We start from the raw sequence: 57296 nt of genomic DNA, 5'->3' as shown, positions 1-57296 counted from the left end.
AACACTGCATCGCGCCCGACATGGACTCGCGGCCCGTCAGGCGTCCTGTTACGGCACCGGTACCGTTTTCGCCCCTCTACGGTGCCCACCCGCACGTCGAGCGATCCGCACACTCCACACCGATATAGTCCCGACCCCAACCACTTCACTGCACCGCCGACATAGTTCGTCTTCCGAGACGGGTCGGAAAAGAGCGCAACGACACCTCGCCATAGCTCCTCCGGTATTAGTGCTGGCCAGCTTGCCTGGGCGACGACCTTACCTTTATACGAACTGAGCCCTGCGACTCTCGGCGACGAGAGCAGCTCCCTGACCGTTGTAGAGGTCCACGCTCCGCCCCCGGCGGTCGGAACCTCGCGCGCCTTCAAGTCGCTAACTACTGCTCGGAGCGAAAGCCCGGAGATAATAGCGTTGGCCATCCGCAGCACCTCGGCAGCCTCGTCGCGCCGGACCGTCATGCCGTCGGCCTCGTAACCGAAGCATCGCCGCCCTCCATGCCATCCACCCCTAGTGGCCTGCTGTTGACGTGCACGTCGAATTCGCTCGCCCTTGTGTTCGCTCTCTTGCCGCGCCACCGAACCCAGGATCCGAGCGAGCATTCTGCCCGAGGCCGTGCTCAAATCGATCTCGCCGCCTTGAACGGTCCCAATTTCGACACCGTGCGCTGTGACAATCTCGATGAACCTCTCGAGCTCGTTCATGGAACGATGCAGCCGATCAGTGTGCCACGCCAACACCCCGTCTATAAGACCGCTCTGGATGTCCGAAAGCATCGCCTCGTAACCCGGCCGTTTTTTACCGGAGTATGCGGAAATGTCGTTGTCCTCGTAAACATTTAAAACATCCCACCCGAGTCGAGTGGCCAGCTCTTGGCAATCTTCGGTCTGGCGCTCAACACCCGCCTTGTTGCCTACCTTGTCCCTACTTATGCGGACGTACACACCGGCGGAAACACTCATTCACTAATAGTGTCATAGATCGTAGTCAGGTTTGCCGGACCCCGTCGCACCGATGCAGAGCCCGTGCGGACCCATCCCGCCCTCGGCTGCCTCCTTGATGTCGATCTCCACGGGCGTACCGCTGGTGGAGTACCCGATCGGGACGCGCAGCCGCGACCGCGCGCTGCGGGGTGCCCATGTCAGATGCGGGTCGAGGCGGGTGGCATCGGCGACTCCGAGCAGACTCATCAGACCAGGGTCGGACGGAGCGACCTCCTGTTCCAGATTCACCATCTGTGCTGCGGTCGCCAGGCGATAGCGGGCCATCGATCGGGCGAAGGCCTCCGCTTCGGCCACCGTCAGCGAATCCATGTCCGCGAACTCTTCGACTCCGAAAGCGCTTCGCGCGCCGATCTTCCCGTCCCGAACCACCAGCTGTAGGCCCCGGCGGACCGCGAGTCCGTCCGGGGGTGCCGACAGATCGAGGATCGAGACCGCCTCCATGCCCGCGTCACCGACCACCCGTTCGTCTCCCGAGACGAACCCGTCGTCGATCACGATCACCAGCTGGATCCGGCCGGCGCTCGGTGGGGCCGAACGCGAGAACCGGCCACGTTCGAGGAGGTCGACGGCCAGGTCGTCCTCCAGCTCGGTCAGCGACCGGTAGATCATCCGCGCCGAGCCCATACCGTCGCGCTCGTATGGGTGCTGCACGTGGGGCAGCCACTTGCACCAATCCCACGATTCGGCGCCGGGGTCGGCAGTCACCACCGCGACCATCAGCTGATCGGGGCCGTGGAACGCGCACAGTTCCAGGACCATCGACCGCGCGAGTTGCCGGGTCTCCTGCCGGGCACCTTCGATGTTGATCGCTGGGAAGCCCCGCAGCGACACCGCCGTCGGGAGGCCGTGGACAACCGAATGCGTTCGCACAAACCGTCGTAGCGCCACCGCCGACACCGGCTCGATGTCTTCGAGTGGGCCCGTCTCCGGCGGCATCAGACGCGTCGCCAGACGTTGCGATCCCACGCCCACCCGGACATGGCCGAAATCGCTGTCGGCGCGCCGGCGTTCCCACATCCGCCGGCCGCCGACGACACCCAGCAGAGCGGCCGGTTCGGGATGACTCCATTCCAGTGCCTCACGCTGAGCAGCTCCGGTGTCGTGGACCTCGTCGCGTACCTGACACAGATACCGGAAGTAGTCCTTGCGCTCTTCGTTCAGCTCCGCGGCGCGCTTGCCACCACGATTGCCCGAACCCGCGTACATGCCGAACATCGACATCAGCATCATCATCGGGAACATCATGAACAGCGGGTTGGACAGCATGTTCCGGCCGCCGGTCACGACCATCATCGAGATCATGCCCACCACGGCGACCACCATCACCACAGGCATCATCTTCATCAGCAGACTGCCCGGAACCACACGCGGAACATCCGGTGGCACTTGAATATTGACCTCGCCGCCGGGCGCGCGTGGAGCAGGCACGCGTGCCCGCCGCACAAACCCTTCGGTCGTGCCTGCCGTCACCTGAACATCATGGATTGTTACCCCACCCCTGGAACAGAAACTTCCCCCGGCCGCCCATCATTCACCATTACTCCGTCGGCGGCACCCGCAAGGGTGCGAAAACGTCATCCGACGGCAACGGTTGTCGGTCTCATTCGCTATGGTCTTCGGTACTGGTGGGGACCTTGGGGGGAAATTCATGACCGCTGCCGATCTTTTGGCCGAGTTGGACGCTGCTGCCGGCATCCAACCGGCGCTTGCACGTGTTTCCGTCATCGGGGGCACAACCCAATTCGACGTCGGGTTGCCCGCCGCGGTTCCCGTTGCGGCGTTGATCCCGGATCTGGTGTCGCTCATCACCTCCCGCGCACCGGAGACCGACGATTCGGAGGCACGTCCCGGACCTGTTCGCGACCACTGGACGCTCTCCCGGGTCGGCCACGACCCCATAGCGCCCGGACGCAGTCTCGCCGAGGCAGGTGTGCGCGACGGGGACCTGCTGATCCTCCGGTCCGTTCCGGCGCGCGAGACCGCAGTTCTGTTCGACGACGTCATCGATGCGGTGGCGCGCCTGGGTGGAGCCCAGTCCAGCGGGTGGTCGGCGGGCGCGGCACAGGCGATGGGCTACGCGGTGGCCGTGGGCGCGTCCACCCTCACCGCTCTCGCCCTCCTCCAGCAACGGAATGCGTACGGCGACCTGTGGCCTGCGATCGTCACCGGGTTGCTGGCGCTGGCGTTTGTTGTCGCCGGAGCTGTCGTGGGTCGCTTCTACCTCGACCGCTCGACGGCGGCGATGTGTTCGCTGTGCTCGTTTCCTCTCGCGTTCGCAACGGGAATGATGTTGCCTCCCGGCGACTTCGGCGCCGCCCACCTCACCCTCGGTGGCTGCGTCGCCGCCGTCGTCGCGGTGCTGTCCTACCGGATCTCCACAGCCGGGCCGCTGATCCATTCCGCGATTGTCACGGCAACCGCCTTCGCCACCGCCGCCGCAGCGGCCCAGTTGCTGTGGTCGCCCGGCACCGTGCGGGTCGGGGCGGCGCTCTGCGCTGGGGCGGTACTGGCCATCTCGATGGCGCCCCGCCTCACGATCGCCCTCGCCCGACTGCCACTGCCGCCGGTTCCCACAGCCGGGGCCGCCATCGACCCGGCCGATTCAGCGCCTCGCCCGGCCATCGAGGGCATCGGCGCAATCGGGGCGATGGCGTTGCCGTCGGCCGCCGCACTGGAACTCCGCGCGCACACCGCCGGTCGCTACCTCACCGGCATCATCGCCGGCACCGCGGTCGCAGCGGTCGCAGGTATTGCCCTGGTCGCCCACCCTGCAGACGACTTCAGTTGGCGCTGCACGGTTTTCGCGCTCATCATCACCACAGTCCTGTGCCTGCGCGGCAGATCACACGCCGACCTCGCGCAAGCAGCCGTTCTCATCGCCGCAGGTGCGATCGGCTTCGCCGCCGTGGTAGTAGAAATGGCCTTGGGACCCGGCGATCATGTTGTCGTGGCCGCCGGCGCGGCAGCGGCGGTGAGCGTGACCGCGCTGCTCTGCGGCGTGGTTGCCCCGAGGTCCAGCTTCTCGCCCGTGGTGCGGCGAACAGTCGAGATCATCGAGTATCTCTTGATCGCGACCATCGTCCCGTTGATGTTCTGGATCATGAATCTCTATGCAGCGGTCCGCGACCTGTGAGTGCGTCGGCGTCGACCCGTTTCCATCCTCGCCCCACGTCCACACGCGTTCGCATCGCAGCACTGTCGGCTGTCGGGTTCCTGGTGGTGCTGGCGAGCATGCCTGTCCCGGCACATGGCATCACGCCGCCCTCGATTGATCCTCGCGCCCTCATCCGCGACGCGCCCGTGGGTCCGCCCGAACCGACAGAGCAGGACACCTTGTGCGCGGAACCGGTGCTGTCGCCCGGCACCGATCCGCAGGTGCCGTCGGCGGCGCAGACGATGATGCGACTACCCGACGCCTGGCGGTTCAGCCGAGGAGCCGGACAGAAGATCGCTGTGATCGATACCGGCGTCACCCGGCATCCGCGGCTGCCGCGACTGACCGCCGGTGGCGACTACGTCGCCCGCACCGACGGAACCCAGGACTGCGACGGTCACGGCACATTGGTGGCAGGGATCATCGCTGCGGTCCCGTCCCCCGATGACGCCTTCAGCGGCGTTGCCCCCGAATCGTCGATCATCGCGATCCGGCAGTCCAGCGCCGCGTTCGTCGCCAAGGACCGACGCTCGGAGACCCGCGACAAGACCACCGTCGGAACAGGATTCGGCACGGTTCAGACCCTCGCACATGCCGTTGTGCGTGCGGTCAACCTCGGCGCCGACGTCATCAACATCTCCGAGGTGGCCTGCGGCCCCGCCGGTGGTGACCTCCACGATGCGCAGCTGGGAGCCGCCGTCAAGTACGCGTTCGACCGCGATGTCGTGGTGGTCGCGGCGGCGGGCAACCTCGTCAGCAATTCTCAGTGTGCGCAGCAGAATCCACCGCCGGATCCGGCGGACCCCGACCTCGCCGGCTGGGACACGGTCACCACGGTCGCCAGCCCAGCGTGGTACACGCCCTATGTGCTGAGCGTTGCCGCGGTCGACTCGGTCGGCGGGGCTCCGGCGCCATTCAGTCTGGCGGGACCATGGGTGGGCGTCGCCGCTCCCGGAACCGCGATCGTCAGTCTCGACAGCGCCCGCGGATCCAGGAGGATCGTTGATGCCCAGTCCACCGAGAAAGGCCCCGTACGAGTGGAGGGCACCAGTTTCGCCGCGCCCTACGTCGCGGGTGTGGCGGCACTGGTCAGATCCAGGTTCCCCGAACTCAGTGCCGCAGAGGTGATCGAGCGCATCACCAGGACGGCGCATTCGCCGGGCACCGGACGCGACAACACCGTGGGCCACGGCGTTGTCGACCCGGTTGCCGCCCTGACGTACGAACTACCCCCCGAAAAGTCTGATTGGACTGCGTCACAAGCGATTCCGCCTCCCGTGCGGCCGCCTGTGCCCGACCACTCCGCACGTACGGTTGCCATCATCGGTGGCGGCGTGTGCGCGGTGATACTGGTCGCAGGATGGGCGGTATCCCTGCCTGCCCGACGACTACGGCGGCTCGAACCGGAGGAATACTGAGCTCGGGCTCACCAGCCCCGCACGTGCTCCGGCACCACTCGGATCAGCGTCGAATACTGATCGCGGAACTCCTCCGGTGAGGTGTCGAGCGACGCGAAGCCGCCACCGTACTTCGCGACGTACTGTTCCCATTCCTCGGGCGTCGGCCCTTCCGGGTCCAACCGGGCGTTGCCCCGGAACACAGCGACGTCGCCGCCGTGTTCGGTGCTGTTGAAGTTGAACGCCACTGCGCCCGTGCGCGAGATGTTCGCGAGCTTGGGTGTCTTCGGAGCGCTGAACACCAGGAACTCACCGCCCGACCACAAGAACCAGACGGGTGTGGGTACAGGTGCGCCCGATGAGTTGACGGTTGTCAGCCAGATCACCTGTTCGGAGGCGAGCCGGTCGGTCTGTCGCTGCGTCAGCTGCACTGTCGAAGATGTCATGCACGTCACAACATCGGCGTGTGTTCGTTTTCTTCCCGCCCGGGCGGGAAGAAGACCCGCTACTTCGCGCGCGCCGGCCGCAGCTCGCGCGGCAATGCGAACGTCAGCGTCTCCTCGGCGGTGGTGACCTTTTCGATGTTGTTGAATCCGTGCTCACCGAGCAGATCCAGAACACCCCGCACCAGCACCTCCGGTACCGATGCACCCGACGTCACGCCGACGGTCTCGACCCCTTCGAGCCAGGTCAGATCCACGTCACGTGCGTAATCGACCAGGTAGGACGCGCGTGCCCCGGCCTGGAGGGCCACCTCTACCAGTCGCACCGAGTTGGACGAGTTCCTCGAACCCACCACGATGACCAGGTCGCATTTCGGCGCCATCGCCTTCACCGCCACCTGACGGTTCTGTGTGGCGTAACAGATGTCGTCACTCGGCGGGTCGTTGAGCAGGGGGAACTTCTCCCGCAATCGCGACACCGTCTGCATAGTCTCGTCGACGGACAACGTGGTCTGCGACAACCAGACGATCTTCGATTCGTCACGCACCGTCACCGCATCGACACTGTCGGGTCCGTCGACCAACTGGACGTGCTGGGGCGCCTCGCCGGCGGTTCCCTCGACCTCCTCATGGCCTTCATGACCGATGAGCAGGATGTCGTAGTCGTCGCGCGCGAAACGTTTGGCCTCCTGGTGCACCTTGGTGACCAGCGGGCATGTCGCATCGATGGTGCGCAGGTTGCGTTCCGCGGCGGACTCGTGGACCGCCGGTGACACACCGTGCGCAGAGAACACCACGAGTGCACCCTCGGGCACCTCGTCGGTCTCCTCCACGAACACCGCGCCGCGGTCGGCGAGCGTCTCGACGACGTGGCGGTTGTGCACGATCTCCTTACGCACATACACCGGCGCACCGTGCTTCTCGAGCGCTTTTTCCACCGCTTCGACGGCTCGGTCGACACCGGCGCAGTAACCACGCGGCTCGGCGAGCAGGACTGTCTTGCCTCCAGGGCTGATTTCGGCCGAACTCATGGTGTTCAGGGTACGGGCAATAAGACCCTCCTGGTGGTCACCACCCGTGGCATGAGGCACAGTAATGGCATGATCCGACCACCTTATGCCGCAAGGGTCGCCGCCGGGGTTGTTGTAACGGTGCTGGAAGAGACTCGAAAACTGCCGACCACCGCGATCACACTTCCGATGACCGCCGTGAGTCAGACTCTCCAGACTCTGATGCGTTTCCAGCAGCAGATCGCCGAGATGGCGATCAAGGGAGACGACGTCTTCGACGCGTTGCTGGGGCACAACGAAGAAGAGCCGGAGTGGGCGACCTTCGACGAAGACGACGATCTGGCGCCTCCGCCCGCGCCCACCCTGGTTCCGTCCGACGACTCCGATGACTCCGGCGAGAGTGCCGCGCCGGCTGCCGGAGCCGGACGGTTCGCCCTGTACAGCTCGGCGCCCGACATCGACACCGACGATGTGCAACCGGTCTCGACGACACCGTCCGACGACGTCCCGGAAATAGTCGAACTGCTCGACTACAACGACCTCACACTGGCGCAGCTGCGCGCGAAGTTGAAGACGGTCGGCTTGAGCGAACTGCAGGACCTGGCGGCGTATGAGCGGTCCCATCGCTCGCGGGCACCGTTCCTGACGATGCTCGACAATCGTGTGACCGCCGCGAGCAAGTAGTACCCGGGTGAGCAATACGCCCGACACGGCATGGCCGGTTCGCACCATCAACACCAAGATCGCGGACTGGCTCCACAGACTGGGGCAGGTCTGGGTGGAGGGGCAACTCACCCAGATCAATCGGCGGCCCGGCACGCGTACCGCCTTCCTGACCCTTCGCGATCCCGCTGCCGACATCTCGATCCAGGTGACGTGCAACCCCGACCTGCTCACCCGCGCCCAGGTTCCACTCACCGAGGGCGCCCGCGTGGTGATGCTCGGCCGCCCGGTCTTCTACACCGGCAGGGGCACCGTCTCGCTCCGCGTCACCGAGATCCGGCCGGTGGGGATCGGCGAGCTCCTGGCCCGCATCGAGCGGCTACGACAACTCCTCGCCGCTGAGGGCCTGTTCGACTCGGCTCGCAAACGACCACTTCCGTTCCTTCCCGGAACCATCGGACTGATCACCGGCCGCGCCAGCGCAGCTCAGCGCGACATCGTCTCGGTCGCGCAGAGCCGTTGGCCCGCAGTGCGTTTCGAGATCCGCGACGCGCCGGTTCAGGGACCGACCGCGGTCCCCCGCATTCTGCGGCATCTTGCCGAGCTGGACGCCGACCCGGACGTCGACGTGATCATCTTGGCCCGGGGTGGCGGCAGTGTCGAGGACCTGCTGCCGTTCTCCGACGAAGCCCTGTGCCGCGCGGTGGCCAAGGTGACCACGGCGGTGGTGAGCGCGATCGGGCACGAACCCGACTCGCCCTTGCTCGACCTCGTGGCCGATCTTCGGGCGGCAACGCCCACCGATGCGGCCAAACGAGTGGTGCCAGACGTCGCCTCGGAGCTCGCGATGATCCGCGACCTGCGGTCCAGAAGTGCAGGAGCACTGCGTAATTGGGTCATCACACAGGTCCGCGGCCTCGATGCGATGCGTGGACGCCCGGTGCTCGCGCACCCGTTCCGCATGATCGATGAGCGCAGCGCATGGCTTGATCGCGCGGCCTCGGACATCCGCCGTGACGTGGCGCGGCTCGTCGCCCACGAGGACCAGCGCGTGGAACATCTGTCGGCGCGATTGGCTACCTTGGGTCCGGCCCAGACATTGGCGCGTGGATACGCCGTCGTTCAGCGGGTGCCCGGCTCGGCGAGTACGAACACACCGGATGACCACCCACACGTGGTCAGCTCGGTGCTGGACATGCCGATCGGCACCCAGCTCCGTGTCCGGGTCGCCGACGGCGCCACCCGTGCAGCGGTGATGGGCGTGGAGAAGTAGAGGACAGACGTGGCAGCGAAGAAGCAGGACATCGAAGGACCGGTCCCGGTATCGGAATTGGGTTACGAACAGGCACGCGATGAGTTGATCGTTGTCGTGCGCACCCTGGAACAGGGCGGCCTCGACCTCGATGCGTCCCTGGAATTGTGGGAGCGCGGGGAGGCCCTCTCACGCCGGTGCGAAGAACACCTCGAGGGCGCACGCAAGCGCATCGAGGCAGTCCTGGGCTCCGAGGAGGACCTTGCAGACGCCGACGACGAAGACGACGACTTCGACGATCAGGACTGAGCGGGCACCGCTGCCCCGTACTCGGCGTTTATGACCGATCGCCGCTGCCTGCAATACTCGGATCGTGGCCGCAAAACCCCGCATCCTCAATAACAACAAGGACATGATCTGGTCGTTGATCCCCTTGCTGTTGCTGTGTGCCTTCATCGCGGTCGTGTCCGGCAACTGCTCGGTTGGATTGACCGGCGGTTCCGGCGACGACAAGGTTCCGGCGTACGACGTCGCGAACGGGCTCCGTGCCGATGCCCGATCGGTCACGTTCCCCATCCGGCTGCCCCAGACACCGGCGGACTGGAAGCCCAACTCCGGTACCACCGTCGCCCTGGAGAACACCGTCGTCTCCAATGCCGGTTACATCACGGCCAACGGCGTCTACATTCAGCTCAGTCAGACGAATGCGACCCAGGATGCCGTGGTCGGATACCTCTCGGACGACGAGACCCTGCTCGGCGCGGGCACCCGCGATGTCGGCGGCCGGAAATGGGTTGCCTATGGCAAACCCGACGGTGGCCGGACGGTGTGGGTCACCGACCTCGGCGACGTCCGGATCGGACTGAAGTCCAACAAGGCGAAGGACGACGACTTCTCGACACTGGCATCGGCGGTACTGGCCGCCTCGCCGTTGCCTGGCGCCAACTCGAACGGACGGGTTCTCCCCACCGGATAGTTGTCCGACCCCGGGCCGACCCGTCGGCCGGGAATGTTCCCTGAATATCAATCTTCCGGGTGAGGACTGTTGTCGCCCTAGGGCTATAGGCTCTGGCGCTATGGCAATGTTTCTGTATCGACTCGGACGATTCTCGTTTAGGCACAAATGGTGGGTGATCGTCAGTTGGCTATTGCTTGCGGCCCTGGTCATCACACTGGTGAGCAGTCTGAATCCCAAGTTCTCCAAGGACTTTGAGCTCCCGGGTACCGACTCGGACAAAGCGATGTCCCTCATGAAGGAGAACTTCCCGGCTATCAACGACGAGCAGTTCAAGGCGTCCACGAGTGTTCTCGTCGCCGCGGACAACGGGCTCGAAGCGCACACCGCGGACATCGACGCACTCGTCGCGAAACTCAGGACCTTGCCCGACCTGGTCGCGCCCGACACCATCGTCAACCCGGTCGAGGTGGCCGCAGAGGACCCGGCGCTGGCCCCCAACGTCCTCGGAGACAACGGCCGGGTCGGTTTGATGCAGATCGATCAGGACATCAACGTCGAAGACCTAACCCTCGAGGACAAAGAGCAATTCGAGGACATCCTCAAGGAGTTCCGCGTCGGCGGTCTCGATGTCCAGGGCACCGGTTCCCTGATGCAGGTCTTCGAGCAGGGCGGCACCGCCGAGATGCTCGGATTCGTCATCGCGTTCGTGGTGATGATCGTTGCCTTCGGTGCCATCGTGGCGGCATTCATCCCCATCATCACCGGCATCCTCGGTGTGATGATCACCATCATGCTGGTCACCCTGGGCGCCGGCGTGTTCAACATCAACGAGAGCGCAACCGGCATCATCACCATGCTCGGTATCGCGGTGTCCATCGACTACGCGCTGTTCATCGTCTCCCGCTATCGCAGTGAACTGAACCTGGGCGGATCTCGAGAGGCCGCCGTGGGCCGTGCCGTCGGAACCGCGGGTTCGGCAGTTGTGTTCGCGGGTCTCACGGTGATGATCGCCGTCGCCGCACTGTCGGTGGTGGGCATCCCGTTCATCTCGCAGATGGGTCTGGCGGCGGCACTCGCGGTCTTGATCGCGGTGCTCGGCGCCATCACTCTGATCCCGGGATTGCTGGGGGCGTTCGGTCGGTTCGCCTTCTCGCCGCGCATCCCCAAGGTCCGTCACGGCGACGAGCCCGAGGACTCGATGTCCAACGGCCATCGCTTCGCGAAGTTCGTGACGAAATACCCGTGGCCGATCGCGGTCGTGTCGCTGCTCGCGCTTGTTGTGGTCGCCTTGCCGATGTCGAAGTTGGAGCTCGGGCTGTCATCGACAACCGACGCCGAGGTCCCCGCGACCGAACTGCTGCAGCGAGGATTCGGTGAAGGTATCAACGGCCCACTCCTGGTGGTGCTCAACGACACCGACGGCGGGTCCGTCGCCGCTGCGGCCGACCAGACGGTCGAGCACATCAAGACCCTGCAGAACGTCGCCAATCCCGGTCAGCTGACCTGGACGGGCAACGGTCCGAACAAACAGGACACGAAGGCCGGCGCGACGTCAGCCCTCATCTCGGTCACGCCGCAGCAGTCACCGAGCGGTCCGCAGACCCACGATCTGATGGAACAGATCCGCGACTACTCCTCGACCACGGACGCCGAGGGCGTCACTCTCAACGTGGGTGGGCAGACGGCGATCATGTCGGACATCTCGGCCAAGCTGAGTTCAGCTCTGATCCCCTACCTGGTCCTGGTGGTCGGGCTCGCCTTCCTGATCTTGATGGTCGTGTTCCGTTCCGTCCTGGTCCCCCTGACCGCGACCATCGGGTTCCTGTTCTCGGTGTGCGCGACATTCGGTGCCACGGTGGCGATCTTCCAGCTCGGCCACTTCGGGTTGATCACGCACACCCAGCCGATCATCTCGTTCCTGCCGATCTTCATGATCGGTGTGGTGTTCGGCTTGGCGATGGACTACCAGGTCTTCCTGGTCACCCGTATGCGTGAGGAGTACGTGCACGGTTTGCCCGCCAAGGAGTCGGTGATCATCGGCTACAAGCACGGCGCCCGCGTGGTCGCGTCGGCAGCCGTCATCATGATCGCCGTGTTCGCGGCGTTCATGCTGGCACCCGACACCAGCTCGAAGATGATGGGCTTCGCTCTCGCGGCGGCCGTGTTCTTCGACGCGTTTGTGGTGCGCATGGTGATCGTGCCTGCGGTGATCACGATCATGGGCGACAAGGCCTGGTGGATGCCCAAGTGGCTCGACAAGGTCCTGCCCAATGTCGACATGGAGGGCACTGCGATCCGGAAGATCCCGATCGATTCGGACGCCGGCGACGACAAGCCGCAGCCTGCCACCGTCGGTTCCGCCGACTGATCTCGCTTCACCGGCCACCTCACCCCCGTCGACACGTGTCGACGGGGGTGAGTGCTGTGTGACCCGGCTCACGTAGAATCACGATGTCCATCAGAGCCGGAGAAACCCTGTGTCGTCACCGTTGACCCGCCCGTCGAGCGCGTTGCGTATCGACCAGGACCCGCGTGTGCACATGCGACGGCTCGACGCGATGTTCGAGCAGTGGTCGGCGACGGGTGCCATCCCGACCGGCGTCCGGAAAGTGGTGGCGAGATCGTGGGAGCGGCAGCCGCCCAGATACCAGGATCCCGACCATCGACCGGCAGACGAGGTGGCCCATCGGCGCCGGGCCGACCCACTGCTCACCCACGCATCTGACGCCTTACGCGAACGGTTGCTGGCCAGCTGCACCGACACCGCCACCGAACTCGTGCTCTGCGACAGGGACGGTGTGGTCCTGTGGGTGGCCGGCCCACCACAGGTGCGTCGACGCTCCGAGACGCTCGGCTTCGTCGAAGGCGCGTCGTGGACCGAGAACGCCGTCGGCACAAACGGTTTGGGCACCGCTCTTGCCGACCGGTCACCAGTGCAGATCTTCGGGTCCGAGCACGCGCACCCCGATCATCACAGCTGGGTGTGCACGGGCGGGCCGTTGATCGATCCACGAGACGATTCGGTGCTCGGAGCGGTCACGCTCTCCGGCGGCCTGCGCACAGCACACCCGCACACGCTGTCGCTGGTGTGCTCCACGCTTGATGCCATCAATGCCGAACTACGGTCACTGCACCGTGAGAGCCTCCGAACCCACAGCCAGGCCGCGGCCGGCCTGCTCGAGCCCGGCGGCGCCGATGCGCTGGTTCTCGACCGCGGCGGCTGGGTCGTCGCCACCCGGGGCCTCGCGGTCAGTGAACGGCTGTTCATCCCTGGCGGACTGCGCCCGGGCACCGTCTGGATCCCCAGCCTCGGGCACTTCGACAGCCTCCCGGTCGGAGATCTGTGGCAGCTCGAGCGATCCACCCAACGCCTCACCACCCTCGAGCTCACCGCCGAACCACCGTGTGCCCGTATCTCGGTGGACGACAACGACCACACCTCGCACCCGCTGACCCCAAGGCAGTTCGACGTGTTGCGGCTTCTCGCAGCGCATCCCGGTGGGCTCAGCGCGAGGGAGCTGTCTGCCCGGCTGTACGGACCAGGTGATCACACGGTGAGCGTTCGCGCCGAGATCTCGCGGATCCGCCGCACGCTCGGCCCACTTCTGGCCACCCGGCCCTATCGGCTGACGGTCCCCGCCTTGGTCATCTGACCTCGCTGCAACCCCCTGCAACCCTCCCGGGCGTCCACATCGACCCCTACCGTCAGGTGTGATCCACCTCACGCGAAGGAGTTGTACATGACCACCACCGTCTCGCCTACTCAGACGGCGCAGGCTTTCCTCACCGACCTGGAACGCGCCCTTGCACATGCCCGCGACACCGGCGACGTCAGTGCTGTTACCGAACTGTTCGTCGACGATTGCTACTGGCGCGATCTGGTGGCGTTGAGCTGGAACCTCACCACCGCCGAGGGCAAGGACGATCTGGCGACGATGCTCGCCGCGACCCTGCCCCACTCGACACCTGGCAACTTCCAGTTGGACGGTGAAGCCGCGGAGGCAGCCGCCTCCGGGGAGGACACCGACAGAAGCGAAGCGAGTCGAGTGATCGAGGCGTGGTACACGTTCACGACCCCGGTCCTGCGAGGCAAGGGGCTGATGCGCCTGCGCGACGGCAAGTGCTGGACCTTCCTCACCTCGGCGCAGGAACTCCTCGAGTTCCCCGAGAGCAAGGGAACCCGGCGCATCAAAGGGGCTGAACACGGTGTGGTCCCCGGGCGTAAGAACTGGCTCGACCGGCGAACCGAACAGCAGCAATCGCTCGGCACCACCGCCCAGCCGTACGTGCTCATCGTCGGCGGAGGGCAGGGCGGGATCGGGCTGGCCGCAAGGCTCCGGCGCCTCGGGGTCTCGGCACTGGTCATCGACAAGCACCCCAGGCCCGGCGACCAATGGCGAAGCCGGTATTACTCACTGTCCCTTCATGATCCGGTGTGGTACGACCACATGCCCTATCTGCCCTTCCCTGACGACTGGCCGGTGTTCACCCCGAAGGACAAGATGGGCGACTGGCTGGAGAGCTACGTCAAGATCATGGAGCTCGACTACTGGAGCAACACCGTGTGCCGCCGCGCCTCGTTCGACGACGCGGCCCAGGAGTGGACGGTCGAACTCGAACGTGATGGACAACCCTTGACGCTCAAGCCGACTCAGCTGGTGATCGCCACCGGGATGTCGGGCATCCCCAACATCCCCGACATTCCCGGCGCTGAGACCTTCCAGGGTGATCTGGTGCATTCCTCGCAGCACACCGGTGGCGCGAAGTACGCGGGCAAGAAGGCGGTTGTGTTGGGAGCCAACAACTCCGCACACGACATCTGCGCTGACCTGTACGAGAACGGCGCCGACGTCACGATGATCCAGCGGTCGACCACACACATCGTGCGGTCCGAGTCGCTGATGCGCGAGGTGCTCGGTCCGCTCTATTCGGAGGAAGCGCTTGCAAACGGCATCGACCACGAGAAGGCCGATCTGATCTTCGGGTCCATTCCGTACGGCCTGCTGGCCGACTTCCAGATCCCCGCATGGAACACGATCCGGGAGCAGGACAAGGAGTTCTACGACCGTCTCGAGGCCGCCGGGTTCATGCTCGACTTCGGCGATGACGGATCGGGGTTGTTCCTGAAGTATCTGCGTCGCGGCTCGGGCTACTACATCGACGTCGGCGCCTCCGAACTCATCGCCGACGGCAAGGTCGCGTTGAAGGCACCCGCCCACATCACCGAGATCCGTTCGCACTCGGTGATCTTGTCCGACGGCACCGAGCTCGACGCCGATCTGATCGTCATGGCGACCGGGTTCGGCTCGATGAACGGCTGGGCCGCACAGCTGATCTCGCAGGAGGTGGCCGACAAGGTCGGCAAGTGCTGGGGGCTGGGATCGGGAACGACCAAGGACCCGGGGCCCTGGGAAGGCGAGCTCCGCAACATGTGGAAGCCCACCGCACAGGCGAACCTGTGGTTCCACGGTGGCAATCTGCACCAGTCCCGGCACTACTCGCGTTACCTCGCGCTGCAGCTCAAAGCCCGCGAGGCAGGGATGAACGTGCACGTCTACGGCCAGGCACCGGTGCACCACCTGCAGTAACGGGCATGAAAGGATGGCCTTCAACAGTATTCGCCGCGATTCCAGGAGGCCCTCCATGTCAGCCGATTCCCACCAATTCGAGGCCCCGGACCGCAACCTGGCGATGGAGTTGGTGCGCGTGACCGAAGCGGCCGCTCTCGCCGCGGGCCGCTGGGTCGGTAAAGGCGACAAGAACGGCGGCGACGGCGCCGCGGTCGACGCGATGAGGCAGCTGCTGTCCACCGTGTCGATGCGCGGCGTCGTCGTGATCGGCGAAGGCGAAAAAGACGAAGCGCCGATGCTCTACAACGGCGAAGAGGTCGGCAACGGCGAAGGTCCCGAGGTCGACGTGGCCGTCGATCCGATCGACGGCACCACCCTGATGGCCGAGGGTCGCCCCAACTCGATCGCCGTGCTCGCAGTGTCCGAGCGCGGCACCATGTATGACCCGTCTGCCGTCTTCTACATGGAGAAGATCGCCGTGGGTCCCGATGCGGCGGGCGTCGTCGACATCAACGAATCCGTCGAGTTCAACGTCCAGGCCGTTGCCAAGGCGAAGGGCATCGAGGTCGCCGACCTCACCGTCGTGGTCCTCGACCGCGAGCGCCACGAGGGTCTGATCGGCGAGATCCGCGCTGCGGGCGCCAAGGTCCGACTGATCTCGGACGGCGACGTCGCAGGCGCGATCGCCGCAGCGCAGGAGGAGAGCTCCGTCGACATGCTCATGGGCATCGGAGGCACCCCGGAGGGCATCATCACCGCCGTGGCGATGAAATGTATGGGCGGCGAGATCCAGGGCAAACTGTGGCCACGCAACGCGGCCGAGAAGCAGAAGGCCATCGACGCCGGCCATGATCTCGATCGGGTACTCAAGACCGAAGACCTCGTCAGCGGCGAGAACATGTTCTTCTGCGCCACCGGCGTCACCAACGGCGACATGCTCCGCGGTGTCAGCTACCGGGCGAACGGGGCGACCACCCGCTCGCTGGTGATGCGCTCGCGCTCGGGCACCATTCGCACTGTCGAGGGCCGCCACACCCGCCAGAAGGTCGCCGAGATCGCCGCGAACACTTTCCAGGACTGATCCCGCCGAGCTGCGCTCCGCACTGCGGAGCCGCAGCACAGTGAGGGTGCCCTTCGGGCACCCTCACCACAGGTGGCAAAGTATCGAGGCATGAGCGACTCACCTGCCGAACAGTTCCGGATAGAGCACGACACCATGGGCGAGGTCCGGGTGCCGATCGACGCGTTGTGGCGAGCACAAACCCAGCGCGCGGTCGAGAACTTCCCGATCAGCCACCGGCCCCTCGAGCGCACCCAGATCCGCGCGATGGGTTTGCTGAAGGCGGCATGTGCTCAGGTCAACAAGGATCTCGGTCTGCTCGACGGTGACAAGGCCGACGCGATCATCTCGGCAGCAAAAGAGATCGCCGACGGCAAACACGACGATCAGTTCCCGATCGACGTGTTCCAGACGGGGTCGGGTACCAGCTCCAACATGAACGCCAACGAGGTCATCGCCTCGATCGCAAAGAACAACGGCGTCACGATCCACCCGAACGATCACGTCAACATGTCGCAGTCGTCCAACGACACCTTCCCCACCGCGACCCACGTGGCTGCCACCGAAGCCGCGGTCACCGATCTGATCCCGGCCCTGCAGCATCTGCAGGAAGCTCTGGCCGACAAGGCTTCTGCCTGGCGTGAGGTCGTCAAGTCCGGTCGCACCCACCTCATGGACGCGGTGCCGGTCACCCTCGGCCAGGAGTTCGGTGGGTACGCCCGCCAGCTCGAGGCTTCGGCGGAGCGCGTCTCGGCCACGTTGGTCCGGGTCGGCGAACTGCCCATCGGTGGAACCGCGGTGGGTACCGGCCTGAACGCTCCCGACGGGTTCGGGACCAAAGTCGTCGCCGAACTGATCAATCTGACCGGTGTCAACGAACTCTCGCTGGCAAAGGACAACTTCGAGGCCCAGGCCGCACGCGATGGGCTGGTCGAGTTGTCGGGTGCACTCAAGACCGTGGCCGTCTCGCTCACGAAGATCGCCAACGACATCCGCTGGATGGGTTCAGGCCCGCTGACCGGTCTCGGTGAGATCCAGCTGCCCGATCTGCAGCCCGGCAGCTCCATCATGCCCGGCAAGGTCAATCCGGTTCTGCCCGAAGCTGTTACGCAGGTCGCCGCGCAGGTCATCGGCAACGACGCGGCGGTCACATGGGGCGGTGGCAACGGGGCGTTCGAGCTCAACGTCTACATCCCGATGATGGCGCGCAACGTACTCGAGTCGGTCAAACTCCTCGCCAACGTGTCCCGGCTGTTCGCCGATCGCTGCATCATCGGCCTCGAGGCCAACGAAGAGCGCCTCAAGACCCTCGCAGAATCGTCACCCTCGATCGTCACCCCGCTCAACAGTGCGATCGGCTACGAAGAGGCCGCCGCAGTGGCCAAGCAGGCACTGAAGGAGAAGAAGACCATCCGCCAGACCGTGATCGACCGCGGTTTGATCGGCGACAAGCTCAGCGAAGAAGAACTCGACAAGCGCCTCGACGTGCTCAAGATGGCCAACCTCGACCGCGAGCGGTAGCCCTCCACATCCCGAAAATGTGCCCTTTTGGCGAGCCCGACCTGGGCTTTCATTCGCCAAAAGGGCACATTTTCGGTATCAGGGTCAGGCGAGCCCGATGTTGATGACGGGCTGACGGGCCGGGTCGAGCCATTGCACGATCTGACGCATGATGTCGCGGTCGATGGCGACACAGCCCCAGGTCGGTTCGTAATTGGTGACGTGCAGGAAGATGCCTGACGCGTAGCCCTGTACCCGCTGCGGATTATGCGCGATGTTCACCACGTAGTCGTAGATGTCACCGGTGGACAGGATGTGCTCGCTGTCGCCACCCGGGCTCTGCGGTGCACGCACATGGGTGTTGTACGTCGGCGACCCCGGCAGGGCATCCCACCAATCCTGGTCGTCCGCCTGGAAATAGGGCATCTCGGTTCCGGGATTCGGCTGGTTGCCGAAGGCTTGGTCGAGCGCGAACACACCCATCGGCGTCCGCCAGACGTTGTCGCGGGGAATGCCGATTCCCTCCGCACCGAGATAAGCCTCGGTTGGTCCGATGACCGCGGTCCAGGTGCCCGACTCGTCGCGTTCCCAAGCCGTCAGGGTCGCCGTCGTGTCGGTCACTGTCGCCGAACTCACCGTGATCATCTGGGTCGACGTCGGGAACGCCGGCGGGGTCACCACCTCGACAGCACCGGCAGGGGTGGGAGCAACCATCGCGGTTGCGACACATATGGCGGCGAGCAGTGACAACACTGACCACATACGCCTCACAGACAACATCAGCACCACGTGAGTATGCCAGGGCGGTTCTTCGTAGCGCGTCTCAGACCGATCACAAGGTTGCACTAATCTGATCACTGCCGACCGTGTGCACGAGGGGAAAGTGCTTCGATGCCGGTCGCCACAGGAGAAAATCGGGGGTCTTCATGCCGCTCGCACCGGGCACTGTCTTTGCCGGCTACACCATCGAACGTCAGCTCGGTGCCGGCGGAATGGGCGAGGTCTACCTCGCCAAGCACCCGCGGCTCCCGCGGTCGGACGCCCTCAAGGTCCTCCCGGCATCCCTCCCCGGCTCGAGTACCGCCTCCGACGATGAGTTCAGGCGTCGCTTCATCCGCGAAGCCGATCTGTCGGCCCAACTCTGGCAGCCCGGCATCGTGACCGTGCACGACCGCGGAGAGTTCCAGGGCAACCTGTGGATCAGCATGGACTTCGTGCCAGGGACCGACGCCGCGGAATTGCTGGCCATCTACCCGCGCGGTGTGAAGCCGGCGTTGGTTGTCCAGATAGCCACCGAGGTGGCCGCCGCACTCGACTACGCGCACGGACGGGGGCTCCTGCACCGGGACGTCAAACCCGGCAACATCATGCTCACCGAATCCATCCCGCACCGCGTGATGCTCATGGATTTCGGCATCGCGCGCCCGGCCTCGGACGTCGCCGGACTCACCTCGACAGGCGCTGTGGTGGGCACGATGGCCTACGCCGCACCCGAACAACTCCGCGGCCTGCCCGTCGACGCCCGAGCCGATGTGTTCGCTCTCGGGTGCACTGTGTTCGCGCTGCTGACCGGTGCGCCTCCTGGCGCCGGTCGCGAGATCCCTCCGGCCATCCGTCCCGTTCTCGATCGGGCACTGGCCACCGAACCCGGCGACCGCTACAACTCATGCGGCGAGTTCGCTCGCGAACTGAGCGCCGCCATGGATGTTCCACCGACGCCCGGATCCCCGCCCCCCGCCGCGCACACCCAACACGACGCCCAGCACGCCCCCACCCTGCTCGGACTGCCCTCCGTACCGCCGACCTCCGTACCGCCGACGAACCCACCGGGCACCACCCCACCGCCGGATCACATCTCGTCCGCCGCGACGGCGCCGACCGTGATGCAGCGCCCCGGGTACCCGAGACCCGCGGGACCACCACCCCCGCCTTCACCCTCGACCGACCGGTCTCACACACCATTGATCATCGGGTTGCTCGCCGTCCTCGTCATCGCGGCCTCGGTGGCGGCGGCAACAGTCCTCTGGCCGAAGTCGGACGAAGAACCCGCCGCCGCCCAGCAGAACCCCGGACCGCAAACGAGTGTCACCACCATCACGCAGTCCGCCCTGGGACCGGCACCACTTCCCCCACAGCAGGCCGAACAGTCGCAGCGGGTGCAGGCCACCACCTCGACGCCCTCGGTTCAGCAGGTAACCAACGCTGCCGACCTCGGACTGTCGACACCGATCAGCATTCCGGCATGCGACGGAACCGGCATCATCGTGGTCGCCAACTCCACCGATCCAACCGGATACCGCAGCGACATGGCCGCCGCCCTGGACAATTACCCCGGCGCGCGATACCTACGCACCGACCAGTCGTGTCCGTCACTGCGACCACGCGACGACAGCGGAAACCTGATCTACGCCGCCTATGTGGTTGTCGGACAAGGGCGATCGGCAGTCTGCGCCGCGCTCCCCGTCTACCCTGAGCGCTACGGCAAAGTGCTCGACACCACCAGCGACCCCGACATTCCCATCTCGCTCAACAACTGCTGACACTCACCGCCGGCAGCCGCAGCCACACACAAAGGTGCGGCAGACCGCATCACTGCGATCTGCCGCACCCTCGCCCGCTCGCTACGCTCCCGGCGCGCTGCGTCCGATTTCACCCGCTCGCTACGCTCCCGGCGCGCTGCGCCTAACCTCGCCCGCTCGCTACGCTCCCGGCGCGAACTCCTCCAGCATCTCCGTCACGAGGGCCGCAATCGGCGACCGCTCACTACGCGTCAACGTCACATGCGCGAAAAGTGGGTGACCCTTGAGCTTTTCGATCACCGCAGCGACACCGTCGTGCCGACCGACACGGAGATTGTCACGCTGGGCCACATCATGGGTGAGCACCACACGCGAACCAGATCCCAAGCGCGACAACACCGTCAGCAAGACATTGCGCTCCAGCGATTGCGCCTCGTCGACGATCACAAAAGAGTCGTGCAGTGAACGGCCCCGAATGTGGGTCAGGGGAAGAACTTCCAGCATGCCACGACTGAGGACCTCCTCGATCACCTCCGTGGACGCGAGCCCCTCCAGGGTGTCGAACACGGCCTGCGCCCAGGGCCCCATCTTCTCGGACTCACTGCCCGGGAGATAGCCGAGGTTTTGTCCACCAACGGCATACAGAGGCCGAAAGACGACCACCTTGCGTTGGGTTCGCCGCTCGAGCACTGCTTCGAGACCTGCGCACAGGGCCAGAGCAGACTTGCCGGTGCCGGCCTTGCCGCCCATCGACACGATGCCCACGCTGTCGTCGAGCAACAGATCGAGGGCAACACGCTGCTCCGCACTGCGACCACGCAGTCCGAACACCTCACGTTCCCCCCGGACCAACTGCACCTGCTTCTGCGGGTTGACCCGACCAAGGGCGCTCGAATTGGTTCCCAGCAACCGGATTCCGGTGTGGCAGGGCAGATCTCGTGCTGAATCGATATCCACGACGCCGTCGGCGAACAACGTGTCGATCACCGAAGAATCGACGTCCAGTTCGGTCATACCCGACCAACCGGACGTCACCACGTCCTGAGCGTGATACTCGTCGGCAGCCAGCCCCACCGCTCCGGCCTTGATCCGCAACGGGGTGTCCTTGGACACCAGCGTCACATCCTTGCCCTCTGCGCGAAGATTCAACGCGCAAGCCAGGATTCGCGAATCGTTGGTGTCCGTGCGGAAGCCCGCCGGCAGGACTGCCGGATCGGTGTGGTTGAGCTCTACCTGGACGGTGCCACCGAGATCCCCGATCGGGATCTGCTGATCGAGCCGGCCGTGCTCGAGGCGGAGGTCGTCGAGCATCCGCAACGCCTCGCGGGCGAACCAGCCCAGTTCATGATGATGGCGTTTGCCCTCGAGTTCACCGATGACCACCAGCGGCAAGATCACGTGGTGTTCGGCGAATCGTGTTACCGCCCAAGGGTCGGACAGCAACACCGAGGTGTCGAGGACATAGGTACGAGCATCGCGTGTGGTCACGAAGGGCTCCTAAGACGAAGTGGCACCACTTCGACTGGTGTTGCTGGACCGGTCGGTTCTGGCAGAAGTGGCAGGGTTGCCACGTCCACAAGGACCGGGGCCGGTCCCCTCGCACTCACGCAAGCAAGTCAACGATCGAACCTCCCGGACGAACCACTTCCCCGCGGCCCGTCACTCGTCAAAGTACGCCGAGTGCGGCGTGTCGGCTCGTCGGAAACGACGCGTGTCCGTGAATAATCGGTTAACTGTCCAGTGGGTGACAGCAGGCTGTTCCTTGCCCGATTTCGGACGCCATCTTGCTAACGTCGATGGACATGAGCACCCTCATCGCCGAAGACCTTCTGCTTCTGCTGCTCGATGACAACAAGGGCACCACCCCGTCCGGTACGGCCGTGAGCACAGCTCTCGGCGGCGCGGTTCTCCTCGAATTGGCCCTCGCCGGTGCTGTGGATGCCGGCAAACGGAGTCGCTGGAAGCAACCCAAGGTGCACGTGGTCGATGCTGCGCGCGTCACCGACCCGCTTCTCGCGCGGGCGGTTCGCACAATCGCGGAGAAAGACCGGACTGCGCAGAGTTTGGTGAACAAGATCGGAAAGGGACTCAAGACCGAGCTTGCCGAACGCATGGTGAAACGGGGGCTCCTCGACCGCCACGACACCGAGGTGCTGGGAATTCGCCGCACCCGGTTTCCTGCACTAGACACCGGTCACAAGAACGAGCTGAAGAAGGCGATCACCACGGTTCTCGTGCGTCAGGTCCCGCCTGACGACCGCGCGGGCGCCCTCATCGCGTTGCTGTCGGCGGTCGACCGTGCACACAAGACGGTGGACGGCTCGGACGTACCCGGGCGCGAGATCAAGAAGCGCGCGAAAAAGGTCGCCGAGGGCGCCTGGGCTGCCGATGCCGTGAGAGACGCGGTTGCCGCCGCCACGACAGCGATCACGACGGCCACGGTCGCGGCTGCCGCCGCAGGGACGAGCAACGGCGGCGGCTGAACCAGATCGGTTCCGCCCGGCTCTGTGCCGGAGGCCTACAGGCCGGCGGCCGCCAGGATCCGTAGCCGTGCGGCCTCGTCTTTGTCGCTCAGCCCACCGAGGCTCTGCAGCTTGAGGTCAGCGACCAACGTCGACGCGACATAGATCGATGCATCCGCGTTGTACTTGGCAATGAGGTCGAGATCACCGAAGTTGTCCACGTCGGCACCGATCAGTTCCATCTCGGTGATCGCCTTGTCGACGGCGGTGACCAACTCGGAGATGTTGGCGTCCACGCCGGCGTTCAAGAAGTTGGTGAACGTCTTGGCCTGAACGCGGTCGTCGTGGAGGATGCGGCTGACGATGGCGGTGAGCACCTCGTTGTCCGAATCGGCGAGCAGCTTCTCTTCGAAGGCCACGCACTGCAACTCGTGCACGGCAAGCAACGCCATCACGTCGAGGATCTGATAGTCGGTCAGCGAGACCGGACTCTGGAGTTTGCCCTTGGTGACGTGATGCAGCCGCAGATTCTCGGCGACCTCGGGATCGACCAGACGCGAGACCACCAGATAGTCGCGCAACGCGATCGAATGCCGGTTGTCCTCGGCCGTCCACGAACCGATGACCTGCTGCCAGGCACCGAAGATCGACGCCTTCTGTGCCATCAACCGGTGGTAGGACGGCATGTTGTCCTTGGTCAGCAGCAGCGCGAGCACTGCGGCTGCGGCATCGGCAGGCAGCGGCGCCGGCTGATCGGGGTCGAAATCGACGCCGCCCAGGAAGGCGAAGTTGCGGCCGTCGTCCCACGGCACCCAGTCATGCGGGTTCCATGCCTCGGCAGCAGCGTGGTGCTCTTCCATGATCTCCGGAATCGCCTTTTCCAAGGCGTAGAGCAGCTCGTCCTGGGTCAAATCATTCACCCGGACAGACTAGAGGCCGACCCGGGATATGCGAAATGCCCGGCGGGTCCGCACCGCGGGCGCTCGGCCGTCGACGCTCAGCGTGTGGTGCTGAGCAGACCCCACTGCTCGAGGCCCTCGTACAACGGGAAGTCGAGAGCGAGCTGGGACACCCGCTGACGCAGGGCGGTGACGTCGGCCGACTGACCACCGACAAGCGCGGACGCGATGATGTCGGCGACCTCGCGGAACTGATCCTCACCGAAGCCCCGGGTCGCAAGCGCCGGGGTTCCGATGCGCAGACCGGAGGTGACCATCGGCGGTCGCGGGTCGAACGGGACGGCGTTGCGATTCACGGTGATCCCGACCTGGTGCAGCAAATCCTCGGCCTGCTGACCGTCGAGATTGCTGTTGCGCAGATCGACGAGCACGAGGTGCACATCGGTACCACCGGTGAGGACCGATACGCCGACGTCGCTCACGTCCTTGGCGGTGAGCCGCTCGGCGAGCAGTTTCGCGCCCACCAGAGTGCGTTCCTGTCGCTCCTTGAAATCGTCGCTGGCGGCGATCTTCAAGGCCACGGCCTTCGCGGCGATCACGTGCATGAGTGGGCCGCCCTGCTGACCGGGGAACACGGCCGAGTTCAGCTTCTTCGCCCATTCCTGCTTCGCGAGGATGATCCCCGACCGCGGGCCACCGAGAGTCTTGTGGACCGTGGACGACACCACATCGGCGTACGGCACGGGTGACGGGTGCAGCCCCGAGGCGACCAGCCCGGCGAAGTGGGCCATGTCGACCCAGAGGTGGGCACCGACCTCGTCGGCGATGGACCGGAAGGCCTCGAAATCGAGGGTCCGGGGGTAGGCCGACCAGCCGGCGACGATCACCTTCGGCTTGGTGTCGAGGGCGATCTTGCGCACCTCGTCCATGTCCACCCGGAAGTCCTCTTTGCTCACGCCGTAGAAAGCGTTCTCGTAGAGCTTGCCGGAGAAGTTCAGCCGCATGCCGTGGGTGAGGTGGCCGCCATGGGCGAGGTCGAGCCCGAGCAGCGTCTCGCCGGGTTCCATCAGGGCAGCCAGCACCGCAGCGTTGGCCTGGGCACCCGAATGTGGCTGCACATTGGCGAACTCGGCACCGAACAGCTCTTTGGCCCGGTTGCGGGCGATGTCCTCGACGACGTCGACGTATTCGCATCCGCCGTAGTACCGGCGACCCGGGTAGCCCTCCGCGTATTTGTTGGTGAGCACACTGCCCTGTGCCTGCAGCACCGCGCGCGGCACGAAGTTCTCCGACGCGATCATCTCGAGGGTGTCCCGCTGACGGGTCAGCTCCCCGTTCATCGCGGCCGCCACATCCGGATCTAGCTCAGCCAGGGATGCGGTGTTGACGTCGGTCATTGTTCTCCTTGGGCGCGCGAAGCAGCGTAAGAGGTGGTGAGTACTCGTCAGCCAGTCTAGGAGACGGGTCCGACGTCGTGAAACTGCGCCTGAGCCGATCAGCTCTGTAAAGCGAGTTCGGCGCGCAGCGCCGCCGGGGTGAGGGGTTCGTCGAGCAAGCGGCCGAACCGAGCGAGGTGGTCACCGGCAGGAACCGAACTGCCGGCGCCCTGCGCGACACCGGCTTCGAGCCACGTCTGCAGCAGCCGATAGCCCTCGACGTAGGTGCTGATGTACGCGCGCCACAGGGGCGACGACAGGAAACGCAGCATCTGCCTGGCCCGCTCGTCTGTCGCCAGCAACCATTGCCGCAGATACGCCGCAACGGTGTCGTGGTCGGCACCTCTGTCGTGCAGCAGGAGTGCCGCGTCCTGGCGAACACCGAGCAGTCCCCCGGTTGCCTTGCCGATCGCCTCGGCGCGCCTGCCGTCGAAACGCAGGCCGAGGTCGGCGTAGATCTCCTGCGCCCACGTACCCCAGTCGGGGCCGACCGCGGCGACCAGGGCATGGTCGGCGAGGCCCTCGGCCATGAGGCATTGGGGCGTGTTCACGAGGAAGATCGTCTGCTCGATCTGTCCCCCACCCACCAGGATCTGCTCTTTGCGGCAGTGTTCGGTGTGGTGTCCCGGGTAGGCCTCGTGCGCGATCAGGTGTGGCAGCGACGACATGTACTGCGTGAGGTCGCCGTTGATGGCGACGCGGGAACGGTAGTCGCCGAGGTAATAGTTGAAACCCGACCACGGTTTGTCCGTGACGACCTCGAAGTCGACGACCTCGGTTTCCGGCAATGTGTAGGTGCCGCGCACCTTGTCGCGCAGGGCGCTGCTGAAGGCCGAGACCGCATCGGCGATCTTGTCGGCTGGGATCTCCTCGGAACGGCGATGCGCGGCGTAACGATCCGCGAGGTCACCACCACCGGGCAGGAGCGCGTCGAGATCGAGGTGCGCCTGCCGATAGAGCTCGGGGTCGCCCATCTCGATGTCGACGTCGAAGTAGTTGCGCACCTCGTCGACGAACGTGATCTCGTCGCCGGCGAACTTTCGGGCGGAGCATTCGAGCGCATGCAGAGCGGAGGTCAGGAACTGGGCACGCTGAGGAGTCAGGCCCGCCCCGCCCACCTCGGCCCGAAGCGTCGCGGCTTGGCGCGCCAGTTCCCGGGGATCGGGCGCCGCCGCGTTCTCGACCTCTCGGCGCAAGGCCGGATCGCCCGTGAAGGCATCGACGAAGCCCGGTTCGAGGCGATCGAAAGCGAGCCCGAGCCGCAGATACTCCTCGACGACTGCATTGGTGTGCATGGGGTCAAACGGTACCGAAACCACCCCGAAGTCACCTGCCTGCCAGGCGTTCGCAAGACTGATGACATGCCATGGGTCCCACGGATCGATTGTTGACATGTCGCGAATGACCGAGCCGAGTCCGTACATCGAACTCGACCGCAGGCAATGGCGCGACCTTCGTCAGTCGATGCCCATGGTGTTGACCGAGGGTGAATTGCGCGACCTGCGAGGGCTCGGTGAGCAGATCGACCTCACCGAGGTCGCCGACGTCTACCTGCCGCTGTCCCGTTTGATCCATCTCCAGGTCGCCGCCCGGCAACGGCTGTTCGCGGCCACCGCGACATTCCTCGGCGAGCGGCAGCCCGAACGCCAGGTGCCCTTCATCATCGGGGTCGCCGGCAGTGTGGCCGTCGGGAAGTCGACCACCGCGCGTGTGCTCCAGGCGTTGCTGGCGCGGTGGGAGAGTCATCCGAAGGTCGACCTGGTGACCACGGACGGATTCCTCTACCCCACCGCCGAACTCGAACGGCGCGGAATCATGCACCGCAAGGGTTTCCCGGAATCGTACGACCGCCGCGCTCTGCTCCGATTCGTCACCGAGGTGAAATCAGGGGCCGCCGATGTCTCGGCGCCGGTGTACTCCCACCTCACCTACGACATCGTCCGCGACACCAAACACCATGTGCAACAACCCGACATCCTCATCGTCGAGGGGCTGAACGTACTGCAGACCGGGTCACGGCTGATGGTGTCGGACCTCTTCGACTTCTCCATCTACGTCGATGCCCGGATCGAGGACATCGAGGACTGGTACATCCATCGTTTCCTCGCGATGCGCACCACCGCATTCGCCGATCCACATTCGCATTTCCACCACTACTCGTCGCTGACCGACGAACAGGCCACCCTTGCCGCGCGGGACATCTGGAACGGGATCAACCGGCCGAACCTCGTGGAGAACATTCTCCCGACCCGGCCGCGCGCCACTCTTGTACTCCGCAAAGACGCCGATCACGCCATCAACCGCGTGCGCTTGCGCAAGATCTGACGCCAGACGCCGACCCGGCTCAGATCACTTGCCGAAGCGTCGGCTGCGATCACTTGCCGAAGCGTCGGCTGCGGGCGGCGTAATCCCTCAGTGCGCGCAGGAAGTCCACGCGCCGGAACGCCGGCCAGTAGGCGTCGGTGAACCAGATCTCCGAATACGCGCTCTGCCACAGGAGGAATCCCGAGAGCCGTTGCTCCCCCGAGGTTCTGATCACCAGATCAGGGTCCGGCTGGCCGCGGGTGTAGAGGTTCTGGTCGATTGCCTCCACCGTGACGGCGTCGATGAGCTGATCGGGTGAGTCGCCCGCCGCTATGCGGTCGGCCAGCAGGGACCGGACGGAATCGACGATCTCCTGGCGGCCGCCGTAGCCCACGGCGACGTTCACGTTGGGTCCCGTACGTCCGGAGGACTGTTGTTGCGCCGCCTTGAGCCGCGCGGAAACCTCGTCGGGCAGCTGGTCGAGCGCGCCGACTATCTGCACCCGCCATGGCTGGCCCGGCGCCGAGATCTCCTCGACGATGTCGGGCACGATCTGCAGCAGCTCGCCGAGCTCGGCCGAATCACGATTCAGGTTCTCGGTGGAGAGCAGGTAGATGGTCACGGTCTCGATGCCGAGTTCACTGCACCACCGGAGAACCTCGGCGATCTTCTGCGCCCCGACCCGGTGCCCGTGATTGACGTTCTCGAATCCGGCTTCGCGAGCCCATCGCCGGTTGCCATCGCAGATGATCGCAATGTGCCTGGGGTTCTGTGACGGATCCAGATAGTGAGTCAGCCGACGCTCGTAGACCCGATACATGGGTCCGCGCATGGCGTCGGGGATGAGCTTCACCCGCTACACCTTACGCGGCGACGATGGAGGTCAGCCCGAACCTTCGGTACCGTAAGTTGTGATCGATTCCGAACTGGCGCTGCTGGCCGAGCTCAAGCCCCGAATGCGCGGTTGGATCCACCTGTACGCAGGTTTCGTCGCCATCGTCACGGGCCTCGTCCTGGTTGCGGTGGCGTGGGCACTGATCGGTCCGATGGCAGCACTGGCGTGCGGTATCTACGCCCTGACCGTCTGTGGTCTGTTCGGCGTCAGCGCCACCTACCATCGCGTCGACTGGACCTCCGACACGGCCAAGCTCTGGATGAAGCGGGCCGATCACTCGATGATCTTCATCTTCATCGCGGGCAGTTACACCCCGTTCTGCGTGATGGGGCTCGAACCCCCCGAACAGGTCGCCGTCCTCGTCGTCGTGTGGACCGGCGCCCTGGCGGGCGTCACCCTCAAGGTCCTCTGGCCGGGATCACCCCGATGGCTGGGGGTCCCGCTCTACATCCTGCTGGGCTGGACCATCGTGGCCGTCATCCCCGAGCTGATCGACTCCGTCGGGGTGGCGGTGGTGGTGCTGCTGGCGGTCGGTGGCCTGTTCTACACGATCGGCGGCGTCCTCTACGCCACCCGCTGGCCCGACCCGTGGCCGACCACCTTCGGACATCACGAGTTCTTTCACGCATGCACGGTGATCGCGGCGATCGTGCACTACATCGCCGTGTGGCTGGTCCTGTTCGAATAGGTCACCGACCAGCCACCCGCTGCGGTCAGACCCGCGTCTTGGCCGCCGAAAGCGCCTGCATCACAGTCACCGTCGCATCCCAGTCCATGCACTTGTCGGTGACCGACTGTCCGTACGTGAGGGGCTCGGCGTCCGGGGCCTGGGCGCCGGCGACGAGGAAGCTCTCCAGCATGACCCCGCTGATCCCGCGCTGACCGCTCGCGATCATCGCGGCGACCTCGGTGGCAACCTCTGCCTGCCGGATGTGGTCCTTACCGGAATTGGCGTGGGAGCAGTCGATCATGACGAGTTCGGGAAGACCTGCCTTGGCGAGCGCTGCCAGAGCCCCGTCCACCGAGCCGACATCGAAGTTGGGACCCGCTGTGCCGCCGCGCAAGATGATGTGGCAGTCCGTGTTTCCCTCGGTCTCCACGATCGCACCGCGACCGAAGTCGTCGACTCCGAAGAAGACGTGCTGCGCTGCAGCGGCTTTCACACCGTCTACGGCCACCTGGACGTTCCCGTCCGTACCGTTCTTGAAGCCGATCGGCATCGACAGGCCAGAGGCCAGCTGCCGGTGCACCTGCGACTCCGTTGTGCGGGCGCCGATCGCGCCCCACGCCACCGCATCTGCGATGTACTGCGGGCTGGTGGGTTCGAGGAACTCGCAACCGACGGGCAGGCCGAGATCGATGAGGTCGAGGAGCAGGCCGCGGGCGACGCGCAGTCCGCGTTCCACGTCGAAACTGCCATCCATGCCGGGGTCGTTGATGAGGCCCTTCCACCCGACCGTGGTCCGCGGCTTCTCGAAGTACACCCGCATCACGATCTTCAGCCGATCGGCGTGTTCGGCTGCGATGGGTGCCAGCCGGCGCGCGTAGTCGATCGCTGCGACCGGGTCATGCACCGAGCACGGCCCCACGATGACGAGCAGCCGATCGTCGCGACCCGCCAGGATGTCGGCGATCTCGTCGCGGTCGCGCTGCACCACTTCGGCCCGACGGCCGGTCAGCGGCAGTTCGGCGCGCACGGTGTCGGGTGAAGGGATCTCGCGCAGCGCGCGGATCCTGCGGTCCGAGGTGTTGGGACCGGACAACGTTCCGTGTCCGTGGAGTCCGCTGGTCATGTTGTGTGCCTTCCTGGTTCGAAGGGCACCATCACCTGTTGACCGGTGCCCTGACAAAGAAAAAAGCAGCGACCAAAGGTGGTCACTGCTCGGGGCTCCGGGTGTGTGGACGCGTCAGCGTAGCGCTGTATCGGCGGCTCCACCCGGAGCCTCGATAAAGCGCCAATACACGCGCGCACTGATGTTCACGTCGGCCAAAGTAGCACGGGAATGCGGCGGTGCCCAATGTCGCATGTCAGGCGCGGTCTCCGGAGCGTTCAGGGCCGGCCGCGGTCGATCACTCGTGACAGCACGATGATGCTCTCGGAGTGGTCCACCGTTTCCGCCGAGCGGATCCGTTCGAGCGCCTCCTCGAGATGCTGGACGTCGCGGGCCACCACACGCAGGATCGCGTCGGCCTTCCCCGTCACCGTCGCGGCGCTGACCACCTCGGTGATGTGTTCCCACGACCGCGCCAAGATGTCCGGGGCGACGGTTCCGCGGCAGAAGACCTGCACGTACGCCTCGGTTGTCCACTGCAGTGCCGCCGGGTCGGTCACAACGGTGAAACCCCGGATGACACCGGACGACACCAACCGGTCGACCCGGCGTTTCACCGCCGGTGCCGACAACCGGACCTGCTCGCCGATCTGGGCGTAGGTCTGTCGTGCGTCCTTGGTGAGACATCCCAGGATCGCCTCGTCGAGGTTGTCCAACACAGCCAGTCGTCACTTCCGCTCGATGGTCCGCTGACCCGACGCAACGGATCGCCCCATTTTGCCAGATACAACAACAAATGCACTCTCTGTGTGCAATGCACGAGCATTGCTTGCGTCAGATGGTGTCCCTACCCTTGATGAATGAAGCTCTCCTGCTCACGTTTGCCGCCGCTCGATCGGCCCTGAGCAGATGACCCTCGACACCGACATCCCCTCGCCGATCCCCCGTCCCAGCCTCGCCGCTGCCGAGCACATCGCGATGGCCGCACGCCATGTCCCACAAAACTATTCGCCCCTGCCGGTGGTCGCCGCCTCGGCACAGGGTGCCTGGATCACCGATGTCGCAGGTGCGCGATACCTCGACTGCCTCGCAGGCTATTCAGCGCTCAACTTCGGCCATCGCAACCCCGAGATCCTTGCCGCGCTGGCCGATCAGCTCACACGCGTGACGCTCACGAGTCGCGCGCTCCACTCGGACCGGCTCGGCCCCTTCTGCCGCGATCTTGCCGACCTGTGCGGCAAGGACATGGCCCTACCCATGAACACCGGTGCCGAAGCCGTCGAATCTGCCATCAAGGTCGCTCGCAAATGGGGCACCGACGTCAAGGGCGTACCCGCCGAGACAGCCTCGATCGTGGTGGCGAGTGGGAACTTCCACGGGCGGACCACCACGATCGTGAGCTTCTCCGACGACGAGACCGCGCGCCGCGGCTTCGGCCCATTCACTCCGGGTTTTCGTACCGTCCCCTTCGGCGACGCCGAGTCCTTGGCCGCAGCCATCGACGACACCACCGTCGCGGTCCTGCTCGAGCCGATCCAGGGCGAGGCGGGCATCATCGTTCCACCGCCCGACTACTTGCCGGCGGTTCGCCGGATCTGTTCGGAGACAGGCGTTCTGCTCATCCTCGACGAGATCCAGTCCGGCCTGGGACGAACAGGGAAGACCTTCGCCTCCGACCACTGGCAGGTGGTCCCCGATCTCTACGTCCTGGGCAAAGCGCTCGGCGGGGGCGTCCTGCCCGTATCGGCAGTGGTGGCCGACAGCTCGGTGCTGGGAGTGTTGCACCCGGGAGAGCACGGCTCCACATTCGGCGGCAATCCGCTTGCCGCGGCGGTGGGTTCGACTGTGGTGGGCATGCTCGAGACCGGCTACTGGCAAGAGCGCGCCGCCCTACTCGGAGACCATCTTCATCGCCGCTTACACGAGCTGAGCACCAAGGGCCTCACCGGCATACGCGGCCTCGGGCTGTGGGCCGGCATCGATGTCGACCCTGCTCTGGGAACGGGCAAGGAACTGAGCACCGCACTGGCCCAGCGGGGTGTGCTGGTGAAGGACACTCATGGATCAACCTTGCGCTTCGCCCCACCCATCGTCATCACGATCGACGAGATCGATTGGGCGATGGATCAATTCGCGGACGTACTGGCCAGCTGCTCGGCCAGCGCTTCCGCCGAGGTCACCGGTAGGCCGCACACCGACCCACGACACACGTAGGCCGCGGCCCTGCCGTCCACGGGTGGCCGGCCCTCGAGCAGGGGCGCCGAGTCGAGCGTTCCTCCCACCACCACGGTGCCGCCTGGTGCAAGAACGCGAGCCCGGGTCAGCAGTTCGCTCGGCTCGGTGTCCGTCTGGGCCACCGCTATCTGCACCGGGCCTGCGACCGCTGCGGACGACACTGCCAGCCAGTGTCCGGCCGACCGCGGCAACTTGGCCAGCAGTACGCCTCCGCGCGCCAACGTTGCATCGGCGAGCGCGGCGTACTCACCCGATCCACGCGGGCCGCGTTGCACCGGCGACAGCGGGGCCGCGGTCAGCAGCGCCTCGGCGATCAACGAGGTGCCCGAGGGAGTCGCGCCGTCGATCGGATCGCGCGGTCGGGTCAGCAAGCCCTCGGCGTCGACGCCTGCATCGAACCACGAACCGGTCGCTTCCGGATCCGAGAACAGGTCGATGGTGGTGTCGAGCAAGTCGAGTCCGGCCTCGAGCCAACGCCTTTCGCCCGTGACCTGATGCAGCGCCAGCAGAGCGGTCACCAGCGCCGCATGATCGTCGAGGACGGCCAGCGGGGCACCCGCATGCCCGTCGAGCGAGGAGCGTCTCAGCCGTCCGTCGACGATGTGGCGCTGCAACAGCTCTTCGGCGCACCAGGTCGCCAGATCCACCCAGTCCGGCCGGTTCAGTCCGGCGCCCGCTTCGACGAGCGCAGTGATGGCCATGGCGTTCCACGCGCTGACCACCTTGCCGTCACGCGCGGGTTGCGGGCGTTCGGCCCGTGCCGCCGAGAGGCGCGCCCGCACCGAACGGTATCGCTCGACATCGTCGGGGTCGTGCCGCAGTTGCAGTGTGGACGCCCCCTCTTCGAAGGTTCCGGTGGGCGTCACGGTGAACAAGTCGGCGGCCCAGGCACCGTCGTCGGCCCCCAGAACCTCTGCGAGTTGCGCGGGCGTCCACACGTAGGTGAGTCCCTCGACGCCGTCGGTGTCGGCATCAAGGGCGGAAGCAAAACCACCGACGACCTTGAGGTCCGCTTCGAGGAAGGCAATCGTCTCCTCGGTGATCCTCTGCGCCAACGGATCCGAGGTGATGCGCGCCAGATGCGCGTACACCCGCAGCAATTGCGCGTTGTCGTAGAGCATCTTCTCGAAATGCGGTACCACCCAGTTCTGGTCCACCGCATACCGCGCGAAACCCCCGCCGAGTTGGTCATAGATACCGCCCCGGGCCATCACCGACGCGGTCCGCACAGCAGCGTCGAGCGCCCGGAGGTCACCGGACCTCTCGGTCTCCCGGATCAGCCCTTCGAGCAGAGCGGATGGCGGAAACTTGGGTGCGCCACCGAATCCACCATTGGTGCGGTCCTCGTCCTCGAGGATCGTGGTCACCGCATGGTCGAGCAGCTCCGGGTCGATGGGCACCTGAGCTTCGGGCAGGCCGGAAGCATTGGCCTGCAACTGGTCTACAACGGCAGAACCGACACGGTCGATCTCGTCACGCTTGTGCTCCCACGTCTGGGTGATCGCCTCGAGCAGTTGGACAAACGACGGCATACCGCGACCGGGCCGTGGCGGGAAGTAGGTGCCGCAGTAGAAGGGACGGCCATCGGGAGTCAGGAAGCAGGTCATCGGCCACCCGCCCTGCCCTGTCATCGCGACGGTGGCGTTCATGTAGATCGCGTCGATGTCGGGGCGTTCTTCACGGTCGACCTTGATGCACACGAAGTTCGCGTTCATCACTGCCGCGGTGTTGTTGTCCTCGAACGACTCATGCGCCATGACGTGGCACCAGTGACATGCCGCGTAACCGACCGAGAGGAGGATCGGTACATCACGTTCGCGCGCCCAGGCGAGCGCGTCGGCGCTCCACTGTTGCCAGTGGACCGGGTTGTCGGCGTGCTGACGGAGGTAGGGACTGGTCGCCTCAGCGAGGCTGTTGGTGTCTCGGGTCAAGGTCGGTCCCGTCGTCGGCGGCCTGGTCGGCCTCAGGATGGTCCCGCTCGAACTTCTTGGGCAGGTTGCGGATGTGCCGGTTCATGGACCAGATCAGGAAGACGGTTCCCACCAGCAGCAACAAGATGACCAAGAGGCCGAGCGGCGACGCCTTGCCGAACTCGGGACCCTCCGTCTTGGCCAACACATCGGTGAGCTGCGCCGCAGCGTATGCAGTGGCACTCATGACGCCTCACCTTCACTTGCATCGGGTTCGATCCCCGCGAACAGGTCGGTCTCGGGGATTGCGGTCTTGACCCTGGTCTTCGCCAACTCGAATTCCTCGGTCGGCCACAGCCGGAGCTGCCAGTCCATCGGGACCGCGAAGAACACGCCGTTCGGGTCGATCTGCGTGGCGTGGGCCCGGAGGGCCTCGTCGCGCTGCGGGAAGTACTCGCCGCATGTCACCTGGGTGGTCACGCGGCCCATCAGGTTGCCGCGTTCGGGATCCCATTTCGAGAGCCACTCCTTGAAGGGGCTCTCCTTGCCGATCTTGGCGTACTCGTCGGAGAACAACACCATCCGGTCGCGGATGAAGCCGTGCGTGTAATAGATCTTGGACACCGTCCACGGTTCGCCGGCGTCAGGGAACCGGTCCGGGTCGCCCACCGTCTCGTACGCCGCCATCGACACCTCGTGGCACCGGATGTGGTCGGGATGGGGATATCCGCCGAGTTCGTCATAGGTGATCATCACGTGCGGTTTGAAATCCCGGATCACCCGTACCAGCGCCTCGGTGGCCTCGTCGAGTGGGACCGTGGCAAACGAGCCCTCCGGCAACGGTGGCAGCGGGTCACCTTCGGGCAACCCCGAGTCGACGAATCCGAGCCAGGTCTGCTGCACACCGAGAGCTGCGGCCGCCTTGGCCATCTCCTCGCGACGGACTTCCGGCATCCGGTCCTTGATGCCCGGCAGGTCCATCGCCGGATTCAGGATGTCCCCGCGCTCGCCACCGGTGAGGGTCACCACCAGAACGTCGTGGCCCTCGGCCGCGTACTTGGCCATGGTGGCCGCACCCTTGCTGGACTCGTCGTCAGGGTGCGCATGCACCGCCATGAGTCGTAGTCCACCCACGCGTAGTCCTCACCTTCACACCGTCGTCAATCGCCTGTCCATACTCCCACCGCACCCCGGGCTCGCGCCGCGCCGGTCTCGGTTCTGCCACTCCATGGTAGGTATGAACCCATGACCAGCGCCCGCAGCCTCCCGCAGGGCCGCTATCCGGCCGAACGCACACCTCGATCACGCAGACGCTGGTTCCTCGCGCTCACCGGTCTGGTGATCATCATCGGCGTGGTGATCGCCTGGCTCGCCTACCAGCGGTTCGCCGATCCGGAGATCTCCGGGGAAGCCACCGGATACGACATCCTCGACGACACCTCGGTGGAGGTGAAGTTCACCGTCAACCGCAAGGACCCGACCGTCCCCGCCACGTGCGTGGTGCGAGCCAGATCCAAGGACGGGTCCGAGACCGGGCGCCGCGAGGTGTACGTCCCGGCGTCCGAGGACCCCCGGCTCCCGATGTCGGCAGTGGTCCGCACCTCTGCCCCTCCCGCGGTCGGCGAGGTCTACGGATGCAGTGACACCGTGCCGCCGTACCTCGTGGCCCCCTAACTTCTCCTCAGTGCGCACGGCCCTGTGCCTCGCGCACCGGCCGGTCCGGACGTGCCCCATAATCGGCACCCATGACACCAACAACACAGTCTGGGCAGCCGGACCCGCTCACCGCCAAGGGAACGGGCCCGGCGTTTGCCACCATCACCAGTCACTACTTCCCCACGCTCGTCGGACTCTTCGTCGGCGTGATGATGATCAGCAACATCACCGGCACCAAGGGTGTGGTGTTCTTCACCGACCTCCACTTCGACTTCGGGCCGCTGTCCATGGACGGCCTGGTCACCGACGGGGCGTTCTACCTCTTCCCCCTCGCCTACGTGCTGGGCGACGTGATCAGCGAGGTGTACGGCTTCAAGGCGATGCGCCGCACGATCCTCACCGGTTTCGCCGTACTCCTGATCGCTTCCCTGTGCTTCTGGCTCACCGTCCACCTGCCGGCCGCCGACTTCTACGACGGTCAAGAATCCTTCGAGACCGTTGCGGGAGTGGTTCCGCAATTCCTCGCCGCCGGACTCGCCGGATATGTCGTGGGTGAATTCCTCAATTCCTGGGTTCTCGTGAAGATGAAAGAGCGCTCGGGAGAAAAACGTTTGTGGGCCCGGCTTTTCAGTTCCACCGTGGTCGGTGAATTCTTCGACACCCTGGTTTTCTGTTCAATCGCAGCGTCGGCCCTGGGCATCTCGACCTGGTCCGACTTCATCAACTACACCCTCATCGGATTCGTGTGGAAAACCCTGGTCGAGGTGGCCATCATGCCGCTGACGTACCTGGTGGTCGGATGGCTCAAGAGCCGTGAACCCAGCTACCGCACGGCCCTCGCCCAGCAGGGCACAATTCGATAAGAATTCGAGCCGTGTCCATATGTCCTGCTACTCTTGGCTGATACACGGTCCCGAGAGGGGCCGTGTTGCTGTATTTAACGAGAGGGAGTGACGAGCATGACCGACACCGAGGTGACCTGGCTTACCCAGGAGTCCCATGATCGGCTCAAAGAGGAGCTCGACGCCCTCATCGCGAATCGTCCGGTGATTGCCGCCGAGATCAACGAGCGCCGCGAAGAGGGTGACCTCAAGGAGAACGGTGGCTACCACGCCGCCCGCGACGAGCAGGGTCAGCAAGAGGCCCGCATCCGTCAGCTCCAGGAGTTGCTCAACACCGCAAAGGTCGGCGAGACGCCGACGCAGTCCGGGGTGGCACTGCCCGGTTCCGTGGTGAAGGTGTACTACGACGGCGACGAGAACGACACCGAGACCTTCTTGATCGCGACCCGCGAACAGGGTTCGTCCGACGAGAAGCTCGAGGTCTATTCACCGAAGTCGCCACTGGGCGGCGCGTTGATCGACGCCAAGGTCGGCGAGACCCGTAAGTACACCGTGCCCAGCGGGGCCACCATCTCGGTGACCCTGGTGAGCGCGGAGCCGTACCACGCCTGAGCAAGCACTCGAGTGCCCTATCGGGGCGTCCACGACGGACGTCGCCGGTAGGGCATTTTTGTGTGCAGGCCACCGACACCGGCCAGGCCACACAATGTGTCGAACGGCTGCAGTCCGGGTACTCGGGCGCCATGTCTGAAGAAGTCAGCGCCACAGCCCGTCAGATCGCCCACTTCGCGGGAGAGCATCCCGACTACGACGCCATCGCGTTCGACAACGACGGCAAGATCATCGACTGGCAGCAGAACGACACGTGGGCCAACGGTTCCCACGAAGGCGAGCGCATCTACGTCGTCCAGGGCGGCACCACGACGCCACAGGCCGTTCAGGATGTCTTGGACAAGACTGGGGCGCAGCGTGATTCCGCCTCCGATGTGACCACCTGAACGCGTTCGCGCGCCATCTTTTCGCGTGCGCGCCGGCTCCGATCTACCTCACAGGCGCACCCGACGTGACTCCCAGCTTGTCGCTGTTCTCTCGGGTTGGTCCGACGCCGGACCTTACTCGCAGAGGCAGTGATGACGGTTGCTCAGTGGGCCGACAGGCGCTTGCGACGGCTCTTCTTCGCCGGTCCGACCAGTCGGCCGGCTTCGAGATCTTCCCGTAGACGGGCGACGGTCTCGGCCGAGTCCGATTTGTTCGTGCCGATGAAGCCGGAGGGGCCTCGCTTGATCCATCCGGTCACGTACAGGCCGGGGATCGGGCCCGCCGACGCGACAACCCTGCCCTGCTCGTTCGGGATGACTCCGCGCACAGGGTCGAACGGCAAGCCGGGAACTTCCACGCCTCGGTATCCGATGGACGTGAGAACCACTCCGGCGGCGACGGTTTCGACCTGACCGGTCGGCTCGATTCCACCCCTCTGCGAATCGAGCCGATTGATCCCGAATGTGACGCCGTCGAGCATCCCGGCCGCGTCACACTCGAAACGTTCGGGCGATCGGAGGAACGCAAGCCTGATGCTCGGGCCGGTGCGACGGGGACGACCTGCCAGCTCGGCCAGCAGTTGCAGCTTGGCGGCCGCAGTCGGATCAGTTGGCGCGGTTGCGTTCACAGCGTCCAGCGCACCGGGGTCGAGTGTGACGTCGACACCCCCGTCGGCCAGCCCGATCAGTTCGGGGAGGGTGAAGGCGGCGCCATCGGGACCACGGCGCGCGGCGACGACGATCTCTTCGACCTTCGACGAACGCAACGCCTCGAGCGCAGTCCGTGAGATGGATGTCGGAGCCAGCCGCTGCGGGTCGGTCGCGAGGATTCGCGCGACGTCGAGAGCGACGTTGCCGTTCCCGATGATCACCACCCGCCGCGACGAGAGGTCGAATCGACGGTCGGCGAAGTCGGGGTGGCCGTTGTACCAGCCGACGAACTCTGTTGCGCTGGCCACACCGGGCAGATCCGCGCCGGGAACCTGTAACCGTCGGTCGGTGCCGGCTCCGCCGGCATAGATCACGGCGTGGTTGTCGCGCTGCAGTTCGTCCAAGGTGATGTCGCGACCGAGTTCGCTGCCCAGAAGGATGTCGAGCCGATCGTCTCGTGCGATCTCGTCGAAGAGCGCCATCACCTTGCGTGTCGAGAGATGATCGGGCGCAACGCCGTAACGGGCGAGACCGAACGGTTTGTCCAGTCTCTCGTGGATGGTGACGCTCACGTTCGGGTACCGGAGCAGTTCGTCGGCGGCATACATCGCAGACGGGCCTGAGCCGACGATTGCCACGCGCACCGGTTCCCCGCCGGGCGACGCCATCGGCTTGGGCTTCGAGATGGGCGCCAAGGGCAGGCGCAGTCCCGGGTCCACCGGGAATCGGACCGCCGGGGTTGCTGCATCGGAGTAGTGGTCGGCGTTGATGGCCGGATAGCGCTCGTGCGCGGGCTCGATCCGGTTGCCCGGAACAATCGCGCCCACCGGGCAGGCGCTCACGCATGCACCACAATCCACGCAGGTGGCCGGGTCGATGTACAGCATCTCCGACGTGAGGAAATCGGGCTCGTCCGGAGTCGGATGAATGCAGTTGACCGGGCACGCGTAAACGCACGACGCATCGGCGCAACACGCCTGCGTCACCACATGGGGCACTATCAGGCCGCCGTGTACGTCGGTTCGCTGCGATAGCGCGAAGGACGTCCGCCGATGCCGAGCAGTCGCCACAGCACACGCGACACCGGGTTCATCAGGCCACACTGCTCTCCGAGCATCCGGACATCACCGAAGACGTTCCGGAGGAACTGCTTGGAGCTCTCGGACTTCCAGAAGATGTCCTTCATGACCTCGCGCGGGATGTCGAAGTCGCGCTCGAAAGACTTGGGTGGCACGGTGATCGCCCCGCACAGCACCCGCATGACGATCGGCAGCATCAGCGACAGGAGAAAGCGCTGCACCCAGGACTTGCGGGGCACCGTTTCGCGCAGCAGGTGGTGGGCGAAGGAGATGTGCCGGGCTTCCTCGGCGACGTGCAGTTGCATCACGGCCATCATGGTCGGGTGCATCTCGTCGCGATTGCGCAGGAAGTCCTTCTGGATGTGATCGATGGGCTCTTCCCCACCGAGCACACCGAAGTAGAAGATCGTGGGAAAGATGGTGGAGGCCAACGGGACCAGGGGCGAGATCAACCGGTAGCCGAGCTTGGCGCCGGGAACGTCCACCCCGGTGCGGTTGATGAACTCCTGGAACATGAGGGTGTGGTTGCACTCCTCTTTGGCCTCGTGAGTCGTGTAGCGAAACTCTTTGGCTGCGTTGGGGAGTTTGAAGCTGTACTGCATCAGACCACGGATCAGGACGGACTCGAACTGGAGGCCCACCTTGGCAACGTTGGCCTGACGCCACATGCCGATCTTGATCTGCTTGTCGAGCGGCTGTTGCTGATACCAGGGGTGCCTGCCGATCGGGTCGACAACCTTGGACAGCACCCACCGCGGGTCGTTCTCGGTGATCGCCATGTGCGGCGCGTCCCAGTCGATGTCGAGATACGGGTCGAAGTTCCTGTGCACCGAAGCGCTGGACAGGTCGTCGAGGACCTGGCCGTAGTCGTGCCCATCGGTGTCGCGGGTGTGTTCCGGGACGTACTTCAGCGCTTTCGTCAAAACGACTCTCCTGGCCTGTGCAACGTGTTCTAGACGAACGCTAAGGGGTACGCCCTAGCTTGTCAACGCCCGTTGTCATAAATCAACCACGATTGGCACACCCCACAATGTCATCTGGCTGCTCGACCCGCGCTGAACAGGAACTTTCCGCTCGCGACGCGCATCGGTTGCCGGCGACACGAACTCTTCAGCGCATGTACTCATGAGGCAGCTTCGCGCTGCCCGGAACGAGGTATTCGTCGGCGGAGATCATGCGTAGCCACTCGGTGGTCAGTCCCCGATACATATCCTCCGCAATGTTCCAGCCCGCCACCTGCACGCCCGGGGTGACCAGCCCGAGGACCGCGCCCGCAATGGCCGATGGGGCGCTGCCCTCGGCATGCCACACACCCGCGGCCAGTGGTCGAGGCTCGATGATCAGCTCTTCGTCGACGACGGCCGCCACACCTCCGAGTCTGCGCACGTTGTCGATGACGCCGGTGACGTCGGCTTCGGTGACGCCCCTCAGGCGGCTCACCCCCGTTGTTCGCGTCGCCAGCACAGCGAGCAACGGGATGAGATCCGCGACTTCGTGCACCGCCGCGTCGACAGGACCGAGCACCCCGCTGGTCGATCGCGAGGTGACCGTGAGACCGGCATCCGATGTCACCACGTAACCATCCATCTCGGCGAAGACGTCGCAGATGGGGTCACCGAATCCGCGTTGCCGCGGCCAGTTGCGGATGAGGACAGTGCCGCCGGAGATCAGCCCGGCCGCCGCGAACCCGGCCGCGACCGTGGGATCGACACGGCCCGAGGGCCCTTCCGGAGCGACGACACGTGCCCGCACCGGACTAGAAGTTGACGGCGTCGGCCACGCTGTCCTACTCCCACTCACGGCTTCATCGCCTCCACCGGGTAGTGGTAGCTCTCCTTGACGGTGTCGAGGTGAACCCAGCTGTCGAGCCTGAGCACGGGTCTCAGCGCACGCAGCCGGTCGAGAACGCTGACGATGTCGGCCAGCGAATCCGCGTGCACGGTGGCGAGCAGGTCGTAACGCCCCAAAGTGGCAGCCAGGAAACGGATCTCGGGCATCTCCGACAGCAGGTCGCCACCGGTGGAGGCGGGGCCCCGCAACGAGATACCCACCCCGACATCGAATTCCGTATCGCGGCCCGACCTCGCGATCGCGCCGATCCGTACGACTCCTTCGTCGATCATGCGCAGCACCCGTGTCCTGGCGGTGCCCGTCGACACCCCGACCCGCTCGCCCAGGGTGGTGTACGACAGTCTGCCGTCCATCTGCAACTGCATCAGAAGCCGCGAATCGACCCGGTCGATCTCGACAGCGTCAGCTCGCGTCGGGCGCAGCACGTCGACCACCAACTCTGTGTAGAAGAGTGTCTCCGTGGAACGAACCCCGTCCACCGAGCGCACCCGATCGAGCACAGTCGCGAGATCACCATCGCTGTAGGCACGGGCTTCGGCGATGAGCGGAAAGGCACCCGAGGCCAGACTCACAAAAGGCACCTCCGGCATGGCAGCGATGGCCTCGGCCACTCGGCGCACGGGCCGGTCCACCGAGATCGAGATGTGGGCAAGCGATTTGATCCCGATGGTCAGCGGATGCACGAGACCGACCACGCTGACGAATCCCCCATCGAGCAGATGGCTCAGGCGCCTGGCGGTGGTGGTTCTGGACAGGCCCAGCTGGTCGGCGAGCTCGTGTGTGGAAACCCTGCCATCGCGACGAAGAGCCTCCACGATGCGCATGTCGACCTCGGGCATCGGGCCCGATCGACTCTGCTCACGAGAACTTAACAATTGACCGGTCCGATCGTCGGCGGGACGTTTTTGCAGGTGAGTGCCCAATCGGTGGATCTTTGTTTACAAAATGCACACATAGTTGGGTTTTCCTTCAATTGATTCCGGTTTGACTGCAGATTTCGCCTTGCTGACCTATGCCGGCGATCCTACGGTGAGACCCGACAGTTCCGCACCATCGCCGGTGCTCACGAATCAACACCCTGAGGATCCCCACATGCGAAGAGTTCTAGCGACTACGGCCGCAGTTCTGCTGGCCACCACCATCGCCGCCTGCGGTGGCGGTGCGGAAAGCACCGAGGCGTCCGGCAAAGCGCCTGCGGGACTCCTCAAGAGCGGCGAGCTGACGGTGTGCACCGACCCCGAGTACCCGCCGATGGAGTACTTCAAGGACGGTGACACCTCCAGTCCCGTCGGCTTCGATCCCGACGCGGCGCGGGCACTCGCGGATCTCTGGGAACTCGACATCAAGTGGCAGAACACGGCTTTCGACGGACTGATGCCAGCCCTGCAGGCAAAACGGTGCGACATCCTCTGGGCCGCGCTCTACATGAGTCCCGAGCGACTCGAAGTCGCCGACGGCTCACCCTTCATGGAGACCGGCCCCGGATTGATCGTGCGCACGGACACGAGCGACATCACCACAGCCGATGATCTCTCGGGCAAGACGGTCGCGGTTCAGGGCGGCGGGTCGAACGAACAGACCCTGCGTGATCTGTCGAGCCGATTCGAATCCGAGGGCAAGCCGGGAATAACGGTGCAGCCCTACCCCAAGACATCGGAAACTGTTGCTGCTTTGTCCAATTCGAAGGCCGACGCACTCATCGAGACCGATGTTGCCGTCGTCGACATGGTCGAGAAGTCCCAGGGCAAGCTGAAATCCATCCCCGATGTGTTCCCCGCCGACACCCAGTTCGGCGTCTTCACGCTCAAGGGTTCGCCGCTGAGCCCAGCGGTCAGCACCAGCCTCAAAGAGCTCGACGCCAACGGCACACTCGGCAAGCTCGCCGAGCAGTACGGTCTTGATCCCAACCGAATCGTCACCTGACCGCGATGGTCTTCGAGTGGAGCGTCTTCACCGACGCCTTGACGTCCGGGACATTCTTCCGCGGCGCGCTGCTGTCGCTCGGCCTGGCGATCAGCGCGATGATCGCAGCCACCGTGATCGGGTTCCTGGTTGCCCTTCTGCGCATCGCCAAAAATCCCGCTCCCCGTGCTGCAGGTTGGGTCTACGTCTGGTTCTTCCGGGCCATACCCACCTTGCTGGTGCTGCTGCTCATCTGGAACGCCGGACCACAGCTGTTCCCCGGGCTTCGTGAGAACTGGTTCACCCCCTTCCTGGCGGCCTTCATCGGGTTCGCGGTGGTGGAGGCCGCATACATGGCCGAGATCCTGCGGTCGGCGCTGCTCAGCGTCGACGACGGCCAGCACATCGCGGCGCGGGCACTGGGCCTTCCGCCACACAAGGTGTTGTTCAAAGTGGTTCTCCCTCAGGCCATCAAGGTTGCGATTCCGCCCAGCGGCAACGAGTTCATCGCCATGCTGAAGTACACGTCACTGGCATCGGTCATCTCACTGCGAGAATTGCTGACCACCGCGCAAGCCGAGGTGTCTGTGACCTTCCGCTACGCCGAGTACTACTCGGCCGCCCTGGTGTACTACCTCGTGATCGTCAGTGTGGCCATGGTCATCCAGTACTTCATCGAGGCTCGGTACCGATGGATCTCCAAAGGTCACAACACATCCGGCATCACCCCCACCGTGCAGAAGGTACCGGCATGAGCAGCCCAGTCCTGCAGGCGATCAACCTGCACCGTTCCTACGGCCAGACCGAAGTGCTCAAGGGAGTCGACCTGACGGTGAACAAGGGTGAGGTCAAAGCCCTGCTGGGCCCGTCGGGTTCGGGCAAGTCCACGATCTTGCGCTTGATGGCTCTGCTCGAGACACCGGACCAGGGTGAGATCCTGCTACACGGCAAACAACTGGGTGTGTCCGTCGGATCAACCGGTGCGACGCGGCCCCTGCGGGAGACCCAGCTGGCCCGTCAGCGCCGCGACATCGGCATGGTGTTCCAGCGGTTCAACCTGTTCGCACATCTCGATGTGCTCCACAACGTCACCCTGGCGCTCACCGAGGTCGGCGGGATACGACGGACCGAGGCCAAAGAGCAGGCCACCGCCATGCTCGAACGGGTCGGTATGGCACACCGGCTCAAGCACTTTCCGAGTGAACTGTCCGGTGGTCAGCAGCAACGGGTGGCAATCGCCCGTGCACTGGTGATGAACCCGTCGGTGATGCTGTTCGACGAACCGACGTCGGCTCTCGATCCAGAACTGGTGGGAGAGGTGCTCGAGGTGATGGAACAGCTCGCCGAACAGGGAATGACCATGGTGGTGGTCACCCACGAGACGCGATTCGCCCGTCGCGTCGCCGACGAGGTCGCCCTCTTCGACGACGGGATGATCGTCGAAGCCGGACCGCCGGGGCCGTTCTTCGACGACCCGCAACACCAACGGACGCAACAATTCCTTTCGCACTTGCGCTGAACGTCTGCGCTGATCCTGGAGCATCGATGCCCGACAACGGACCGCTCGCGGTCTACACCGACACCGACGACCTCGACCCCGACATCGGGTGTCAACTTCTGAGAGACAACGGCTTTCAGGTCGAAGTACTGCAGACACGGGACCCCGACGTCATCGCCCGCGACGCCGCCGGGGCCACCGCTCTACTCGTCGGCTACGCACCGATCGACCGAGACCTGTTGCTGCGACTGCCGAACCTGAAGATCGTCGCGTTGCTCTCGCGTGGACACGACAACGTCGACGTGGACGCCGCAGCCGAGCTGGGCATCTGGGTGTGCACGGTGGGTGACGTCGCAGCCGAGGAGGTGGCCACCCATGCCTGGACCCTCACACTTGCACTGATCCGCCGGCTCCCCTTCTTCGCCGGGTTCCCCACCACACGCGGCTGGCTGGACCGTCCCACCCCTCTGCCGCGGCGATTGTCCGAGATGACGGTCGGCGTACTGGGCCTGGGCAGCACTGGTCGTAGATATGCCGCCCTGGCGGCACCGACGGTGCGCGAGGTGCTGGGCTTCGACATCCGCACCGACCGTCCGGAACCGGCCGCAGGCAATTTATTGGTAGGCATCGACGGCGCGCGGGTGACAGACCTCGACACCGTTCTGAGCCGATCCGACGTCATCTCCTTGCACCTCCCGCTGACCGACGACACCCGGGAGTTCCTCGGGGACAACGCATTTACCAGGATGCGTCAGGGAGTCCATCTGATCAACGTCGCGCGCGGAACACTCATCGATTCGGCGGCGCTGCGTCGTGCTCTCGACACCGGGCGCGTCACGGCGGCCGCACTCGACGTCTTCGACACCGAGCCCCCTGATCCCGCCGATCCCCTCATCGGGCACCCGAATGTGCTCTCGACCCCTCACGTCGCGTACCTGTCGGATGCCACGACGCGTGGGTACATCGTCGCTCAGGCGCAGAACGTGGTGCAGTGGATGACAACCGGCACACCCGTGCTGACCGTCAACGACCCCGTGGTGCCGGTGCCATGAGCACGGAACTCGCTGTCTTCCAGTCACTGTGGGCCATGGAGGACCTACCCAGCACCGCAGATCAGTGGTCGCTTCCGGAGCAGATCCATCTCATCGCCGCCGCGGGTTTCAACGGCGTTGCGGTGGATCTCGGGGCACGGCGGGCGCCTGCTGCCGCTGAGCTCGCCCCACTCATCCAGGGGTCAGACCTGAACGCCGCCGTCTTCGCTTTTGTTCACACCATCGACGATCTGCGTGCGGCGATCGACTACGCCCACCAGGTCGGCGCCGGCCAGATGGTCGTGTGCGCGCAGATCTACGGGTTCGATCCCGAAGCCCTCGCCGGCACCGTGGCGAGGTGGTACGAGCTGTGCCGTGACGAGCAGATCGACATGCAGTTGGAGACACACCGCAACACCGTCACCAACGACATCCGATTCAGCGAGCTGCTCCTGCGTCACCTGGACCCACGCATCGAGCTTGCCGGGGATCTCTCACATTATGTGTGCGCCAACGAGATGCCCGACGAACCCACGCGTGAATACGAAGACCTGGTGACCGCCATCCTGGACCGTTGCGGATCACTTCAGGGCAGGATCGCCACCCGCGCGCAGGTCCAGATCCCCCTCGGCACCCCAGCGGGTGAGCGTTGGGAGCAACGGTTCCGTGGATGGTGGGAACAGGGCTTCCGATCCATTCGGGCGCGGAGTTCCCCAGGCCGGCAGATCATGTTCTGCACCGAGCTCGGTACGCGTCCCTACGCGATCACCGACGCCGCAGGAGCCGAACTGTCGGACCGGTGGACCGAGGCCCTGATCCTCAAGAGCTGGGCCCACGAGGCATTCGCCGCCTCGGCGATCGAACCCTCCTCTCCCCCGGCCACCTCGCCGATCACCGTTCCATCACCTCACGGGAGTCATTGATGACCACACACAGCCCGAACCCGGTCACCGCCACCGGCAACCAGGTTTTGCCGGGCCCACTGTCCTCGGACACCACCGGACACGCGCTCATCCCGGCGCGCGCCTACAGCGGTCCGGCCGAATACGCACTCGAGCAGGAGCGAATTTTCTCGTCCGGCTGGGTGTGGGCCGGTTATGCGCACTGGGTCGACGAACCAGGGATGGTGCATCCGGTGGACATCGGCGGCAAGCCCCTTCTGATCATCCGCGGTGACGACGACCAGATCCGGGTGTTCCACAACTCCTGCAGACACCGTGGCATGGCCATGACCGACGAGCCGGTGAAGGTTCGCAAGCGGATTCAGTGCGCGTACCACTGCTGGTCCTACAACCTCGACGGAAGTCTGCACGCCACACCGTATTTCACCCGGGAGCGCACGCGCGCGGTACCCGACGGTGCCGAGCACCTGGGTCTGCTGCCTGTCGCCGGCCAGGTGTGGGCGGGCATGGTCTTCGTCAATCTGGCACTCGAGAGCGCCGAGGCCGGCGGAACGGACCAGATCGAGGCCGATTTCGCCGCCATGCTCGCACCGATCCTGGCGCGATGGGACCACGTCGACTTCAACCGCATCCACTTGGCCGAGGAGCGCCGGTTCGACATCGCCGTGAACTGGAAACTGGTGGTGGAGAACTTCCTCGACTTCTACCACCTGCCGTTCATCCACCCGCAGGTCGGGCCGGTCAGTGCGTCGTTGGACGTGGACGATGTCCGTTTGGCCGACCACATCCTCGGGGGCTGCTACCCGCATGGCGCAGCCGGTAAGGCCGCCAAGACCGACGAGGCGCTGCCATTCCTCGGCGACGTCCCCCCTGCTCGAACCGAGAGCCAGGACATCTTCTGTGTGTTCCCGAACGCCCTGCTGTTCTTGGAAGCGGATTGGTTCCAAGTGATCGGATTCGACGCCGCCGGCCCGGAACGAACCGTCGAGCACATGGCCGTGTTCGTCGACGAGACGGCGACGGGCGAGCGGTTCAGCACCGAGCGAAAGCGATTGACGGACATATTGTTCGAGGTCAATGAGCAGGACATGCCCATCCTGCACAAGCTGCAGAGCGGTCGCAGATCTCCCGCGGCGGACCGCACCAATCTGGTCACACACTGGGATCAGATCACCGCGATGTTCCAGAAGCTGGTGTCCACAAAGGTCGGCTACTGATGCCGGATCTCACGACCATTCCGGCCGAGGAACTCGAACTACGCAGACAACTGGCCGCTGTGTACCGGTTGATCGCACATTTCCGGATGACCGATCTGATCTTCACACACATCTCGGTTCGACTGCCCGGTCCGGACGAGCATTTCCTCATCAACCCCTATGGGCTGCTGTTCGAGGAGATCACCGCATCGAATCTGGTCCGCATCGATGTGGACGGTGAGTTGACCGAACCCGTTGGTCCGCCGGTCAATCCGGCCGGGTTTGTCATCCACAGTGCCATTCACCGGAGCCGGCCAGACGCGCACTGTGTACTTCACACCCATACGGTGGCGGGTTGCGCCGTGGCGGCCTCGGCAACCGGCCTCCTCGGCCTGAACCAGATCTCGATGGAGTTCCACAACCGCGTCGGCTACCACGACTACGAGGGCGTCGCTCTCAACCTCGACGAACAAGACCGGCTGGTTCGAGACATCGGCAACCATCCAGCGCTGATCTTGCGAAACCATGGTCTGCTCACCGTGGGTTCCACACCCGCGCAAGCTTTTCTGAGGATGTACTACCTCAACAAGGCCTGCGAGATACAGGTCGCCGCCACCCGGGCTGGAGAGGTCATCGTCCCGGACGAGGCGATCCGTGAACACACCGCACGTCAACTGAACGCCGAAGACACCGGCGACGATCTCACCGACGACATCGGCATCGACCTCGCCTGGTCCGCCATGGTGCGGTTGGTCGAGCGCATTGCACCTGACTACAAGGACTGAGGAAAAGCAGTGACGTTGAACTCGATTCAAGGCCCTATCGATGCAAGTCTGGTACCCCGCTACACCGAACCCGGCACCTTCGCCCGCCTGCCGCGTCTCGATGATGTCCGGTCGGCCGCCGTCAAGATCGTGGGCGTCCCGTTCGACACCGGAGTCAGCTACCGCCCCGGTGCACGTTTCGGCCCCGGTCACATCCGCGCGTCGTCAAAGCTGTTGCGGCCCTACAACCCCGCCATGGACATCTCGCCGTTCGCCGTGCACCAGGTTGCCGACGCAGGCGACATCGCGGTCAATGCTTTCGACATCGTCGAAGCCCTCGACACTGTCGACCGTGCCGTGACGCACCTCGGATCGGACGGGGCGCGGCTGCTGACGCTGGGCGGTGACCACACCCTGGCACTTCCGCTGCTGCGGGCGCTGCATCGTGAGCGCGGAAAGCTGGCGGTGCTCCACTTCGACGCCCATCTGGACACCTGGGACACCTATTTCGGCGCGCCGTACACACACGGCACCCCGTTCCGGCGGGCCAGCGAAGAAGGTCTCATCGACATGGAACGGTCGATGCACGTCGGTATCCGGGGGCCGCTGTACAGCGCGCAAGATCTCGAAGCAGATGGCGTGCTCGGCTTTCAGCTGATCCGCTCCGACGACTATCAATTCGACACGGTTCGCAGCATCATCGAGCGCATCCATCGCCGCGTCGCCGGAGGCCCGGTGTACGTGTCCGTGGACATCGACGTGCTCGACCCCGCGCACGCACCGGGTACGGGTACTCCGGAAGCGGGCGGCATGACGTCGCGCGAATTGCTGAACACATTGCGCGGGCTGTCCGGGCTCGACATCGTCGGCGCCGACATCGTCGAGGTGGCGCCGGCGTATGACCACGCCGAGATCACCGGTATCGCCGCCGCGCATGTGGCGTACGAACTGTTGTCGGTGATGGCGGCCGACGCGCAACCGTCGACGAGCTGAGAGGGACTGGGGTGCAGTCTATTTGCTGCCTCGACCCCAGTTCAGGCCCCAGCGGAAATGCTTGTCCATCTTGTCTCCGCCGGAGAAGTACTCGACCGCTCGCGTGATGGTCACTCCTTGAGCGCCGACTTCGATGAGCGCGATGGATGCGGTACGGAGGTTGTTCTTGGCCGAGTCCATGCGGACCTCGATGGGGGGTCCGAACTGCGACTCCACGGTCACCACGCCATCGACTGCGGCCCAGTTCGGGCTCCCCGCGTAGATGTCGGCGAACACCAGGATGCGCCGGAACACAGAAGGATTGGCGAGGTTGACAAACATGTTCTCACCGCCCGCCGAATTACCGGATCGGTCATCGGAGTCCAGTTGGATGAATGGCCTGCTGTCGAGGGAGCCGAAGACACGGTCGAGCGCACCGATCCCGCCGCGGGAGCCGTCGGCCAGTTCATAGAGACAGCGCAGGTCGAGGTCGACGCCCTTCTTGCGCTTGCCGAACAGCCCTCCTGACGACTCCCCCTGCGCCCAGTTCAGGTTGATCCGGATCGTGCCGCCGGATGCTCCGGGCTTCGCGAGGTTCACCGACGGCGCCTGCTTGGTGAGCGCGATCTTGCTGAGGTTCACCGCCGACGCGGCCGCTGGTGCCGGTGTCGCGGGAGGCACCGGCGCAGGGGTCGTCGGTGGCTGCGAAGGCTTGGAACGTTTGGTGTAGTCGATGGCCATGGGTTGAGCCTAGGGAAATTCGGACACCCGCGCGTGCGGTCAGGTGAACGAGTACCCGGATTCGGTGAGCGCCGCGCGTACGCGTGCCTGGTGTTCGGGCCCCTTGGTCTCCAGACTCACGGTGACTTCCACCTCGCCGAGTCTCAGCTCGCCGCTGACGCGGGAGTGGATGACGTCGACCACGCTCACCCCGATGTCACGCAGCAGCTCCAGCAGGGCGACCAGGCCGCCGGGACGATCCGGAACGGTTGCGGTGATCGTCAGGTATCGACCGGCCGCCCGCAAGCCGTGGGTGGTGACCTGGGTCAATAGGAGCGGGTCGATGTTGCCGCCCGAGAGGACCACGCACACCTGCCCGTCGAGCCGCAGGTCGGGAATGCTGGTGATGGCAGCGACCGCTGTGGCGCCTGCCGGTTCGACCACCAGCTTGGCGCGTTCGAGTACCAGGACGAGCGCCTGGGAGATCGCCTCTTCGCTGACCGTGACCACCTCGTCGACGAGTTCGGACACGTGGGCGAACGGCACCACTCCGGGTTTGGCCACCGCGATGCCGTCGGCCATCGTGTTCATCGACGTCGCCTTGACCGGGCCGCCGCGGGCCAGCGAATCCGGCCACGCCGCAGCGGCCGCTGCCTGCACCCCGATGACCCGGATGGCGCGGTTGTGCAGCTTGATCGCGGCTGCGACGCCGGCGAGCAGACCCCCACCACCCAGCGGAACCAGCACTGTTCCCACATCAGGCATCTGTTCGAGCACCTCGATGCCGACGGTGGCCTGCCCGGCCACGATGTCCGGATGATCGAACGGGTGGATCAGCACGGCCCCCGTCTCGTCGGCGAAAGCAATTGCGGCGTCCAGACTTTCGTCGACCGTGGCACCGTGCATCATGACGTCTGCGCCGTACGCCCTGGTGGCCGCCACCTTCGGAAGTGAGGCACCGGTGGGCATGAAGACCGTCGACGAGATCCCCAGCGTGCCCGCCGACCAGGCCACACCTTGGGCATGATTGCCGGCACTGGCCGCGACCACACCTCGTGCCCGCTGCTGCTCGTCGAGTCCGGCAATCCGCAGATAAGCACCCCGGGGTTTGAATGATCCGGTGCGCTGCAGGTTTTCGCATTTCAACCAGACGTCGTGACCACAACGTTCGGACAGCGCCCGCGACGCGACCACCGGAGTCCGGCGCATCACCGGTGCCAGCAGTTGCACCGCCCGGTCGATGTGGGCCAGGTCCACCAGCGGCTGTGCACTCACCATCTAGTAATCATGCTCTAACTTTGCGCGCTGGCGCGCGCGAGGGCGTGCGGCCGTCCTCGCGTCGTCTTTCTGCAATTCGGCGCGCTGGCGCGCGCGTGGCGCGCGGCCGTTCTCGCGTCGTCTTCCCTCGTCTTCGCATCGCTTCGCTCGCTCATCCTCAGTCCAGACAACGCGGGCCGCACGCCGGTGCTCGCTTCGCTTCGCTCGCTCATCCTCAGTCCAGACGACGCGAGCCGCACGCCGGAATTCGCATCGCTTCGCTCGCTGAGCCGAGGTGAACGAGTGAAGCGATGTTCAACCTATGAGTGGCCCCGCGTGCTCTGGACAGAGGAGCGAGGGAGCGCAGCGACTGAGTCGACGAAGGAAGAGCATGCGACCTGGGAGCCACTCACCCGCGAGCGAAGCGAGCCAGACCAACACAGCGAGCAGATCAGCCCAAAGCGTTCTCGAGATCCCCGATCAAGTCACCGATGTCTTCGATCCCGACCGACAGGCGGACGAGGTCGGCGGGGACCTCGAGCAGTGAGCCGGCGGTGGAGGCGTGGGTCATCGCGGCGGGGTGTTCGATGAGGGATTCGATGCCGCCGAGTGATTCGGCGAGGGTGAACACCTCGGTGCGGTCGCAGAACTGTTGTGCTGCTTCCGATCCGCCGGAGACGCGCACCGAGATCATGCCGCCGAATCGGGTCATCTGCTTGGCGGCGGCCTTGTGTCCGGGGTGGTTGGGAAGGCCCGGGTACAGCACCGAGTCGATCTTGGGATGGGAGCTGAGGAACTCCACGAGCTTTTCGGCGTTGTCGCTGTGCCGATCCATCCGGACGCCGAGTGTTTTGATGCCCCGCATGGTGAGGTAGGCGTCGAACGGTCCCGGAACTGCTCCGGCGCCGTTCTGCAGGAACGCGATGTCGACGTCGAGCTGTTCCTCGTCGGTGACCAGTGCGCCACCCACCACGTCGGAGTGCCCGCCCATGTATTTGGTGGTCGAGTGCAGCACCACGTCGGCGCCGAGTGTCAACGGCCGCTGGAGGTAGGGCGACGCGAAGGTGTTGTCCACCACCAGTTTTGTCTTCGCTTCGTGTGCCACTGCCGCGAGCGCCTCGATGTCACCGATGTTCAGCAACGGGTTGGTGGGGGTCTCGACCCAGACGAGTTTGGTGTTGGGTCGGATCGCGGCACGCACGGCGTCGACGTCGGTGACCGGCGCGACCGAGTACTCGATGCCCCATTGGCTGAACACCTTGTCGATCAACCGGAACGTGCCGCCGTAGGCGTCGTTGGGGATCACCAGGTGGTCGCCGGGACGCAGCGTCGCACGCAGGAGGGCATCGGTGGCGGCCATGCCCGAGGCGAAGGCCCGGCCGAAGCTGCCCTCTTCCAGGGCCGCGATGTTGGCCTCGAGTGCCTGACGGGTTGGGTTGCCCGTACGCGCGTATTCGAAGCCGCCGCGCATGCCTCCCACGCCGTCCTGGGCGAAGGTCGAACTGGCATAGATGGGTACGTTGACCGCACCTGTCGCCGGGTCGGGTTCGTAACCGGCGTGGATCGCCTTGGTGGAGAATCCTTGCCAGTTGTGCGAGTCGGTCTTGCTGCGCTGCTCACTCATGACATCCAGGGTAGAGCCCGGCCCGCCCGGCCTGCAGTTCGGCCGATGCGAACCGGTTTCCGCCCTGGGGTGACCTGGTCGGCTAGCCGATCGAGCTGACAAAGGCCAGCAGGTCGTGCCGGGTGATGACGCCGATCGGTTTGCCGTCTTCGACGACCATCAGGGCATCGGTGTCGCTGAGCGCTTTTGTGGCCGCCGACACCGGTTCGCCCGAGCCGATCAGGGGGAACGGCTCACCCATGTGAGCGCTGACCGGATCGGCGAGGTTTGCCCGGCCCTCGAACACGGCGCTGAGGAGCTCGCGTTCACTGACAGCGCCGGCGACCTCACCGGCCATGATCGGTGGCTCGGCCCCGACGACGGGCATCTGCGACACCTCGTACTCGCGCAGGATCTCGATGGCGTCACGCAGCGTCTCGGACGGGTGGGTGTGCACCAGGTCGGGCAGTGCTCCCGACTTGCCGCGCAGCACGTCGCCGACCAGCGGTTCTTTCTTCGCGTTGCCGTCGAGCGGGGTGCGCAGGAAGCCGTAGCTGCTCATCCACTTGTCGTTGAAGATCTTGCCCATGTAGCCACGTCCACCGTCGGGCAGCAGTACCACCACAAGCGCGTCCGGGCCCTCACGTTCGGCGACCTGCAGTGCGGCGACGACCGCCATGCCGCAGGAGCCACCGACGAGCAGTCCCTCTTCGCGGGCGAGCCGCCGGGTCATCTCGAACGAGTCCGCATCGGAGACCGCGATGATCTCGTCGGGGATCGCGGGGTCGTAGGCGGTGGGCCAGAAGTCCTCACCGACACCTTCGACGAGGTACGGACGACCGGTGCCGCCCGAGTACACCGATCCTTCGGGGTCGGCGCCGATGATCTTGACCTTGCCGCCGGACACCTCTTTGAGGTAGCGGCCGGTGCCGGTGATGGTTCCGCCGGTGCCCACGCCTGCGACGAAATGGGTGATCTTGCCGTCGGTGTCGTTCCAGATCTCGGGGCCGGTGGTCTCGTAGTGGCTCTCGGGTCCTGCCGGATTGGCGTACTGGTTGGGTTTCCACGCGCCTTCGATCTCCCTGGTGAGGCGGTCGGAGACGTTGTAGTAGCTGTCGGGGTGCTCGGGCGGAACCGCAGTCGGGCACACCACGACCTCGGCCCCGTAGGCACGCAACACGTTCCGCTTGTCTTCGCCGACCTTGTCGGGGCACACGAATACGCAGTGGTAGCCCCGCTGCTGGGCGACCAGGGCGAGCCCCACGCCGGTGTTGCCGGAGGTCGGCTCCACGATGGTGCCTCCGGGCTTCAACTCGCCCGACGCCTCGGCGGCGTCGATCATCTTGACGGCGATGCGGTCTTTGGAGCTACCGCCTGGGTTGAGGTACTCGATCTTGGCGGCGACCAGGCCAGATCCCGGTTGGACAACCGAGTTCAGCCGGACCAGAGGTGTGTTCCCGATCAGATCGACGACGTGACTTGCGATGCGCATGACTCCATGGTCCCAGACGCGTTCGATTATGTTGGAGCTGTGTCCGGATCAAGGCAGCGGATGATTCGCGACCTCGCAGCAACCGCGGCCGCCACGGCGGGTACGGCAGGTGCCGGGTGGGGTGCGTGGACCTTCCTCAACGGCCAGGCGCGAGCAGCGCGCACAGTCATCCCGCACCGCACCGACAACGCGCCCAACGGCGACGGTATCTATGGCCCCGACGGTGTCGGACCGATCCGTTTCCGGCGGAGCGAACCGTTTGATCTACACCTGATGATCTTCGGCGACTCTACGGCGGCCGGTCTCGGCGCCGAGGTCGCCGACGAGACACCCGGCGTCCAGTTGACGCGAATGCTCGCCGACGAGACGGGCCGGCGTATCCGGTTGAGTACCAAGGCGATCGTCGGTGCGACGTCGCGTGGGCTGTCCGGTCAGGTGGACGCCATGCTCATCGCCGGCCCCCCGCCCGACGTCGCGGTGATCTTCATCGGGGCCAACGACGTGACCAGCACCAGCGGGATCCGCGCCTCTGCGAAACGGCTGGGTTCCGCGGTGCGGCGGCTGCGCGATGCGGGCGCGCATGTGGTGGTCGGCACATGTCCCGACCTCGGTGTGGTCGCGATGATCCCGCAACCGTTGCGCACGGTGATCCGCCAGTGGGGCCTGCGTCTGGCCGCGGCGCAGTCCGTCGAGACCGCCGCCGCCGGCGGCAAGCCGGTGCCCCTCGCCGATCTTCTTGCCCGCGAGTTCTTGGCCGCGCCCGATCGGATGCTGTCAGCCGACAACTATCACCCATCGGCAGCGGGATACGAGCTGGCCGCGCGCACTCTGCTGCCCGCCGTCCTCGCGGCCGTCGGCGAATGGGGCAGCGGGCCGCTACCGGACCCACCCGAGGTCTCCGCGATCGCGGAGGACAACCGGTGGAGCCGCCGGATGCGCGAGTACGTGGAACGCGCTGCCCGGCATCGTTGATCACAGCGAGCGGTCAGGTCCCGGCATGCGTGTTCTCCAGCTGGCGTAACGTTCGATCAGAAACCCTTAAACACTTGCGTGTTCAACTTGATTCGACAGGGAGTCCATATGCCAGAAGCAGTCATCGTCGCCACCGCCCGTTCACCGATCGGGCGCGCGAACAAGGGGTCACTGAAAGATCTGCGGCCCGACGAGATGGCCCGCCAGATGATCGAAGCCGTGCTGAACAAGGTGCCATCGCTCGACCGCGCAGACATCGATGATCTGCACTTGGGCAGCGGACAGCCCGCAGGGCAGGCCGGCTTCAACATCGCCCGTTCCGTTGCCGTGCAACTCGGCCTCGACCACGTTCCCGGTGTCACGGTGAACCGCTACTGCTCGTCGTCGCTGCAGACCACCCGCATGGCATTCCACGCCATCAAGGCGGGCGAGGGCGACGTGTTCATCTCCGGCGGTGTGGAGAGCGTGTCGAGCTTCGCCACCGGCAGCGCCGATGGCTGGCCCGACACCAAGAACCCGTTGTTCGCCGAAGCGATGGAACGCACCGACAAGGCCACCGCCGGTGGCGCGGGCACATGGAGTGATCCGCGTGAGCAAGGCCTGATCCCCGACGTCTACATCCCGATGGGCCAGACAGCCGAGAACGTCGCCACCTTCACGGGCATCTCCCGCGAAGACCAGGATCACTGGGGCGTGCGCAGCCAGAACCGTGCCGAGGAAGCCATCAAGTCGGGCTTCTTCGAACGCGAGATCGAGCCGCTCACCCTCGCCGACGGCACCAAGGTGACCACCGACGACGGCCCCCGCGCCGGAACCACGTACGAGAAGATCAGTCAGCTCAAGCCGGTTTTCCGTCCCGACGGCACCATCACGGCCGGTAACGCGTGCCCGCTCAACGACGGCGCCGCGGCGCTGGTGGTCATGAGCGACACCAAGGCCAAGGAACTCGGCCTCACCCCGCTGGCCCGCATCGTCTCCACCGCGGCCACGGGCCTCTCCCCCGAGATCATGGGCCTGGGACCGATCGAGGCCGTGCGCAAGGCGCTGAAGTACGCCGGACTGGGCATCGGCGACATCGACCTGTTCGAGATCAACGAAGCCTTCGCGGTCCAGGTGCTCGGCTCGGCCAACGAGCTCGGCATCGACCACGACAAGCTGAACGTCTCGGGCGGCGCGATCGCCCTCGGCCACCCGTTCGGCATGACCGGTGCCCGCATCACCGCGACGCTGCTCAACAACCTCAGCACACAGGACAAGAGCCTGGGTGTGGAGACCATGTGCGTCGGCGGCGGACAGGGCATGGCAATGGTGCTCGAACGCCTCAGCTGATCACTCAGCAGGACACGAAAGAGCCCCGCGACCGGTGGTCGCGGGGCTCTTTTGTGGTTCTGGTCGCCGAAGCGCTGTCGAACTAGTCCGAGTTGAAGTAGC

At 65.3% G+C, this 57296-nt stretch carries 53 protein-coding genes and 1 pseudogene (1 of these 54 running past the window's edge); 31 read left to right on the top strand and 23 right to left on the bottom strand.

From position 1 onward, the window contains the following. On the bottom strand, nucleotides 1–959 hold the 5' portion of the coding sequence (locus tag WIMU1_RS20425; RefSeq protein ID WP_084248431.1) for a recombinase family protein. It extends 460 nt beyond the left edge of the window; 959 of the gene's 1419 nt are visible here — the first part of the coding sequence; it begins with the start codon at nucleotides 957–959; its stop codon lies off the left edge, out of view. A gap of 21 nt (nucleotides 960–980) precedes the next feature. Beyond that, nucleotides 981–2471, bottom strand: a pseudogene (gene eccCa, locus WIMU1_RS20420) (type VII secretion protein EccCa); the annotation flags it as partial. A 178-nt stretch (nucleotides 2472–2649) separates the two neighbouring features. Between eccCa and eccD the strand changes: the two are divergent. Next, nucleotides 2650–4134, top strand: coding sequence for a type VII secretion integral membrane protein EccD (gene eccD, locus WIMU1_RS20415; protein WP_062799956.1), 1485 nt, complete (start codon nucleotides 2650–2652; stop codon nucleotides 4132–4134). A gap of 98 nt (nucleotides 4135–4232) precedes the next feature. Then, nucleotides 4233–5573: a type VII secretion-associated serine protease mycosin gene (mycP, locus tag WIMU1_RS20410; RefSeq protein ID WP_084248464.1), complete on the top strand. Its 1341-nt coding sequence runs from the start codon at nucleotides 4233–4235 to the stop codon at nucleotides 5571–5573. A gap of 8 nt (nucleotides 5574–5581) precedes the next feature. Here mycP and WIMU1_RS20405 read toward each other — a convergent pair whose 3' ends face one another. Beyond that, nucleotides 5582–5998, bottom strand: coding sequence for a TIGR03667 family PPOX class F420-dependent oxidoreductase (locus WIMU1_RS20405; protein WP_062799953.1), 417 nt, complete (start codon nucleotides 5996–5998; stop codon nucleotides 5582–5584). Between the two features lie 59 nt (nucleotides 5999–6057). Further along, on the bottom strand, nucleotides 6058–7026 hold the full coding sequence (locus WIMU1_RS20400; protein ID WP_062799951.1) for a 4-hydroxy-3-methylbut-2-enyl diphosphate reductase: 969 nt from the start codon (nucleotides 7024–7026) through the stop codon (nucleotides 6058–6060). A gap of 69 nt (nucleotides 7027–7095) precedes the next feature. On the opposite strand from WIMU1_RS20400, the gene WIMU1_RS20395 reads away from it, so the two are divergent. From WIMU1_RS20395 to WIMU1_RS20355, 9 genes are all read left to right on the top strand, one after another. Next, nucleotides 7096–7689: a lipid droplet-associated protein gene (locus tag WIMU1_RS20395; protein WP_062799949.1), complete on the top strand. Its 594-nt coding sequence runs from the start codon at nucleotides 7096–7098 to the stop codon at nucleotides 7687–7689. Nucleotides 7690–7696: 7 nt separating this feature from the next. Further along, nucleotides 7697–8941: an exodeoxyribonuclease VII large subunit gene (gene xseA, locus WIMU1_RS20390; RefSeq protein WP_062799947.1), complete on the top strand. Its 1245-nt coding sequence runs from the start codon at nucleotides 7697–7699 to the stop codon at nucleotides 8939–8941. Between the two features lie 9 nt (nucleotides 8942–8950). Beyond that, nucleotides 8951–9229, top strand: coding sequence for an exodeoxyribonuclease VII small subunit (locus tag WIMU1_RS20385; protein WP_223249058.1), 279 nt, complete (start codon nucleotides 8951–8953; stop codon nucleotides 9227–9229). 64 nt (nucleotides 9230–9293) lie between these two features. Then, nucleotides 9294–9896, top strand: a complete 603-nt coding sequence (locus WIMU1_RS20380) for a DUF4245 domain-containing protein (RefSeq protein WP_030170993.1) — start codon at nucleotides 9294–9296, stop codon at nucleotides 9894–9896. 100 nt (nucleotides 9897–9996) lie between these two features. Continuing rightward, nucleotides 9997–12246: an MMPL family transporter gene (locus WIMU1_RS20375; protein WP_062799946.1), complete on the top strand. Its 2250-nt coding sequence runs from the start codon at nucleotides 9997–9999 to the stop codon at nucleotides 12244–12246. A gap of 109 nt (nucleotides 12247–12355) precedes the next feature. Beyond that, a complete protein-coding gene (locus tag WIMU1_RS20370) occupies nucleotides 12356–13531 on the top strand; it encodes a helix-turn-helix domain-containing protein (protein ID WP_062799944.1) in 1176 nt (391 codons plus the stop codon). An 87-nt stretch (nucleotides 13532–13618) separates the two neighbouring features. Continuing rightward, the gene (locus WIMU1_RS20365; protein ID WP_062799943.1) at nucleotides 13619–15466 is read left to right on the top strand and encodes an NAD(P)/FAD-dependent oxidoreductase; all 1848 of its coding nucleotides are present in this window, start codon (nucleotides 13619–13621) and stop codon (nucleotides 15464–15466) included. A 55-nt stretch (nucleotides 15467–15521) separates the two neighbouring features. Then, nucleotides 15522–16529 carry a class II fructose-bisphosphatase gene (glpX, locus tag WIMU1_RS20360; protein ID WP_023963074.1) on the top strand — a complete coding sequence of 336 codons (1008 nt, stop codon included), beginning with the start codon at nucleotides 15522–15524 and terminating at the stop codon, nucleotides 16527–16529. Between the two features lie 90 nt (nucleotides 16530–16619). Further along, nucleotides 16620–18029 carry a class II fumarate hydratase gene (locus WIMU1_RS20355; RefSeq protein WP_023963071.1) on the top strand — a complete coding sequence of 470 codons (1410 nt, stop codon included), beginning with the start codon at nucleotides 16620–16622 and terminating at the stop codon, nucleotides 18027–18029. Nucleotides 18030–18113: 84 nt separating this feature from the next. Here WIMU1_RS20355 and WIMU1_RS20350 read toward each other — a convergent pair whose 3' ends face one another. Further along, the gene (locus WIMU1_RS20350) at nucleotides 18114–18629 is read right to left on the bottom strand and encodes a L,D-transpeptidase family protein (protein WP_307715366.1); all 516 of its coding nucleotides are present in this window, start codon (nucleotides 18627–18629) and stop codon (nucleotides 18114–18116) included. Between WIMU1_RS20350 and WIMU1_RS26500 the strand changes: the two genes are divergently transcribed. Both WIMU1_RS26500 and WIMU1_RS26820 read left to right on the top strand, forming a co-directional pair. Further along, nucleotides 18619–18801, top strand: coding sequence for a hypothetical protein (locus WIMU1_RS26500; RefSeq protein ID WP_174548761.1), 183 nt, complete (start codon nucleotides 18619–18621; stop codon nucleotides 18799–18801). The genes WIMU1_RS20350 and WIMU1_RS26500 overlap by 11 nt on opposite strands. Nucleotides 18802–18934: 133 nt before the next feature. Further along, nucleotides 18935–20548, top strand: a complete 1614-nt coding sequence (locus tag WIMU1_RS26820; RefSeq protein ID WP_062799941.1) for a serine/threonine-protein kinase — start codon at nucleotides 18935–18937, stop codon at nucleotides 20546–20548. 159 nt (nucleotides 20549–20707) lie between these two features. On the opposite strand, the gene phoH2 is transcribed toward WIMU1_RS26820, so the two are convergent. Further along, nucleotides 20708–22015, bottom strand: coding sequence for an RNA 5'-3' helicase PhoH2 (gene phoH2 / locus WIMU1_RS20340; RefSeq protein ID WP_023963065.1), 1308 nt, complete (start codon nucleotides 22013–22015; stop codon nucleotides 20708–20710). A gap of 314 nt (nucleotides 22016–22329) precedes the next feature. Here phoH2 and WIMU1_RS20335 point away from each other — a divergent pair, with 314 nt between their 5' ends. Next, nucleotides 22330–23010, top strand: coding sequence for a GOLPH3/VPS74 family protein (locus WIMU1_RS20335; protein WP_158599279.1), 681 nt, complete (start codon nucleotides 22330–22332; stop codon nucleotides 23008–23010). Nucleotides 23011–23045: 35 nt separating this feature from the next. Here the strand turns inward: WIMU1_RS20335 and WIMU1_RS20330 are convergent, their stop codons facing one another. The 3 genes from WIMU1_RS20330 to WIMU1_RS20320 form a co-directional block, all read right to left on the bottom strand. Then, nucleotides 23046–23909 (bottom strand): acyl-ACP desaturase, encoded by an 864-nt coding sequence (locus WIMU1_RS20330; protein WP_062799937.1) that lies wholly within the window; start codon nucleotides 23907–23909, stop codon nucleotides 23046–23048. A 77-nt stretch (nucleotides 23910–23986) separates the two neighbouring features. After that, nucleotides 23987–25285, bottom strand: coding sequence for a serine hydroxymethyltransferase (gene glyA, locus WIMU1_RS20325; RefSeq protein WP_062799935.1), 1299 nt, complete (start codon nucleotides 25283–25285; stop codon nucleotides 23987–23989). Nucleotides 25286–25383: 98 nt separating this feature from the next. Next, a complete protein-coding gene (locus tag WIMU1_RS20320; RefSeq protein WP_062800267.1) occupies nucleotides 25384–26619 on the bottom strand; it encodes a hypothetical protein in 1236 nt (411 codons plus the stop codon). A gap of 97 nt (nucleotides 26620–26716) precedes the next feature. Here WIMU1_RS20320 and coaA point away from each other — a divergent pair, with 97 nt between their 5' ends. Next, nucleotides 26717–27649, top strand: a complete 933-nt coding sequence (gene coaA, locus WIMU1_RS20315) for a type I pantothenate kinase (RefSeq protein ID WP_023963057.1) — start codon at nucleotides 26717–26719, stop codon at nucleotides 27647–27649. Between the two features lie 49 nt (nucleotides 27650–27698). On the opposite strand, the gene WIMU1_RS20310 is transcribed toward coaA, so the two are convergent. Further along, nucleotides 27699–28481: an isoprenyl transferase gene (locus WIMU1_RS20310; protein WP_030170951.1), complete on the bottom strand. Its 783-nt coding sequence runs from the start codon at nucleotides 28479–28481 to the stop codon at nucleotides 27699–27701. Nucleotides 28482–28584: 103 nt separating this feature from the next. On the opposite strand from WIMU1_RS20310, the gene trhA reads away from it, so the two are divergent. Beyond that, nucleotides 28585–29211, top strand: a complete 627-nt coding sequence (trhA, locus tag WIMU1_RS20305; protein ID WP_051406714.1) for a PAQR family membrane homeostasis protein TrhA — start codon at nucleotides 28585–28587, stop codon at nucleotides 29209–29211. Between the two features lie 25 nt (nucleotides 29212–29236). Here the strand turns inward: trhA and WIMU1_RS20300 are convergent, their stop codons facing one another. Next, entirely contained in the window at nucleotides 29237–30316 is a 1080-nt protein-coding gene (locus WIMU1_RS20300) for a 3-deoxy-7-phosphoheptulonate synthase (protein WP_062799933.1), read from the bottom strand. 257 nt (nucleotides 30317–30573) lie between these two features. Further along, nucleotides 30574–31020: an Lrp/AsnC family transcriptional regulator gene (locus tag WIMU1_RS20295; RefSeq protein WP_031333588.1), complete on the bottom strand. Its 447-nt coding sequence runs from the start codon at nucleotides 31018–31020 to the stop codon at nucleotides 30574–30576. Nucleotides 31021–31273: 253 nt separating this feature from the next. On the opposite strand from WIMU1_RS20295, the gene rocD reads away from it, so the two are divergent. Next, the gene (gene rocD / locus WIMU1_RS20290) at nucleotides 31274–32509 is read left to right on the top strand and encodes an ornithine--oxo-acid transaminase (RefSeq protein ID WP_062800265.1); all 1236 of its coding nucleotides are present in this window, start codon (nucleotides 31274–31276) and stop codon (nucleotides 32507–32509) included. On the opposite strand, the gene WIMU1_RS20285 is transcribed toward rocD, so the two are convergent. Genes WIMU1_RS20285 through mca form a run of 3 tightly spaced genes read right to left on the bottom strand, consistent with a single transcriptional unit; the run spans nucleotide 32422 to nucleotide 35556 of the window. Beyond that, on the bottom strand, nucleotides 32422–34461 hold the full coding sequence (locus WIMU1_RS20285) for a thioredoxin domain-containing protein (protein WP_062799932.1): 2040 nt from the start codon (nucleotides 34459–34461) through the stop codon (nucleotides 32422–32424). The genes rocD and WIMU1_RS20285 overlap by 88 nt on opposite strands. Beyond that, the gene (locus WIMU1_RS20280) at nucleotides 34433–34687 is read right to left on the bottom strand and encodes a hypothetical protein (protein ID WP_023963047.1); all 255 of its coding nucleotides are present in this window, start codon (nucleotides 34685–34687) and stop codon (nucleotides 34433–34435) included. Before WIMU1_RS20280 ends, WIMU1_RS20285 begins: the two co-directional genes overlap by 29 nt. Then, entirely contained in the window at nucleotides 34684–35556 is an 873-nt protein-coding gene (mca, locus tag WIMU1_RS20275) for a mycothiol conjugate amidase Mca (RefSeq protein WP_062799930.1), read from the bottom strand. The genes WIMU1_RS20280 and mca overlap by 4 nt, the downstream gene beginning before the upstream one ends. A gap of 129 nt (nucleotides 35557–35685) precedes the next feature. On the opposite strand from mca, the gene WIMU1_RS20270 reads away from it, so the two are divergent. The 4 genes from WIMU1_RS20270 to WIMU1_RS20255 all read left to right on the top strand — a co-directional run bounded on the left by WIMU1_RS20270 (nucleotide 35686) and on the right by WIMU1_RS20255 (nucleotide 37936). After that, entirely contained in the window at nucleotides 35686–36114 is a 429-nt protein-coding gene (locus WIMU1_RS20270) for a DUF4307 domain-containing protein (RefSeq protein ID WP_062799928.1), read from the top strand. A gap of 71 nt (nucleotides 36115–36185) precedes the next feature. Continuing rightward, the gene (locus WIMU1_RS20265; RefSeq protein WP_062799926.1) at nucleotides 36186–36959 is read left to right on the top strand and encodes a queuosine precursor transporter; all 774 of its coding nucleotides are present in this window, start codon (nucleotides 36186–36188) and stop codon (nucleotides 36957–36959) included. Between the two features lie 96 nt (nucleotides 36960–37055). After that, nucleotides 37056–37550, top strand: coding sequence for a transcription elongation factor GreA (gene greA, locus WIMU1_RS20260; RefSeq protein ID WP_030170928.1), 495 nt, complete (start codon nucleotides 37056–37058; stop codon nucleotides 37548–37550). Between the two features lie 131 nt (nucleotides 37551–37681). Next, nucleotides 37682–37936 carry a hypothetical protein gene (locus WIMU1_RS20255; RefSeq protein WP_084248462.1) on the top strand — a complete coding sequence of 85 codons (255 nt, stop codon included), beginning with the start codon at nucleotides 37682–37684 and terminating at the stop codon, nucleotides 37934–37936. 143 nt (nucleotides 37937–38079) lie between these two features. Here the strand turns inward: WIMU1_RS20255 and WIMU1_RS20250 are convergent, their stop codons facing one another. The 4 genes from WIMU1_RS20250 to WIMU1_RS20235 form a co-directional block, all read right to left on the bottom strand. After that, nucleotides 38080–39624 (bottom strand): 4Fe-4S binding protein, encoded by a 1545-nt coding sequence (locus tag WIMU1_RS20250; protein ID WP_062799924.1) that lies wholly within the window; start codon nucleotides 39622–39624, stop codon nucleotides 38080–38082. Nucleotides 39625–39626: 2 nt separating this feature from the next. Then, a complete protein-coding gene (locus WIMU1_RS20245; protein ID WP_023963041.1) occupies nucleotides 39627–40628 on the bottom strand; it encodes an AurF N-oxygenase family protein in 1002 nt (333 codons plus the stop codon). Between the two features lie 187 nt (nucleotides 40629–40815). Beyond that, the gene (locus WIMU1_RS20240) at nucleotides 40816–41457 is read right to left on the bottom strand and encodes a carboxyvinyltransferase (protein ID WP_062799922.1); all 642 of its coding nucleotides are present in this window, start codon (nucleotides 41455–41457) and stop codon (nucleotides 40816–40818) included. Nucleotides 41458–41501: 44 nt separating this feature from the next. Continuing rightward, nucleotides 41502–42395 (bottom strand): Lrp/AsnC family transcriptional regulator, encoded by an 894-nt coding sequence (locus WIMU1_RS20235; RefSeq protein ID WP_023963039.1) that lies wholly within the window; start codon nucleotides 42393–42395, stop codon nucleotides 41502–41504. A 253-nt stretch (nucleotides 42396–42648) separates the two neighbouring features. Between WIMU1_RS20235 and WIMU1_RS20230 the strand changes: the two genes are divergently transcribed. From WIMU1_RS20230 to speB, 8 genes are read left to right on the top strand one after another with little or no spacing between them, the layout of a single operon-like run. After that, nucleotides 42649–43479, top strand: coding sequence for an ABC transporter substrate-binding protein (locus tag WIMU1_RS20230; RefSeq protein ID WP_033335516.1), 831 nt, complete (start codon nucleotides 42649–42651; stop codon nucleotides 43477–43479). 5 nt (nucleotides 43480–43484) lie between these two features. Further along, a complete protein-coding gene (locus WIMU1_RS20225) occupies nucleotides 43485–44213 on the top strand; it encodes an amino acid ABC transporter permease (RefSeq protein WP_030170909.1) in 729 nt (242 codons plus the stop codon). Further along, on the top strand, nucleotides 44210–44977 hold the full coding sequence (locus WIMU1_RS20220) for an amino acid ABC transporter ATP-binding protein (RefSeq protein WP_062799920.1): 768 nt from the start codon (nucleotides 44210–44212) through the stop codon (nucleotides 44975–44977). Before WIMU1_RS20225 ends, WIMU1_RS20220 begins: the two co-directional genes overlap by 4 nt. A 26-nt stretch (nucleotides 44978–45003) precedes the next feature. Then, nucleotides 45004–46008, top strand: coding sequence for a C-terminal binding protein (locus tag WIMU1_RS20215; protein WP_062799919.1), 1005 nt, complete (start codon nucleotides 45004–45006; stop codon nucleotides 46006–46008). Then, nucleotides 46005–46910, top strand: a complete 906-nt coding sequence (locus WIMU1_RS20210) for a sugar phosphate isomerase/epimerase family protein (RefSeq protein WP_062799917.1) — start codon at nucleotides 46005–46007, stop codon at nucleotides 46908–46910. Before WIMU1_RS20215 ends, WIMU1_RS20210 begins: the two co-directional genes overlap by 4 nt. After that, entirely contained in the window at nucleotides 46910–48106 is a 1197-nt protein-coding gene (locus WIMU1_RS20205; protein ID WP_062799915.1) for an aromatic ring-hydroxylating oxygenase subunit alpha, read from the top strand. The genes WIMU1_RS20210 and WIMU1_RS20205 overlap by 1 nt, the downstream gene beginning before the upstream one ends. Beyond that, the gene (locus tag WIMU1_RS20200) at nucleotides 48106–48870 is read left to right on the top strand and encodes a class II aldolase/adducin family protein (protein ID WP_062799913.1); all 765 of its coding nucleotides are present in this window, start codon (nucleotides 48106–48108) and stop codon (nucleotides 48868–48870) included. Before WIMU1_RS20205 ends, WIMU1_RS20200 begins: the two co-directional genes overlap by 1 nt. Before the next feature lie 9 nt (nucleotides 48871–48879). Continuing rightward, nucleotides 48880–49842 (top strand): agmatinase, encoded by a 963-nt coding sequence (gene speB / locus WIMU1_RS20195; protein ID WP_062799912.1) that lies wholly within the window; start codon nucleotides 48880–48882, stop codon nucleotides 49840–49842. An 18-nt stretch (nucleotides 49843–49860) separates the two neighbouring features. Here speB and WIMU1_RS20190 read toward each other — a convergent pair whose 3' ends face one another. The 4 genes from WIMU1_RS20190 to WIMU1_RS20175 form a co-directional block, all read right to left on the bottom strand. Next, nucleotides 49861–50562: a Tellurium resistance gene (locus tag WIMU1_RS20190; RefSeq protein ID WP_062799910.1), complete on the bottom strand. Its 702-nt coding sequence runs from the start codon at nucleotides 50560–50562 to the stop codon at nucleotides 49861–49863. A 39-nt stretch (nucleotides 50563–50601) separates the two neighbouring features. After that, on the bottom strand, nucleotides 50602–51819 hold the full coding sequence (gene ilvA, locus WIMU1_RS20185) for a threonine ammonia-lyase (protein WP_062799908.1): 1218 nt from the start codon (nucleotides 51817–51819) through the stop codon (nucleotides 50602–50604). A gap of 430 nt (nucleotides 51820–52249) precedes the next feature. Beyond that, nucleotides 52250–53422 carry a cystathionine gamma-synthase gene (locus WIMU1_RS20180; protein WP_062799907.1) on the bottom strand — a complete coding sequence of 391 codons (1173 nt, stop codon included), beginning with the start codon at nucleotides 53420–53422 and terminating at the stop codon, nucleotides 52250–52252. Between the two features lie 82 nt (nucleotides 53423–53504). Continuing rightward, nucleotides 53505–54893, bottom strand: a complete 1389-nt coding sequence (locus tag WIMU1_RS20175) for a cystathionine beta-synthase (RefSeq protein WP_062799905.1) — start codon at nucleotides 54891–54893, stop codon at nucleotides 53505–53507. A 60-nt stretch (nucleotides 54894–54953) separates the two neighbouring features. On the opposite strand from WIMU1_RS20175, the gene WIMU1_RS20170 reads away from it, so the two are divergent. Both WIMU1_RS20170 and WIMU1_RS20165 read left to right on the top strand, forming a co-directional pair. After that, entirely contained in the window at nucleotides 54954–55865 is a 912-nt protein-coding gene (locus tag WIMU1_RS20170) for an SGNH/GDSL hydrolase family protein (RefSeq protein WP_062800263.1), read from the top strand. A 108-nt stretch (nucleotides 55866–55973) separates the two neighbouring features. Next, nucleotides 55974–57194 (top strand): acetyl-CoA C-acetyltransferase, encoded by a 1221-nt coding sequence (locus WIMU1_RS20165; protein WP_062800261.1) that lies wholly within the window; start codon nucleotides 55974–55976, stop codon nucleotides 57192–57194. Nucleotides 57195–57296 lie beyond the last annotated feature (102 nt).

Origin of the sequence: Williamsia muralis NBRC 105860 (assembly GCF_001598915.1) — a bacterium.
Lineage (GTDB): Bacteria > Actinomycetota > Actinomycetes > Mycobacteriales > Mycobacteriaceae > Williamsia > Williamsia muralis.
Note: the sequence above shows the minus strand (reverse complement) of the source record. Positions and strands in the feature narration are given on the sequence as shown.

Bases quoted from the DNA above. Each gene is read 5' to 3' on its own strand.
- eccD (WP_062799956.1), top strand. From the start codon at position 2,650: ATGACCGCTGCCGATCTTTTGGCCGAGTTGGACGCTGCTGCCGGCATC.
- mycP (WP_084248464.1), top strand. From the start codon at position 4,233: ATGCCTGTCCCGGCACATGGCATCACGCCGCCCTCGATTGATCCTCGC.
- WIMU1_RS20405 (WP_062799953.1), bottom strand. From the start codon at position 5,998: ATGACATCTTCGACAGTGCAGCTGACGCAGCGACAGACCGACCGGCTC.
- WIMU1_RS20400 (WP_062799951.1), bottom strand. From the start codon at position 7,026: ATGAGTTCGGCCGAAATCAGCCCTGGAGGCAAGACAGTCCTGCTCGCC.
- WIMU1_RS20395 (WP_062799949.1), top strand. From the start codon at position 7,096: ATGATCCGACCACCTTATGCCGCAAGGGTCGCCGCCGGGGTTGTTGTA.
- WIMU1_RS20375 (WP_062799946.1), top strand. From the start codon at position 9,997: ATGGCAATGTTTCTGTATCGACTCGGACGATTCTCGTTTAGGCACAAA.
- WIMU1_RS20365 (WP_062799943.1), top strand. From the start codon at position 13,619: ATGACCACCACCGTCTCGCCTACTCAGACGGCGCAGGCTTTCCTCACC.
- glpX (WP_023963074.1), top strand. From the start codon at position 15,522: ATGTCAGCCGATTCCCACCAATTCGAGGCCCCGGACCGCAACCTGGCG.
- WIMU1_RS20355 (WP_023963071.1), top strand. From the start codon at position 16,620: ATGAGCGACTCACCTGCCGAACAGTTCCGGATAGAGCACGACACCATG.
- WIMU1_RS26820 (WP_062799941.1), top strand. From the start codon at position 18,935: ATGCCGCTCGCACCGGGCACTGTCTTTGCCGGCTACACCATCGAACGT.
- WIMU1_RS20335 (WP_158599279.1), top strand. From the start codon at position 22,330: ATGAGCACCCTCATCGCCGAAGACCTTCTGCTTCTGCTGCTCGATGAC.
- glyA (WP_062799935.1), bottom strand. From the start codon at position 25,285: ATGACCGACGTCAACACCGCATCCCTGGCTGAGCTAGATCCGGATGTG.
- WIMU1_RS20320 (WP_062800267.1), bottom strand. From the start codon at position 26,619: ATGCACACCAATGCAGTCGTCGAGGAGTATCTGCGGCTCGGGCTCGCT.
- coaA (WP_023963057.1), top strand. From the start codon at position 26,717: ATGTCGCGAATGACCGAGCCGAGTCCGTACATCGAACTCGACCGCAGG.
- trhA (WP_051406714.1), top strand. From the start codon at position 28,585: ATGCGCGGTTGGATCCACCTGTACGCAGGTTTCGTCGCCATCGTCACG.
- WIMU1_RS20300 (WP_062799933.1), bottom strand. From the start codon at position 30,316: ATGACCAGCGGACTCCACGGACACGGAACGTTGTCCGGTCCCAACACC.
- rocD (WP_062800265.1), top strand. From the start codon at position 31,274: ATGGCCGCACGCCATGTCCCACAAAACTATTCGCCCCTGCCGGTGGTC.
- WIMU1_RS20280 (WP_023963047.1), bottom strand. From the start codon at position 34,687: ATGAGTGCCACTGCATACGCTGCGGCGCAGCTCACCGATGTGTTGGCC.
- mca (WP_062799930.1), bottom strand. From the start codon at position 35,556: ATGGCGGTGCATGCGCACCCTGACGACGAGTCCAGCAAGGGTGCGGCC.
- WIMU1_RS20270 (WP_062799928.1), top strand. From the start codon at position 35,686: ATGACCAGCGCCCGCAGCCTCCCGCAGGGCCGCTATCCGGCCGAACGC.
- WIMU1_RS20265 (WP_062799926.1), top strand. From the start codon at position 36,186: ATGACACCAACAACACAGTCTGGGCAGCCGGACCCGCTCACCGCCAAG.
- greA (WP_030170928.1), top strand. From the start codon at position 37,056: ATGACCGACACCGAGGTGACCTGGCTTACCCAGGAGTCCCATGATCGG.
- WIMU1_RS20255 (WP_084248462.1), top strand. From the start codon at position 37,682: ATGTCTGAAGAAGTCAGCGCCACAGCCCGTCAGATCGCCCACTTCGCG.
- WIMU1_RS20235 (WP_023963039.1), bottom strand. From the start codon at position 42,395: ATGCCCGAGGTCGACATGCGCATCGTGGAGGCTCTTCGTCGCGATGGC.
- WIMU1_RS20230 (WP_033335516.1), top strand. From the start codon at position 42,649: ATGCGAAGAGTTCTAGCGACTACGGCCGCAGTTCTGCTGGCCACCACC.
- WIMU1_RS20225 (WP_030170909.1), top strand. From the start codon at position 43,485: ATGGTCTTCGAGTGGAGCGTCTTCACCGACGCCTTGACGTCCGGGACA.
- WIMU1_RS20220 (WP_062799920.1), top strand. From the start codon at position 44,210: ATGAGCAGCCCAGTCCTGCAGGCGATCAACCTGCACCGTTCCTACGGC.
- WIMU1_RS20215 (WP_062799919.1), top strand. From the start codon at position 45,004: ATGCCCGACAACGGACCGCTCGCGGTCTACACCGACACCGACGACCTC.
- WIMU1_RS20210 (WP_062799917.1), top strand. From the start codon at position 46,005: ATGAGCACGGAACTCGCTGTCTTCCAGTCACTGTGGGCCATGGAGGAC.
- WIMU1_RS20205 (WP_062799915.1), top strand. From the start codon at position 46,910: ATGACCACACACAGCCCGAACCCGGTCACCGCCACCGGCAACCAGGTT.
- WIMU1_RS20200 (WP_062799913.1), top strand. From the start codon at position 48,106: ATGCCGGATCTCACGACCATTCCGGCCGAGGAACTCGAACTACGCAGA.
- WIMU1_RS20190 (WP_062799910.1), bottom strand. From the start codon at position 50,562: ATGGCCATCGACTACACCAAACGTTCCAAGCCTTCGCAGCCACCGACG.
- ilvA (WP_062799908.1), bottom strand. From the start codon at position 51,819: ATGGTGAGTGCACAGCCGCTGGTGGACCTGGCCCACATCGACCGGGCG.
- WIMU1_RS20180 (WP_062799907.1), bottom strand. From the start codon at position 53,422: ATGAGTGAGCAGCGCAGCAAGACCGACTCGCACAACTGGCAAGGATTC.
- WIMU1_RS20175 (WP_062799905.1), bottom strand. From the start codon at position 54,893: ATGCGCATCGCAAGTCACGTCGTCGATCTGATCGGGAACACACCTCTG.
- WIMU1_RS20170 (WP_062800263.1), top strand. From the start codon at position 54,954: ATGATTCGCGACCTCGCAGCAACCGCGGCCGCCACGGCGGGTACGGCA.
- WIMU1_RS20165 (WP_062800261.1), top strand. From the start codon at position 55,974: ATGCCAGAAGCAGTCATCGTCGCCACCGCCCGTTCACCGATCGGGCGC.